The sequence below is a fragment of the Streptomyces sp. NPDC047971 genome (assembly GCF_040653355.1).
In the GTDB taxonomy this organism is placed as follows: Bacteria; Actinomycetota; Actinomycetes; order Streptomycetales; family Streptomycetaceae; genus Streptomyces.
Window position 1 is genome coordinate 1 of the sequence record NZ_JBEZNW010000019.1, and the last position, 56,086, is coordinate 56,086.

The 56,086-nt window shown below is 71.5% G+C and carries 51 protein-coding genes and 1 tRNA gene (1 of these 52 cut by a window edge); 21 read left to right on the top strand and 31 right to left on the bottom strand.

The genetic code is table 11. The features are described from left to right. Window positions 1–123: 123 nt before the first annotated feature. From AB0D99_RS19210 to AB0D99_RS19225, 4 genes are all read right to left on the bottom strand, one after another. On the bottom strand, window positions 124–765 hold the full coding sequence (locus tag AB0D99_RS19210; protein WP_362363020.1) for a small secreted protein: 642 nt from the start codon (window positions 763–765) through the stop codon (window positions 124–126). A 188-nt stretch (window positions 766–953) separates the two neighbouring features. Continuing rightward, window positions 954–3,362, bottom strand: coding sequence for a sodium-translocating pyrophosphatase (locus AB0D99_RS19215; protein WP_362363023.1), 2,409 nt, complete (start codon window positions 3,360–3,362; stop codon window positions 954–956). A gap of 530 nt (window positions 3,363–3,892) precedes the next feature. Further along, the gene (locus AB0D99_RS19220; RefSeq protein WP_362363026.1) at window positions 3,893–4,351 is read right to left on the bottom strand and encodes an ATP-binding protein; all 459 of its coding nucleotides are present in this window, start codon (window positions 4,349–4,351) and stop codon (window positions 3,893–3,895) included. A 92-nt stretch (window positions 4,352–4,443) separates the two neighbouring features. Continuing rightward, window positions 4,444–4,797, bottom strand: a complete 354-nt coding sequence (locus tag AB0D99_RS19225; protein WP_137988538.1) for an STAS domain-containing protein — start codon at window positions 4,795–4,797, stop codon at window positions 4,444–4,446. A gap of 79 nt (window positions 4,798–4,876) precedes the next feature. Here AB0D99_RS19225 and AB0D99_RS19230 point away from each other — a divergent pair, with 79 nt between their 5' ends. After that, window positions 4,877–7,354: a DEAD/DEAH box helicase gene (locus tag AB0D99_RS19230; protein WP_362363030.1), complete on the top strand. Its 2,478-nt coding sequence runs from the start codon at window positions 4,877–4,879 to the stop codon at window positions 7,352–7,354. Here AB0D99_RS19230 and AB0D99_RS19235 read toward each other — a convergent pair. The 7 genes from AB0D99_RS19235 to ssd all read right to left on the bottom strand — a co-directional run bounded on the left by AB0D99_RS19235 (window position 7,296) and on the right by ssd (window position 12,632). Then, window positions 7,296–7,844, bottom strand: a complete 549-nt coding sequence (locus AB0D99_RS19235; protein ID WP_362363033.1) for an Rv3654c family TadE-like protein — start codon at window positions 7,842–7,844, stop codon at window positions 7,296–7,298. The genes AB0D99_RS19230 and AB0D99_RS19235 overlap by 59 nt on opposite strands. Further along, window positions 7,841–8,200: a TadE family type IV pilus minor pilin gene (locus AB0D99_RS19240; protein ID WP_362363036.1), complete on the bottom strand. Its 360-nt coding sequence runs from the start codon at window positions 8,198–8,200 to the stop codon at window positions 7,841–7,843. The genes AB0D99_RS19235 and AB0D99_RS19240 overlap by 4 nt, the downstream gene beginning before the upstream one ends. Further along, a complete protein-coding gene (locus tag AB0D99_RS19245; RefSeq protein WP_362363039.1) occupies window positions 8,187–8,381 on the bottom strand; it encodes a DUF4244 domain-containing protein in 195 nt (64 codons plus the stop codon). Before AB0D99_RS19245 ends, AB0D99_RS19240 begins: the two co-directional genes overlap by 14 nt. Window positions 8,382–8,522: 141 nt before the next feature. Then, on the bottom strand, window positions 8,523–9,257 hold the full coding sequence (locus AB0D99_RS19250; RefSeq protein WP_362363374.1) for a type II secretion system F family protein: 735 nt from the start codon (window positions 9,255–9,257) through the stop codon (window positions 8,523–8,525). 149 nt (window positions 9,258–9,406) lie between these two features. Continuing rightward, on the bottom strand, window positions 9,407–10,300 hold the full coding sequence (locus tag AB0D99_RS19255) for a type II secretion system F family protein (protein WP_362363042.1): 894 nt from the start codon (window positions 10,298–10,300) through the stop codon (window positions 9,407–9,409). Continuing rightward, window positions 10,294–11,481, bottom strand: a complete 1,188-nt coding sequence (locus tag AB0D99_RS19260) for a TadA family conjugal transfer-associated ATPase (protein ID WP_362363045.1) — start codon at window positions 11,479–11,481, stop codon at window positions 10,294–10,296. The genes AB0D99_RS19255 and AB0D99_RS19260 overlap by 7 nt, the downstream gene beginning before the upstream one ends. Continuing rightward, entirely contained in the window at window positions 11,478–12,632 is a 1,155-nt protein-coding gene (gene ssd / locus AB0D99_RS19265; protein WP_362363048.1) for a septum site-determining protein Ssd, read from the bottom strand. Before ssd ends, AB0D99_RS19260 begins: the two co-directional genes overlap by 4 nt. Window positions 12,633–13,111: 479 nt before the next feature. On the opposite strand from ssd, the gene AB0D99_RS19270 reads away from it, so the two are divergent. After that, window positions 13,112–13,978, top strand: coding sequence for an HAD-IB family hydrolase (locus tag AB0D99_RS19270; RefSeq protein WP_362363051.1), 867 nt, complete (start codon window positions 13,112–13,114; stop codon window positions 13,976–13,978). A gap of 314 nt (window positions 13,979–14,292) precedes the next feature. Here AB0D99_RS19270 and AB0D99_RS19275 read toward each other — a convergent pair whose 3' ends face one another. Further along, window positions 14,293–15,120 carry an oxidoreductase gene (locus AB0D99_RS19275; protein WP_362363054.1) on the bottom strand — a complete coding sequence of 276 codons (828 nt, stop codon included), beginning with the start codon at window positions 15,118–15,120 and terminating at the stop codon, window positions 14,293–14,295. Between the two features lie 102 nt (window positions 15,121–15,222). On the opposite strand from AB0D99_RS19275, the gene AB0D99_RS19280 reads away from it, so the two are divergent. Then, a complete protein-coding gene (locus AB0D99_RS19280) occupies window positions 15,223–16,209 on the top strand; it encodes an ATP-binding protein (RefSeq protein WP_362363056.1) in 987 nt (328 codons plus the stop codon). Between the two features lie 110 nt (window positions 16,210–16,319). Here the strand turns inward: AB0D99_RS19280 and AB0D99_RS19285 are convergent, their stop codons facing one another. Continuing rightward, complete coding sequence (locus tag AB0D99_RS19285; protein ID WP_362363059.1) at window positions 16,320–17,606, bottom strand: hypothetical protein; 1,287 nt, start codon at window positions 17,604–17,606, stop codon at window positions 16,320–16,322. A 305-nt stretch (window positions 17,607–17,911) separates the two neighbouring features. Between AB0D99_RS19285 and AB0D99_RS19290 the strand changes: the two genes are divergently transcribed. From AB0D99_RS19290 to AB0D99_RS19315, 6 genes are all read left to right on the top strand, one after another. Next, window positions 17,912–20,239 (top strand): bifunctional SulP family inorganic anion transporter/carbonic anhydrase, encoded by a 2,328-nt coding sequence (locus tag AB0D99_RS19290; RefSeq protein WP_362363062.1) that lies wholly within the window; start codon window positions 17,912–17,914, stop codon window positions 20,237–20,239. A gap of 193 nt (window positions 20,240–20,432) precedes the next feature. Further along, the gene (acs, locus tag AB0D99_RS19295) at window positions 20,433–22,388 is read left to right on the top strand and encodes an acetate--CoA ligase (protein WP_362363065.1); all 1,956 of its coding nucleotides are present in this window, start codon (window positions 20,433–20,435) and stop codon (window positions 22,386–22,388) included. A 209-nt stretch (window positions 22,389–22,597) separates the two neighbouring features. After that, window positions 22,598–23,992 carry a Na+/H+ antiporter NhaA gene (nhaA, locus tag AB0D99_RS19300; RefSeq protein WP_362363068.1) on the top strand — a complete coding sequence of 465 codons (1,395 nt, stop codon included), beginning with the start codon at window positions 22,598–22,600 and terminating at the stop codon, window positions 23,990–23,992. 37 nt (window positions 23,993–24,029) lie between these two features. Beyond that, the gene (locus tag AB0D99_RS19305; RefSeq protein WP_362363071.1) at window positions 24,030–24,527 is read left to right on the top strand and encodes a phage holin family protein; all 498 of its coding nucleotides are present in this window, start codon (window positions 24,030–24,032) and stop codon (window positions 24,525–24,527) included. After that, window positions 24,524–25,465, top strand: coding sequence for an alpha/beta hydrolase (locus AB0D99_RS19310; protein WP_362363074.1), 942 nt, complete (start codon window positions 24,524–24,526; stop codon window positions 25,463–25,465). The genes AB0D99_RS19305 and AB0D99_RS19310 overlap by 4 nt, the downstream gene beginning before the upstream one ends. Window positions 25,466–25,565: 100 nt before the next feature. Continuing rightward, window positions 25,566–25,754, top strand: a complete 189-nt coding sequence (locus tag AB0D99_RS19315; RefSeq protein ID WP_362363077.1) for a hypothetical protein — start codon at window positions 25,566–25,568, stop codon at window positions 25,752–25,754. A gap of 17 nt (window positions 25,755–25,771) precedes the next feature. Here AB0D99_RS19315 and AB0D99_RS19320 read toward each other — a convergent pair whose 3' ends face one another. From AB0D99_RS19320 to nth, 3 genes are all read right to left on the bottom strand, one after another. Continuing rightward, complete coding sequence (locus tag AB0D99_RS19320) at window positions 25,772–26,971, bottom strand: MarP family serine protease (RefSeq protein ID WP_362363080.1); 1,200 nt, start codon at window positions 26,969–26,971, stop codon at window positions 25,772–25,774. A gap of 53 nt (window positions 26,972–27,024) precedes the next feature. Then, window positions 27,025–27,750 (bottom strand): CoA pyrophosphatase, encoded by a 726-nt coding sequence (locus AB0D99_RS19325; protein WP_362363083.1) that lies wholly within the window; start codon window positions 27,748–27,750, stop codon window positions 27,025–27,027. A 105-nt stretch (window positions 27,751–27,855) separates the two neighbouring features. Beyond that, window positions 27,856–28,827 (bottom strand): endonuclease III, encoded by a 972-nt coding sequence (nth, locus tag AB0D99_RS19330; RefSeq protein WP_362363086.1) that lies wholly within the window; start codon window positions 28,825–28,827, stop codon window positions 27,856–27,858. Window positions 28,828–29,107: 280 nt separating this feature from the next. Between nth and AB0D99_RS19335 the strand changes: the two genes are divergently transcribed. Further along, window positions 29,108–29,782, top strand: coding sequence for a Crp/Fnr family transcriptional regulator (locus tag AB0D99_RS19335; protein ID WP_015034542.1), 675 nt, complete (start codon window positions 29,108–29,110; stop codon window positions 29,780–29,782). Between the two features lie 74 nt (window positions 29,783–29,856). Here the strand turns inward: AB0D99_RS19335 and AB0D99_RS19340 are convergent, their stop codons facing one another. From AB0D99_RS19340 to AB0D99_RS19360, 5 genes are all read right to left on the bottom strand, one after another. Beyond that, window positions 29,857–30,741: a prohibitin family protein gene (locus tag AB0D99_RS19340; RefSeq protein WP_362363089.1), complete on the bottom strand. Its 885-nt coding sequence runs from the start codon at window positions 30,739–30,741 to the stop codon at window positions 29,857–29,859. An 86-nt stretch (window positions 30,742–30,827) separates the two neighbouring features. After that, window positions 30,828–31,658 carry an MBL fold metallo-hydrolase gene (locus AB0D99_RS19345; RefSeq protein WP_362363092.1) on the bottom strand — a complete coding sequence of 277 codons (831 nt, stop codon included), beginning with the start codon at window positions 31,656–31,658 and terminating at the stop codon, window positions 30,828–30,830. Then, entirely contained in the window at window positions 31,655–32,629 is a 975-nt protein-coding gene (locus AB0D99_RS19350) for an NUDIX hydrolase (protein ID WP_362363095.1), read from the bottom strand. The genes AB0D99_RS19345 and AB0D99_RS19350 overlap by 4 nt, the downstream gene beginning before the upstream one ends. 87 nt (window positions 32,630–32,716) lie before the next feature. Further along, window positions 32,717–33,187, bottom strand: coding sequence for a RidA family protein (locus tag AB0D99_RS19355; RefSeq protein ID WP_362363098.1), 471 nt, complete (start codon window positions 33,185–33,187; stop codon window positions 32,717–32,719). Further along, the gene (locus AB0D99_RS19360) at window positions 33,187–33,342 is read right to left on the bottom strand and encodes a hypothetical protein (protein WP_362363100.1); all 156 of its coding nucleotides are present in this window, start codon (window positions 33,340–33,342) and stop codon (window positions 33,187–33,189) included. The genes AB0D99_RS19355 and AB0D99_RS19360 overlap by 1 nt, the downstream gene beginning before the upstream one ends. A gap of 72 nt (window positions 33,343–33,414) precedes the next feature. Between AB0D99_RS19360 and AB0D99_RS19365 the strand changes: the two genes are divergently transcribed. Continuing rightward, window positions 33,415–34,377 carry an ArsA-related P-loop ATPase gene (locus AB0D99_RS19365; protein WP_362363103.1) on the top strand — a complete coding sequence of 321 codons (963 nt, stop codon included), beginning with the start codon at window positions 33,415–33,417 and terminating at the stop codon, window positions 34,375–34,377. After that, window positions 34,374–35,717, top strand: a complete 1,344-nt coding sequence (locus AB0D99_RS19370) for an ArsA family ATPase (protein ID WP_362363106.1) — start codon at window positions 34,374–34,376, stop codon at window positions 35,715–35,717. Before AB0D99_RS19365 ends, AB0D99_RS19370 begins: the two co-directional genes overlap by 4 nt. A gap of 208 nt (window positions 35,718–35,925) precedes the next feature. Here the strand turns inward: AB0D99_RS19370 and AB0D99_RS19375 are convergent, their stop codons facing one another. Both AB0D99_RS19375 and AB0D99_RS19380 read right to left on the bottom strand, forming a co-directional pair. Beyond that, window positions 35,926–36,270: a WhiB family transcriptional regulator gene (locus AB0D99_RS19375; RefSeq protein ID WP_026058363.1), complete on the bottom strand. Its 345-nt coding sequence runs from the start codon at window positions 36,268–36,270 to the stop codon at window positions 35,926–35,928. A gap of 434 nt (window positions 36,271–36,704) precedes the next feature. Then, window positions 36,705–37,007, bottom strand: coding sequence for a hypothetical protein (locus AB0D99_RS19380; RefSeq protein ID WP_362363109.1), 303 nt, complete (start codon window positions 37,005–37,007; stop codon window positions 36,705–36,707). A gap of 135 nt (window positions 37,008–37,142) precedes the next feature. Between AB0D99_RS19380 and AB0D99_RS19385 the strand changes: the two genes are divergently transcribed. Further along, on the top strand, window positions 37,143–39,374 hold the full coding sequence (locus AB0D99_RS19385) for a transglycosylase domain-containing protein (protein WP_362363112.1): 2,232 nt from the start codon (window positions 37,143–37,145) through the stop codon (window positions 39,372–39,374). 107 nt (window positions 39,375–39,481) lie between these two features. Here the strand turns inward: AB0D99_RS19385 and AB0D99_RS19390 are convergent, their stop codons facing one another. Continuing rightward, window positions 39,482–39,946 carry a GatB/YqeY domain-containing protein gene (locus AB0D99_RS19390; RefSeq protein WP_362363115.1) on the bottom strand — a complete coding sequence of 155 codons (465 nt, stop codon included), beginning with the start codon at window positions 39,944–39,946 and terminating at the stop codon, window positions 39,482–39,484. 73 nt (window positions 39,947–40,019) lie between these two features. Here AB0D99_RS19390 and AB0D99_RS19395 point away from each other — a divergent pair, with 73 nt between their 5' ends. Together AB0D99_RS19395 and AB0D99_RS19400 are read left to right on the top strand one after the other, a co-directional pair. Then, on the top strand, window positions 40,020–40,958 hold the full coding sequence (locus tag AB0D99_RS19395) for a metallophosphoesterase (protein WP_362363118.1): 939 nt from the start codon (window positions 40,020–40,022) through the stop codon (window positions 40,956–40,958). Window positions 40,959–41,110: 152 nt separating this feature from the next. After that, a tRNA-Pro gene (locus AB0D99_RS19400) sits at window positions 41,111–41,184 on the top strand. 202 nt (window positions 41,185–41,386) lie between these two features. On the opposite strand, the gene nhaA (AB0D99_RS19405) is transcribed toward AB0D99_RS19400, so the two are convergent. Continuing rightward, window positions 41,387–42,694 (bottom strand): Na+/H+ antiporter NhaA, encoded by a 1,308-nt coding sequence (gene nhaA / locus AB0D99_RS19405; protein WP_362363121.1) that lies wholly within the window; start codon window positions 42,692–42,694, stop codon window positions 41,387–41,389. A gap of 223 nt (window positions 42,695–42,917) precedes the next feature. After that, window positions 42,918–44,456, bottom strand: coding sequence for an alanine/glycine:cation symporter family protein (locus AB0D99_RS19410; RefSeq protein ID WP_362363124.1), 1,539 nt, complete (start codon window positions 44,454–44,456; stop codon window positions 42,918–42,920). Between the two features lie 706 nt (window positions 44,457–45,162). On the opposite strand from AB0D99_RS19410, the gene AB0D99_RS19415 reads away from it, so the two are divergent. From AB0D99_RS19415 to AB0D99_RS19430, 4 genes are all read left to right on the top strand, one after another. Further along, complete coding sequence (locus tag AB0D99_RS19415; RefSeq protein WP_362363127.1) at window positions 45,163–46,248, top strand: serine/threonine-protein kinase; 1,086 nt, start codon at window positions 45,163–45,165, stop codon at window positions 46,246–46,248. Window positions 46,249–46,299: 51 nt separating this feature from the next. Beyond that, complete coding sequence (locus AB0D99_RS19420; protein WP_362363130.1) at window positions 46,300–46,995, top strand: TetR/AcrR family transcriptional regulator C-terminal domain-containing protein; 696 nt, start codon at window positions 46,300–46,302, stop codon at window positions 46,993–46,995. Window positions 46,996–47,234: 239 nt separating this feature from the next. Further along, window positions 47,235–47,453: a hypothetical protein gene (locus AB0D99_RS19425; protein ID WP_362363133.1), complete on the top strand. Its 219-nt coding sequence runs from the start codon at window positions 47,235–47,237 to the stop codon at window positions 47,451–47,453. A 159-nt stretch (window positions 47,454–47,612) separates the two neighbouring features. Next, entirely contained in the window at window positions 47,613–47,912 is a 300-nt protein-coding gene (locus AB0D99_RS19430) for a DUF6191 domain-containing protein (RefSeq protein ID WP_362363136.1), read from the top strand. Between the two features lie 6 nt (window positions 47,913–47,918). Here AB0D99_RS19430 and AB0D99_RS19435 read toward each other — a convergent pair whose 3' ends face one another. Beyond that, a complete protein-coding gene (locus AB0D99_RS19435) occupies window positions 47,919–48,749 on the bottom strand; it encodes a class I SAM-dependent methyltransferase (protein WP_362363139.1) in 831 nt (276 codons plus the stop codon). A gap of 71 nt (window positions 48,750–48,820) precedes the next feature. Here AB0D99_RS19435 and AB0D99_RS19440 point away from each other — a divergent pair, with 71 nt between their 5' ends. Further along, the gene (locus AB0D99_RS19440; protein WP_362363142.1) at window positions 48,821–50,698 is read left to right on the top strand and encodes a prolyl oligopeptidase family serine peptidase; all 1,878 of its coding nucleotides are present in this window, start codon (window positions 48,821–48,823) and stop codon (window positions 50,696–50,698) included. Between the two features lie 22 nt (window positions 50,699–50,720). Further along, window positions 50,721–51,461 carry an SURF1 family protein gene (locus AB0D99_RS19445; protein ID WP_362363145.1) on the top strand — a complete coding sequence of 247 codons (741 nt, stop codon included), beginning with the start codon at window positions 50,721–50,723 and terminating at the stop codon, window positions 51,459–51,461. 241 nt (window positions 51,462–51,702) lie between these two features. Here the strand turns inward: AB0D99_RS19445 and AB0D99_RS19450 are convergent, their stop codons facing one another. The 4 genes from AB0D99_RS19450 to AB0D99_RS19465 form a co-directional block, all read right to left on the bottom strand. Next, window positions 51,703–53,211, bottom strand: coding sequence for a hypothetical protein (locus tag AB0D99_RS19450; protein WP_362363148.1), 1,509 nt, complete (start codon window positions 53,209–53,211; stop codon window positions 51,703–51,705). Continuing rightward, the gene (locus tag AB0D99_RS19455) at window positions 53,208–53,795 is read right to left on the bottom strand and encodes a SigE family RNA polymerase sigma factor (protein ID WP_362363377.1); all 588 of its coding nucleotides are present in this window, start codon (window positions 53,793–53,795) and stop codon (window positions 53,208–53,210) included. The genes AB0D99_RS19450 and AB0D99_RS19455 overlap by 4 nt, the downstream gene beginning before the upstream one ends. A gap of 449 nt (window positions 53,796–54,244) precedes the next feature. Then, a complete protein-coding gene (locus AB0D99_RS19460) occupies window positions 54,245–55,336 on the bottom strand; it encodes an aspartate-semialdehyde dehydrogenase (protein ID WP_362363151.1) in 1,092 nt (363 codons plus the stop codon). A 7-nt stretch (window positions 55,337–55,343) separates the two neighbouring features. Further along, window positions 55,344–56,086: the 3' portion of an aspartate kinase gene (locus AB0D99_RS19465; RefSeq protein ID WP_362363154.1), read on the bottom strand. Its footprint extends 529 nt past the window's final position; the window shows 743 of its 1,272 coding nt (coding positions 530–1,272); its start codon lies beyond the right edge, outside the window; its stop codon occupies window positions 55,344–55,346.

The following is a 56,086-nucleotide window of genomic DNA, read 5'->3' on the forward strand; positions in this document are numbered from 1 at the left end:
TGGTTGTTTTTCCGTTGGGTGCCCCTGGCGTGGGGGGGGGGGGGGGGCCGGGGGCGCCCCGCCCCCCCCGCGGGGCCCGCGGGGCCAGCGGCGCTCGCCCGGGGCCCCTGCGGTCCGTCCTCGCTACTCCGCCTTCTTGCTCGCGGATTCCGACGGCTTGGCGGACGCCTTCCCCGAAGGCGTGGCGCCCGCGTCGGGCGAGGCCGAGCCGCCCGACGCCGGCGACGGCGTCGCCCGCTGGCAGCCCGGCTGCTTCGCCATCGCCGCGCCGACCTCACCGGACTGCAGCTTGGCGAGCGCGTCCTGGTCCATCTTCTCGATCTTCTTCAGGCCGTCGGCGACGTTCTGCAGACCGTCCGCGAACTTCTGCTGGTTGTTCGGATCGAGCTCGTCGACCTGCTTCTTCAGCCCCTCGTACGCGACCGCCGTGGCGTTGAGTTCCTTGACCGCGTCCTGCTGGAGCTTCTCGCCGTTGTCCACGGGCGGCGCCCCGGCGGCCTCGATGGACTTGGCGAGCGCCCGGTCCGCGTCGGCGATGTCCTGGAACGCCTTCGAGTCCGCCGCCTGGATGTCGGCCGGCTTGCCGTCCGCCGCCGTCGAGATGATCAGCTGCTGTGCGTCGGCCCGCTTCTGGATCTGGGGCTTCGCCTGGTCGCAGACCGTCTTGGCCCAGTCGTCGACCTTGTCGCCGTCGTCGCTGCAACCGGAAAGCGCGAGCACCAGTACCGCGCCACCGGACAGCGCGGCCGCAAGTTTCTTGTTCACCGGATCGGTCCCTTCCAAGGCTCTCGGCCCCGGAACATACACGCCATGCGGGCGACATCCACCTTTCGTGCGACCGGTTCATCCCATATTGCAGCCTTTCGCACCAAGGGAGACACGCCTCACGCCGCTCCATACGACGGGCGGACGACATGTCATCACATGCCGTCCGCCCGCTCTCTGACCAGGTGTTACGAAATCACCGGGGTGTCCGGTGAGGCGGCCGTGCGATGCGCGGCGTTGTCTTCGTCACCCGTTTCGTCTCCGACGGCCACCGAACGCCGCTTGGAGACGTAGACGGCTCCGATGATGACGACGATCGCGAGGATCGCGATCAGCGCCCGCAGTCCGCCGCTGGCGTCGTCGCCGAAGCTGAACTGCACGACCGCCGGAGCGATCAACAGGGCGACCAGGTTCATGACCTTCAGCAACGGGTTGATGGCCGGTCCCGCGGTGTCCTTGAACGGGTCGCCGACGGTGTCGCCGATGACGGTCGCGGCATGGGCGTCGCTGCCCTTGCCGCCGTGGTGACCGTCCTCGACGAGCTTCTTGGCGTTGTCCCAGGCACCGCCGGAGTTGGCGAGGAAGACCGCCATCAGCGTGCCGGTGGCGATGGCTCCGGCGAGGTACGAGCCGAGCGCGCCCACGCCGAGCGAGAAGCCCACGGCGATCGGCGCCATCACGGCGAGCAGCCCGGGCGTGGCGAGTTCCCGCAGGGCGTCCTTGGTGCAGATGTCGACCACTCGCCCGTACTCGGGCGTCTCGGTGTGGTTCATGATCCCGGGGTGCTCGCGGAACTGCCGTCGCACCTCGTAGACGACCGAGCCGGCCGAGCGGGACACCGCGTTGATCGCGAGCCCCGAGAAGAGGAACACGACCGCGGCGCCGAGGACCATGCCGAAGAGGTTGTTGGGCTGCGAGATGTCCATGGAGAGATTCATCTCGGTGGCCTTGGCCCCGACGTCGGACACCGCCGTGGCGATCGCGTCGCGGTACGAACCGAACAGCGCCGCCGCCGCCAGGACCGCGGTCGCGATGGCGATGCCCTTGGTGATGGCCTTGGTGGTGTTGCCGACGGCGTCGAGATCGGTGAGGACCTGCGCGCCCGCGCCCTCGACGTCGCCGGACATCTCGGCGATGCCCTGCGCGTTGTCGGAGACCGGGCCGAAGGTGTCCATGGCGACGATCACACCGACGGTGGTGAGCAGACCCGTGCCGGCGAGGGCGACCGCGAACAGCGCCAGCATGATCGACGCGCCACCGAGCAGGAACGCCCCGTAGACGCCGAGGCCGATGAGCAGGGCCGTGTAGACGGCCGACTCCAGGCCGATGGAGATGCCCGCGAGGACGACGGTGGCGGCGCCGGTGAGCGAGGACTTGCCGATGTCCTTGACCGGGCGCCGGGTCGTCTCCGTGAAGTAGCCGGTGAGCTGCTGGATCAGCGCGGCCAGGACGATGCCGATGGCGACGGCGACCAGGGCGAGGATCCGGGGGTCTCCGGCGTGGCTCTGGATGCCGGGCTCCGTGACGCCCTTGAGGTCGGCGTAGGAGGAGGGCAGGTAGGCGAAGACGGCGATGGCGACGAGGGCGAGCGAGATCACCGCGGAGATGAAGAAGCCTCGGTTGATGGCGCTCATTCCGCTGCGGTCGGCGCGCCGCGGGGCGACCGCGAAGATGCCGATCATCGCGGTGACCACGCCGATCGCCGGGACGATCAGCGGAAAGGCGAGGCCGAGGTCGCCGAAGGCCGCCTTGCCGAGGATGAGTGCGGCGACGAGGGTGACGGCGTACGACTCGAAGAGGTCGGCGGCCATGCCCGCGCAGTCGCCGACGTTGTCGCCCACGTTGTCGGCGATCGTGGCGGCGTTGCGCGGATCGTCCTCGGGGATGCCCTGCTCGACCTTGCCGACCAGGTCGGCACCGACGTCCGCGGCCTTGGTGAAGATGCCGCCGCCGACTCGCATGAACATCGCGATGAGCGCGGCGCCGAGTCCGAATCCCTCCAGGACCTTGGGCGCGTCGGCCGCGTAGACGAGGACGACGCAGGAGGCACCGAGCAGGCCGAGGCCCACCGTGAACATGCCGACCACTCCGCCCGTACGGAAAGCGATCTTCATCGCCTTGTGCGCGACGGACGTCAGATCCTTTTCCGGTTCGCCCGGCCCCGGGGTCGCCTCGCGCGCGGCCGCGGCCACTCGCACATTCGCCCGTACGGCGAGCCTCATTCCGATGTATCCGGTGGCCGCCGAGAAAAGCGCACCCACCAGGAAGAAGAGGGAACGCCCGGCACGCTGCGACCAGTTGTCGGCGGGAAGCAGCAACAGCAGGAAGAACACGATGACGGCGAAGATCGCGAGGGTCCGCAACTGCCGCGCGAGATAGGCGTTCGCGCCCTCCTGCACGGCACCGGCGATCTTCTTCATCGCATCGGTGCCCTCACCGGCGGCGAGCACCTGGCGCACCAGCACCTGGGCGACGAAGAGCGCGGCCAGCGCGACGACCGCGATGACGATCACGATGGTTCGGTTCTCGTCGGTGAGTACGGCCGCGGCGAGAGAAGTGGGGTGTCCGGTCAGTTCTGTGTTGAAGAGCCCCGCCATTCGTCCTCCTTGACGTTGCGAGCTCAAGATGTGGACGGATTGTAGGGAGCGGAACCTGATCAAAACAGGGCGCCGCAAACGGAATTCCCCATTGACTCGATCTTCCCATCGAAAGAAGTAATGGGGCAAAAGCATTTACCCATGATCCATGATCTAGAGAAATGAAAAGAGGCCCTGCTCAGCAGGGCCTCTTCTCATGATCTCGCCATGACCTCACGGACCGAGGGTCATTCGTTCGGGGTACGCCGTCCGGCGGAATGATCCCGAGAACGGTCCCGGGGATCGGTCCAGGGATCGGTCGCGGGGATCGGCCCAGGAAACGGTCGCGGGGATCGGTGGCGGGGATCCGTCCCGAGAACGGTCGCGGGGATCGGTACCGAGAACGGTCGTGGGGATCGGTTCCGCGGATCGGCCCCGGAGACGGTCCCTGGATCGGTCCCGGACGTGGCGACGCCCACCGGCACGCCGCTGATGCGGCGACGCCCGGCGGGTGGACGCTCAGGGAGCGCGACGCGGGTCGGGGACGGCGGTCAGGGGAGCGCGACGGCCGGTGTGGTGGGCCAGCTCATCCTGATGACCCCGCCCTCCTCGCCGGCGCGGACCTCGACGTCGTCGACGAGCCCGCGGATCACCGCGAGACCCATCTCGTCCTCACCGTCCGCGTCGTCGAACTCCTCGGCCGGAGCCTCGTCCCGTGCGCCAGGCACACCGGCGGCATCGGCCGCCGCCACGCCCGCGCCCGGGACCTCGTCGCCGACCTCGATGGAGAACGTCTTCTCCTCCTCGGTCAGCACGACCCGGACGGGGGTGACGACGTCGTTGCTGCGGTGCAGCCCCACAGCGCGGGAACACGCCTCGCCGACGGCGAGTCTGACCTCGTCGAGGACCGCCTCGTCGACCCCGGCCCGACGCGCCACCGCGGCCGCCACGAGGCGGGCCGTGCGGACGTGCTCGGGCTGGGCGCTGAAGCGGAGTTCAACGGTGGCCATGCGGTCCCCCTAGGAACGTATGGGCGGGCAAGTCGGAGGACCGGGCGTGTACGGCCCGGCTCTCCCTCTCGTCTTCCGAAGCCGGCCGACCGTCAGTCGGTGGCGTTGACGGCCTCGTCGACCGTGGTGTGAATGGGGAACACCTTGGTCAGGCCGGTGATCCGGAAGATCTTCAGAATGCGCTCCTGGTTGCAGACCAGGCGCAGCGAGCCCTCATGCGCGCGGACGCGCTTCAGGCCGCCCACCAGCACGCCGAGGCCGGTCGAGTCGAGGAAGTCCACGCCCTCCATGTCGACAACCAGGTGGTAGCTGCCGTCATTCACCAACTCGACCAACTGCTCGCGCAGCTTGGGCGCGGTATACACATCAATCTCGCCACCGACCTCGACGACCGTACGGTCGCCACTCGGGCCGGACACATTGCGAGTCGACAGGGACAGGTCCACGGATCCTCCAGCACCTTGCTATCGAGCGGTCGCCCCTCGGGTCTCCCCGGCGGAGTCGGGGGACAGATCGCCAGCCGCGATGGCATTCAATCACTTACCAGCAGCCATGCACGACGCCTTGGGAGCATTGTCCGTCACGCCAGTGACACACTCGGTGCCGATGGCCAAGAATCACCGCCCCAGTCGACCTGCCGGGGAGAGGGGCAGCCGCCCCTCTCCCGGCATGATCCTCGACCGGCTCTCCTCGGGCGAGAGCCGGGCCGCGCGCATCACTCATACGGAGCACTTGCCCGCCCGGGAGGGTCGCCATGCCGTCTGGCCGCATCGCATCCGGCCGGAAGTGATCGGCGCGATCCAGGCGGCCGGCATCGAGCACCCCTGGGCCCACCAGGCAGAGGCCGCCGAGCACGCCCTGGACGGCCAGTCCGTGGTGATCTCCACCGGCACCGCCTCGGGCAAGTCACTGGCCTATCTCGCACCCGTCCTGTCCACGCTCCTGGACGGCTCCGAGGCCGCGAACGGCCGGGGCACCACCGCCCTGTACCTGGCGCCCACCAAGGCCCTCGCCGCCGACCAGCGCCGCGCCGTGCGCGAGCTGGCCGCCCCGCTCGGCAACCGGATCCGGCCCGCCGTCTACGACGGCGACACGCCGGTCGAGGAGCGCGAGTGGGTCCGCCAGTACGCGAACTACGTGCTGACCAATCCGGACATGCTCCATCGGGGGATCCTCCCGTCCCACCCCAGGTGGTCCTCCTTCCTGCGCTCCCTGCGCTTCGTCGTGATCGACGAGTGCCACACCTACCGGGGCGTCTTCGGCTCCCACGTCGCCCAGCTGCTGCGCCGCCTTCGGCGTGTCTGCGCCCGGTACGGCGCGGATCCCGTCTTCCTCCTCGCCTCGGCCACCTCGGCCGATCCCGCCCTCGCCGCCGGCCGCCTCACCGGCCTGCCCGTCTCGGAGGTCTCCGACGACGCCTCCCCGCACGGCGAGCTGGTCTTCGCCCTCTGGGAGCCGCCGCTGACCGAGCTCCACGGGGAGCAGGGCGCCCCGGTGCGCCGCACGGCCACCGCGGAGACGGCCGACCTGCTGACCGACCTGACCGTGCAGGGCGTCCGCTCGGTCGCCTTCGTCCGCTCCCGGCGCGGCGCGGAGCTGATCTCGGTCATCGCCCAGGAACGCCTCGTCGAGGTCGACCGCTCACTCGCGCGCAGGGTCGCCGCCTACCGCGGCGGCTACCTCCCCGAGGAGCGCCGCGCCCTGGAGCGCGCCCTGCACTCGGGCGAGCTGCTCGGGCTCGCCGCCACGACGGCCCTGGAGCTGGGCGTGGACGTCTCGGGCCTGGACGCCGTGGTGATCGCCGGCTACCCGGGCACGCGGGCCTCCCTGTGGCAGCAGGCGGGCCGCGCGGGCCGCTCGGGAGAGGGCGCCCTGGCGATCCTGGTCGCCCGCGACGACCCGCTGGACACGTTCCTGGTCCACCACCCCGAGGCCCTGTTCCAGCAGCCGGTCGAGTCGACCGTCCTGGATCCCGACAATCCGTACGTCCTCGCCCCCCATCTGTGCGCCGCCGCGGCGGAGCTCCCGCTGACCGACGCCGACCTGGCCCTCTTCGGTCCGGCCGTCCCCGAGCTGCTGCCCCAGCTGGAGGCCGCGGGACTGCTGCGCAGGCGCTCCACCGGCTGGTACTGGACCCGCCGCGAGCGGGCCGCCGACCTGACCGACATCCGGGGCGGAGGCGGCAGCCCCGTCCAGATCGTGGAAGCCGCCACCGGACGTCTCCTCGGCACGGTCGACGAGGCCGCCTCCCACACCGCCGTCCACGACGGAGCCGTCCACCTCCATCAGGGCCGTACGTACCTGGTGAAGACCCTGGACCTCAAGGACTCCGTGGCCCTGGTGGAGGAGGCCAGCCCGTCGTACTCCACCACCGCCAGGGACACCACCTCCATCTCCGTCCTCGAAACCGACATCGAGATCCCCTGGGGAGCCGGCCGCCTCTGCTACGGCTCCGTCGAGGTCACCAACCAGGTCGTCTCCTTCCTGCGCCGCCGTCTGATCACGGGCGAGGTCCTCGGCGAGACCAAGCTCGACCTGCCGCCCCGCACGCTGCGCACCCGGGCCGTGTGGTGGACGGTCACCGACGACCAGCTGGACGCCGCCCGGATCCACCCGGAGATCCTCGGCGGTGCCCTGCACGCCGCCGAGCACGCCTCGATCGGGATGCTGCCGCTCTTCGCCACCTGTGACCGCTGGGACATCGGCGGGGTCTCCGTCCCGCTCCACCCCGACACCCTGCTGCCGACCGTCTTCGTCTACGACGGCCATCCGGGTGGTGCGGGCTTCTCCGAACGGGCCTTCCACACCGCCCGCGCGTGGCTGTCGGCCACCCGCGAGGCGATCGCCTCCTGCGAGTGCGAGGCGGGCTGCCCCTCCTGCATCCAGTCGCCCAAGTGCGGCAACGGCAACGACCCGCTCCACAAGCGCGGCGCCGTGCGCCTCCTCACGGAACTGCTGCGGGAAGCCCCGGAAGAGCCTCAGGAGGCCCCGCCCGGGCCCTGATCGCCGGCGCGTACGGTCCCAGGCGCACCGCGGCGGTCACGTCCGCGACGTCGCCGTGCAGGGAGCACCGCAGCACGGCCGCGCCCTGCGCGCCCGCCACCCTGGACGCCGCCGCGCAGGCCGCCTCCTCGCCCCACAGCGCGCGGTCGGCGGCGGCGAGCGCCGCCAGGTCCGCGGCACCGCCCGCGCGGTGCCGGGCCACGACCGCCTGCCCCAGCGCGAGCACCGCCCCGAACACCACGCACAGGACGCAGGCCGCGAACGCGGTCCACACCGTCGCCATCCCCCGGTCGCGCCCGGCGGCGGCCGTCGCGGGGCGGCGGGCCCCGACCGGTCTCCCCGTCCCGCCCGAGCCTGTGCCGGCCTCCCCGCCCGAGCCGGTGCCGGCCTCCCCGCCCGAGCCGGTGCAGGGCGCTCCACCGGCCCCGCCCGTCCTGCCCGTCCCGCCCGCCGCGGCGCCGCTCGTCGATCCGCTCGTGGAGCCGCTCATGGAGCCGTCACCCCCACCGTGTCCTCGGCCAGGGCCGCGGCTCCGGCGCGGAGGGTGAGGCCCATGCCGCCGGGGCCCGGTGCCGACACTTCCACCGTCACCCGCCACAGCTCGCCCGAACGGGTCACGCCGACCTTCGCCCCCTCCGGCGCGGCCGCCCGGGCGGCCGCCTCGGCGCCCGCGACGGGCTCCGACCGGGCCACCGCCCTCGCCCCGGCCCGCGCCGCGTCCACGCACTGGATCTGCGCCGCCGCGGCGGCGAGCGCCCAGACCAGGGCCATCGTGAACACGACCAGGGCCGGCAAGGCCATCGCCGCCTCCACGGTCACCGCGCCCCGGTCCTCAGAACGGCGCATCGAGCGCCTTCCCGATCACCGACTCCAGGGCGCCGGAGACCCCTCCGCTGGTCACGATCTTGTAGAGCACGGTCGCGAAGGCCGCGGCCGCGATCGTTCCCATCGCGTACTCGGACGTGGTCATCCCCGCATCGCTCCGGGCCGCCCGCCGGGCCCGCCACCACGCGCTCATCCTCTTCATGCCAACCCCCATGTGTCGTCACCGTGTTCGTGCTCGTCTTCGTGCTCATACGTGTGCTCGTGCTCGTCTTCGTGTTCATGTGCGCACGTGCGCGTTGTCGTGCGCGAGCGCGTGCCCATGCCTGTGCGTGCGCGTCCTCCGTCAGTGCCGCAGCAGGCCGCTCGCGAGACCGATCACCACCGGGGCCACGCCGACCGCCAGGAAGGCGGGCAGGAAGCAGAGCCCCACGGGCGCGGTGATCAGCACCTGTGCCCGCTGGGCCCGGGCCGCCGCCTTCCGCGCGCGGTCCGCCCGCAGGTCGGCCGCGTGTCGCGAGACTGCCTCCGCGGCGGGCGCCCCGGAGGAGCCGGCCCGTTCCAAGCAGCGGGCGAGAGCCTCGGCGCCGGGTATCTCGCCGAACCTCCGCCACACGTCGGCCGGTTCACCGCCCAGGCGGAGTTCGGCCGCCGTCCGGGTCAGCCGCTCGCCGACCGGCCCGCCCAGCGACCGGCCGACCGCGTCCGCCGCCTCGCCGGGTCCGGCTCCGGCCGACACGCAGGCCGCCAGCAGATCGGCCGCGAGCGGCAGCCGGCGTACGGCCTCCCCGTCGTCTACCGCCGTCGAGGCACGGCGCGCGCGGAACCTCCGTACTCCCCAGCCCGCCGCGACGGCCGCCAGGAGACCGGCCGGACCGCCGATGAGCGCCCAGCCGACGATCGCCGCCAGGAGGGGCCATGCCCAGCCGCGCAGCAGGGGCGGAAGCCCGATCCGGCGGCGCCCGGGCTCGAACCCGGCCTCCAGCAGGGCCGCGATCCGCCTGCGGGTCCGCGTCCGACGTCGTCGGTCGGCCACGGCCCAGGCGGCGCACACGACCGCGCCCGCCGACGCCGCCACCATCCCCAGCCTGTGGACGAACTCACCCGACCCGACGGCTCCCGACCCGACGGCTCCCGACCCGACGACACCCGCCGCGAAGTGTCCCGCCGGTCCGAAGAGCCCCGCCGGTCGGAAGAGTCCCACCGGTCCGAAGAGTCCCACCGTCCCGCTCACGCCCGCTCCCCGCCTCGCACGATCCGCGCCGCCCACCACAGGCCGGCCGCCTCCAGAGCGCTGCCGACGACCAGACACCCCAGCCCCACCGGCGTGTGCAGCAGCACGTGCAGCGGCCTCGCGCCCAGCGCCGTACCGAGCAGGAGCCCCACCACAGGGAGCACCGCGAGCACGGCGACCGTCGCCCAGGCCCCGGCCAGTTGGGCCCTCAGGCGCTCGCGCTGGTCCCGGTCCTCCCGGAGCGCGGCCTCCAGCCGGTCGAGCCCCGCGGCGAGACCGGCACCCCCGTCCACCGCGACCTGCCAGCAGGCCGCCAGACCGGCGAGACCGTCCCGTCCGTCCCGCCGCGCCGCCCGCCGCAGCGCCCCTGCCACGTCCCCGCCGAACCGGGCCGCCGCCAGGACCTCCGCCTCCTCCCCCGGCCCGAGCGCCTCGGTCGCCCCGACCGCGAAGAGCAGCGCCTGCGCGGGCTGTCGGCCGGCTCTCAACTCCCCCGCGACCGCCCCGCACAGGGCCACCACCGCGTCGGAGCGCGCCTCCCGCTCCTTGCGGCGCGCCCTCGTCCGCAGCCCGCGCCCCACCAGGGGCACCGCGACCGCCCCCGCCGCCAACGGCAGCGGCGACTCGCCGAGGAGCGCGAGGGTCGCGGCGACGGGCAGACACAGCCAGGCCCGCCGTGCCCGCACCACGGCCCACCACCGCGCGCCCGACACCCGTAGGGACACCCGCGCCGCCCCCGGAGCGCCCAGGATTCCCGGGGCGTCCCCACCGGCCAGTGCCAGCCGTGCCCTGCGCAGTCCCCGCTCCCGCTCGGCCAGCCGCCAGATCGCCGCCCCGGCGCACAGCGCCGCCGCGACCTGCGCCGGCGCCCACTGCTCCCCGCTCACCACTCGCCCCCGATCAGCGACCTCAGCCGCTCCCAGCCCCGGTCCCGCTCGAACCCGGCCGATGCCCAGCGCAGCGCGGGCACGGTCACCACCAGCCCCTCCCGGTCCCTTTCGAGGACATGGATCTCGGCGATCCGCCGTCGCCCCGCCCGGTCCCGTACGAGATGCAGCACGACCGACAGCCCGGCGCCCAACTGGCTGTGCAGCGCCGCCCGGTCGAGGCCGGCGGCCGTGCCGAGGGCTTCGAGGCGGGCCGGCACGTCGGCCGCCGTGTTGGCGTGGAGGGTTCCCGAGCCGCCTTCGTGTCCCGTGTTGAGGGCGGCCAGCAGATCGACCGCCTCCCCGCCCCGGACCTCGCCGACCACCAGCCGGTCCGGTCGCATCCGCAGGGCCTGCCGGACCAGGTCCCGCAGGGTGACCAGGCCGGCGCCCTCCTGGTTCGCCGGACGCGCCTCCAGGCGCACCACATGCGGGTGGTCGGGCCGCAGTTCGGCCGAGTCCTCGGCCAGGACGATGCGCTCGCGTTCGCCGACGAGGCCCAGGAGCGTGGACAGGAGCGTCGTCTTTCCCGAGCCCGTGCCACCGGAGATCAGATACGAGACCCGGGCCTCGATCAGCGCCCGCAGGATCCGCTCCCCACCCGGCGGGACCGTGCCCGCCTCGGTCAACTCGCCCACGGAGAAGGCACGCGGGCGCACCACCCGCAGCGCCAGGCAGGTCGAACCGACCGCCACCGGCGGGAGGACGGCGTGCATCCGCGTCCCGTCGGGCAGACGCGCGTCCACCCAGGGCCGGGCGTCGTCCAGGCGTCGGCCGGCCACCGCGGCGAGCCGCTGCGCCAGCCGGCGTACGGACGGCGCGTCCGCGAAGCGGACCTCGGTGAGCTCCAGACCGGCGCCCCGGTCGACCCAGACCCGATCGGGTGAAGAGACGAGCACGTCGGTGACGGCGGGATCGGCGAGCAGGGGCTCCAGCGGGCCCGTGCCGACCAGCTCGCAGCGCAACGCCTCCGCCGCGCCCAGGACTTCCGCGTCTCCGAGCAGCCGTCCCTGGGCCCGCAGCGCCGCCGCGACCCGTGCGGGCGTCGGCTCGGCGCCGCTCTCGGCGAGCCGCTGCCGCACGGCGTCCAGAAGTCCGGCACCGCCCAGGGAGGCTCCGGCGCCCCTGGACGTCCCCGCGCTCATGACGCCCCGTCCGGGGTCAGGGCGCGCGTCCAGAACTCCGCACAGAAGCGGCCGAGCGTTCCGCGCGCGTCGGCGCCCGGGGGTGCGCCGTCGTCCAGGGCTTCCAGGAGGCCGGGATCGTGCGGCAGTTCTCCGGCGAGCGGCAGCCGCAGCGCGTCCGCGACCCAATGCTCGTCGAGCCCGGGAGCGTACGGACCGCGCACCACCGCCCGCAGATCGCGCACCGCCCGGCCCGCGTGGGCGGCGACCCGCCGCGCCGCCGCGACGGCCCGCAACTCGCCGGGGACGAGCAGAAGTCCGAGGTCCAGCTGGGCCAGCGCCTCGGTCACCGCCGCGTCGACCCGGCGGGGCAGGTCCACGACGACGATCCCGCCACGCCTGCGCGCCGCCGCCAGCACGGAGCGCATCGCCTCGGGCGGGACGAGCACCGAGTCGCCCCGGTCCCAGCTGAGCACGCGAAGCCCGCGCACCGAGGGCAGCGACTCCTCCAGGGCGCCGCCCGCGACCCGTCCCTTGGAGGCGGCGAAGTCGGGCCATCGCCTGCCTGCGACCCGTTCTCCGCCGAGCAGGACGTCCAGTCCGCCGCCGAGCGGGTCACCGTCCACGAGCAGGGTGCGCCGCCCGGTCCTCGCGGCGGCCAGCGCGAGCGCGCAGGCCAGCGTGGAGGCACCGGCGCCGCCTCGTCCGCCGATGACGCCCACGGTCAGCGCCTGTTTCCCGGCGCCCTCGGCCGCGTCGGCGATCCGGTCGACGAGCCAATTCTCGGCGTCCGGCAGCCTCAGCACGCAGTCGGCGCCGATCTCGACGGCATGCCGCCACACTTCGGGGGTCTCGCGGCCCTCGGCGCCCCGCCCGACGAGGATCACGCCCGGCCTGCGCACGGCCCCGCGGCAGCGCGCCGCGGCGTCGTCGCCGACGAGGACGAGCGGGGCGTCGGCCCAGCTCGCGCGGTGGTCCGGCACGGTGTGGTGCACCTCCGGCTCGGCTCCCGCCGCGGCGCACAGCCGCAGAAGGTCGTCGAGCAGGGCCAGATCCTCGGTCACGATCAACGGTCCGGCCCGGTGCCCCCCGCCGGCGCCCTCCCCTTCGGGCGCTCCGGACGAGCCGACGGACCTCGCGGTCCCGCGACCGCCCGAAGTTCTGAAAGTCATGGTTCCCGCCACAGCAGACGCCCCCTGTCCGTGTGATCCCGTGCGCGCCGGCGGCGCGGCCGAGATCGGTGATTCCTTCCGTCCGCGGAGTTCGCGGCGGGAATCACCGTGGCGCCATCCCGGAAATCTCGTGGATCTTGCTCAAAAACTGTGGATAACTCACCGGTTGTGAATATCCCGGCGCCCCATACCGGGGATGCCCGGAGAGCAGCCCTCCCGCTACGCTGAGTGACGAAACAAGGCCGGCGGCAGGCGGTGGCCACACGGCCGACGAGAGGGGGACACATGAGGGTCCGAAGGGCGAAAACGCGTCCGGACATGCGACGACCCCCGCCGGGGGGGAGAGCGGGGGTCGTCTCTCCGGCCGACTCGGGGGGGGAGGAGCCGGACCGGGTTAGCACGGTCGCGAACGATCCGTGACTTCCATGGTGTACCCGAGAGCCTTCTCAGGCAAACCCACACGCCCGAGCGTACGCCGAATGGCGGGCACCTATGCTCGCCTCGTGGAAAACCACTCGTTGCCGCGCACAGCAGCCTTCTTTGACCTGGACAAGACGGTCATTGCGAAGTCGTCGACGCTGACCTTCAGCAAGTCCTTCTACCAAGGCGGACTGATCAACCGCCGCGCCGTCCTGCGGACTGCCTACATCCAGTTCGTCTTCCTCGTGGGCGGCGCCGACCACGATCAGATGGAGCGGATGCGTGAATATCTTTCCGCGCTCTGCAAAGGCTGGAACGTCTCGCAGGTCAAGGAGCTCGTCGCCGAGACCCTGCACGAGCTGATCGACCCGATCATCTACGACGAGGCGGCCTCACTCATCGAAGAGCACCACGCCGCGGGCCGTGACGTCGTGATCGTCTCGACCTCGGGCGCCGAGGTGGTGGAGCCGATCGGCGAGATGCTGGGAGCCGACCGGGTCGTCGCCACGCGGATGGTCGTCGGCGACGACGGCTGCTTCACCGGGGAGGTGGAGTACTACGCCTACGGGCCCACCAAGGCGGAGGCGGTCCGCGAGCTGGCGGAGTCCGAGGGCTACGACCTCTCGCGCTGCTACGCCTACAGCGACTCGGCGACCGACGTGCCGATGCTGGAGGCCGTGGGCCACCCCTACGCGGTGAACCCCGACCGGACCCTCCGCCGCGAAGCCACCACCCGGGACTGGCCGATCCTGTCCTTCGAGAAGCCCGTCCGGCTCAAGCAGCGGCTGCCCGCGTTCCGGCTGCCGCCGCGCCCCGCGCTCGTGGCGGCGGCAGCCGTCGGCGCGGCCGCCGCCACCGCCGGTCTCGTCTGGTACGCCAACCGCCGACGACAGGCCGCCCTTGCCCAGCGCTTTGCCCGGATTTGATACGAACGCAAAAGAAGTGCGGCCAGGACTTTCGCATCCCATCCGACAGGAGTAGAAAGGAATCAGGCCCGCGAGACCTAGGACATCCGAGAGGATCACCTGTTGAGCAACAAGGCCCCACGGACCACGCACAGAAGCTGAGCACCCACGCGACGTCGACCCGTCGATTACGGGCCAGCCGCACCAGGCGACGGGCAAAGTTCCCCGCCTGATGGGCACATATCGAGGACGCTTGGTAACTCGGCAGACGTGTCAGCGGCGGTACCAGGACTGGTACCGCCGCAACCCTGTTCGGGGACGTTTCCGGGTGCCGGTCAGGCGGCGCCGCGCTGCAGCGCCTCACACACCGCCGTCGACTCCCGGACGCCCAGCTCCACGGCCCGCCCGCAGTGCGCGATCCAGGCGGCCATGCCCTCCGGAGTCCCGGACAGATACCCCTCGAACGCGGCGACGTACGCGGCACGCCCCTGCTCGGCGTGACCGACCTCCGCAGGACAGATGGACTTCGGGTCGAGTCCGCTGCCGATCAGCACGATCCGCTCGGCGGCCCGCGCGATCAGCCCGTTGTACGAGGTGAACGGCCGCAGTGCCAGAAGTTCGCCGTGCACCACGGCCGCCGTCACCAGCGCCGGCGCCGTACCGCCCGCGATGATCAGTTCCGAGAGCCCGTCGAGCCGACCCGCGACCTCGGCCGGGTCCGGCAGCGGCGCCTCGATCAGCGGCTCGCCCACGGCCTCGCCGACCTGACGGGGCCTGCCGACGGAGTCGCCGAGGTCGGCGGTGTCGCCCACCGCGACCAGGTGCAGCCGGGCCAGCACCCGGAGCGGCGACTGACGCCAGATGGAGAGGAGCTGACCGGCCTCGGCGCTCAGCCGCAGGGCCGCGCCCACCGTCCGCGCCTCGGTGTCCCCGCCGAAGTCGGTGCGCCGGCGGACCTCCTCAAGGGCCCAGTCGGCGCCGGAGAGCGCCGCCGAACCCCGCGCACCGCGCAGGGCCGCCTCGGAGGTGATCTCGTTGCTGCGGCGCCGCATCACGCGGTGCCCGTAGACCCGGTCGACGGCCTTGCGTACGGAGTCCACCGAATCGGCGACGCCCGGCAGGGAGCCGAGGGCGGCCAGGGGGTCAGAGGCGTGCGTACTCATAAGTAGGGAGGCTACGCGCCCTCGGCCGCCGCCCCACGTTGGAGTGGTCTTCTTCACGGACTCCGACCACACGCCGCGATCATGGCACTACGCTAGGTGAACATGAAGATCGCTTTCGTAGGGAAGGGCGGCAGCGGGAAGACCACGCTGTCCTCACTGTTCATCCGCCACCTCGCCGCCAACGAAGCCCCCGTCGTCGCGGTGGACGCCGACATCAACCAGCACCTCGGGGCCGCGCTGGGCCTCGACGAGACCGAGGCGGCGGCGCTGCCCGCCATGGGCGCGCACCTGCCGCTGATCAAGGAGTACCTCCGCGGATCCAACCCTCGGATCGCCTCCGCCGACACGATGATCAAGACGACCCCGCCGGGGGAGGGTTCACAGCTGCTGCGGGTGCGCGAGGACAACCCGGTGTACGAGGCGTGCGCCCGGACCGTGCGGCTCGACGACGGCGACGTCCGGCTGATGGCCACCGGGCCGTTCACGGAGTCGGATCTCGGGGTGGCCTGCTACCACTCCAAGGCCGGCGCCGTGGAACTGTGCCTGAACCATCTGGTCGACGGGCAGGACGAGTACGTCGTCGTCGACATGACGGCCGGCTCGGATTCCTTCGCCTCCGGGATGTTCACCCGCTTCGACATGACGTTCCTGGTCGCCGAGCCGACCCGCAAGGGGGTCTCGGTCTACCGCCAGTACAAGGAGTACGCGCGGGACTTCGGCGTCGCGCTCAAGGTCGTCGGCAACAAGGTGCAGGGACCGGACGACGTGGACTTCCTGCGCGCCGAGGTGGGGGACGACCTGCTGGTGACCGTCGGCCACTCGGACTGGGTCCGCGGGATGGAGAAGGGCCGCCCGTCCCGCTTCGAACTCCTCGAGGCGGACAACCGGATGGCGCTCCAGGCACTCCAGGACGCGGCGGACGACTCGTACGCCCACCGCGACTGGGAGCGCTACACGCGCCAGATGGTCCACTTCCACCTCCGCAACGCGGAGAGCTGGGGCAACGCGAAGACGGGGGCCGACCTGGCGGCGCAGGTCGACCCCGGCTTCGTACTCGGCGAGCCGATCGCCGTCGCCCAGCCCGGCTGAGCGCCGCCGAGAGTCCGCGAGGACGGCGGGGGACACCCGGCCCGCCCGAACCCTCCGCGAGGACGGTGTTCAGGGACGCCGGGCCCGCCCGAACGCCCGCGAGGGCGGCGTCAGGGGCGCCCGGCCTGGTTGAGCGGTGCCGAGGAGGACGTCAGGGGCCGGGTGGCGAGGAAGGTCTCCCAGCCGCCCTTCGGGGCCTCGCCGACCTTCAGGGTCCGCATCTTCGCGATCACGGCCGGGTCCTGCGCGTCCAGCCAGTCCGCGAGCTGCCGGAACGACACGCACTTCACGTCCTTCTGGACGCAGACCGTGGCGATGGTCTCCTCGATGGCGCGCATGTATGTGCCGCCGTTCCAGGACTCGAAGTGGTTGCCGATGATCACCGGTGCCCGGTTGCCGTGGTACGAGCGGTTGAACGCCTGCACCAGGCCGTCCCGCATCTGGTTGCCCCAGTACTGGTGCATGGCCGGGTCGCCCTGCGTCTTGGTGCCCGACTGGTTGACCATGAAGTTGTAGTCCATGGAGAGGGTCTGGAAGGCGCGGCCGGGCATCGGGACCAGGTGCATCGACAGGTCCCACAGGCCCTGGTCCTTCTCGGGCCAGATCTGGTCGTTGACGCCGCTGGTGTCGTAGCGGAAGCCGAGCTCGGACGCCGCCTTGACGAAGTTCTCCCGGCCTTCCAGGCACGGCGTGCGGGCGCCGACGAGCTCCTTGTCGTAGTCGAAGGGGAGCGGCTGCTCGGCGGTCAGACCGGCGTTCGTCTTCCAGTTCTTGACGAAGGACTTGGCCTGGCGGATCTCGCTCTTCCAGTCCTCGACCGACCAGTTGCCGACTCCGCTCTCCGGCCCGCAGAAGTGGCCGTTGAAGTGCGTGCCGACCTCGTTGCCGTCCTGCCAGGCGCCGCGCAGCTCGCGGACCGTGGCACGGATGCCCTCGGTGTCGTTGAACCCGATGTCCGAGCTGCCGACGTTGTGCTGCGGCGGGTCGTAGAGCGCGCGCTTCTCCTCGGGCAGCAGATAGACGCCGCTGAGGAAGTACGTCATCGTCGCGTCGTACTTCTTGCCCACCTCACGGAAGTGGGAGAAGAGCTTCTGGCTGTCCTCGCCCGCACCGTCCCAGGAGAAGACGACGAACTGCGGGGGCTGTTCGCCCGCCTTCAGCTTCTTCCACACCGGCTGGTTCGGCTGGGCGCCGGTGAAGGCGGTGGAGCCGTCGCCGATCATGCGCACCGCGTTCTGCGGGGCCGCGGCGGGACGTTCCTTCGCCGGCGCGCCCTGGCTCGACGTCGGCTTGCCCGAATCCGAGCAGCCGGCCAGGCCGGTGATCAGCGCGGCGGCGACAGCGCCGACCGCGAGCGTCCTGGTGCGGGCAGTGGTCCTTCTCCCGGCGGCTGTCATCCGCCCACCTCTCCTCGGGTTCGATGCGAGCGGCGCCAACGTCGCACCAGGACCACTGGAAAGATGAAACGACAAGCTGAACTATGAGCATTAATCACCGGAATCAGTGAATTATTGCCCCGTTTGCCCCGAAAATACTGCCGTAGTCTTTACTCTGGATTACGATCCGTTTACTGAGCGTTGATGCTTGCGAAAAATGGTCCGCGCTCGGACATCCCGCCGCTGCATGCCGTGACCCACGGCCGCGACCCCATGTTCGTCCCGCACGAGCCGCGACCGCGCCGCCCCGGAGGAGACGGGAAGCAATGACCGTATTCACGCCCATCCGACGTACGCCCACCCACCGACCGCACAGCCCTCCCCCCATCGGCCCCCGCTTCCGCATCGCGGGCGCCGACGTGTCCGCGTCGATCTCCGTCTTCCTGATCGCGCTGCCGCTCTCCCTCGGCATCGCGCTCGCCACCGGAGCCCCGCTCCAGGCCGGCCTCGTGGCCGCCGCCGTCGGCGGCATCGTCGCCGGACGGATCGGCGGCGCACCCCTCCAGGTCAGCGGCCCCGCCGCCGGCCTCACGGTGGTCACCGCCGAACTCATCCAGCGGTACGGCTGGCGCACCACCTGCGCCATCACCGTCCTCGCCGGCTTCGCCCAACTCGGGCTCGCCGCCCTGCGAGTGGCCCGCTCCGCCCTCGCCGTCTCGCCCGCGATCGTGCACGGGATGCTCGCCGGCATCGGCGTGACCATCGCGCTCGCCCAGCTCCACATCGTCCTCGGCGGCACCCCGCAGAGCTCCGCCGTGGACAACGCCCTCGGTCTGCCCGCCCAGTTGGCGCACCTCCACCCGGCCGCGCTGTTCATCAGCGCGCTGACGGTCGCCGTGCTGCTGCTCTGGCCCCGGCTGCCCGGGCGGGCCGGCCGGTTCGTACGGAAGGTTCCGGCCGCCCTCGTCTCCGTGGCCGCGGCGACGGTGCTGGCCGTGGTCGCCGGGCTCGCCGTCCCCCGCGTCGACCTGCCCTCCTGGAGCAGCCACGCCCTGCCCGGACTGCCGGAGGGGCCGGCCCTCGGGATCGCGGCCGGCGTCCTCACCATCACGCTGGTCACCAGCGTGCAGTCGCTGCTCTCCGCCGTCGCCGTCGACAAGCTGGTCGCCGCCCGCGCCGACCACGGGTTCAGCGTGCCCCGCTCCCGGCTGGACCGGGAGCTCGCCGGCCAGGGAGCGGCCAACGTCGTCTCGGGCGCGCTCGGCGGCCTGCCGGTGGCGGGCGTCGCGGTGCGCAGCGTCGCCAACGTCTCCGCGGGCGCCGTGAGCCGCAACTCCACCATGCTGCACGGCCTGTGGATCGTGCTGGCCGCGCTGTTCCTGGTGCCCGTCCTCGATCTGATCCCGCTGCCCGCGCTCGCCGCCCTCGTGATGGTGGTCGGCTTCCAGATGGTGAGCATCACCCGGATCCGCACGGTCACCCGGCACCGCGAGGTCCTCGTGTACGCGGTGACGGTGAGCGGTGTCGTGCTCATCGGCATCCTGGAGGGCGTCGCGATCGGGATCGCGGTGGCCGTCGCCGTCGCGATGCACCGCCTCGCCAAGACCCGTATCACCCTTGAGGAGCAGGCCGACCGCCATCTGGTGCGCGTCCGCGGACAGCTGACCTTCCTCGCCGTACCCCGGCTCAGCCGGGCCCTGCACCAACTACCCCCAGGAGCCCGAGTCGTCGTCGAACTGGACGGGTCCTTCATGGACCATGCCGCGTACGAGACCCTGCACGACTGGCAGTCGGGCTATGCGCGGCACGGCGGGGCGGTGGAGGTCACCGGCCCCTCCGGCGCCCGGATCACCGAACCGACGTCCGAGTCCCACGCCTGCTGCCGCCCCTGGACGCCCTGGCGCAACCACCACTGCGGCCAGCACCCGCCGGTCGACGAGACGCCGCGCGCCACCGGGCATCAGCTGGCCAGCGGCATCGGGAAGTTCCAGCGGAACACGGCGCCGCTGGTGCGCGACGAGCTGGCGCGGCTCGCGCGTGAGGGCCAGAGCCCCTCCCAGCTCTTCCTCACCTGCGCCGACTCCCGCCTCGTGACCAGCATGATCACCTCCAGCGGGCCCGGCGACCTCTTCACCGTACGGAACGTGGGCAATCTCGTTCCGCTGCCCGGCCAGGAGAGCGGGGACGACTCGGTGGCGGCGGCGATCGAGTACGCGGTGGAGGTCCTGCGGGTCCAGTCGATCACCGTCTGCGGCCACTCCGGCTGCGGCGCGATGCAGGCCCTGCTCGGCAGCACACCGGACGATCCGCCGACCCCGCTGCGGCGCTGGCTACGGCACGGGCTGCCCAGCCTGGAGCGGATGGCGAGCCGCAGACACGCCTGGGCGCGGATCTCGGGGAGGCTGCCGGCGGACGCGGTCGAGCAGCTCTGCCTGACCAACGTGGTCCAGCAGTTGGAGCATCTGCGGGCGCACGAGTCGGTGGCGCGGCGGCTCGCCGACGGGACGCTCACCCTGCACGGGATGTACTTCCACGTGGGCGAGGCACAGGCGTATCTGCTGGCGGGGCCGGACGAGCAGCACCGCTACGACGACGTCTTCGACCGGGTTCCGCCGACCATGATCGCCGAGCGGGCGGAAGCCCGCGCGTCCTGAACCTTCCCGTCCGGGCGTCCGTGAGACTGTGTGGCCCCTTCTTCCCACCGCTCGGGAGGGAGGGGCCACCGCACGCCCGTCACTCATAGGTCTAAACCAATTTCCTGGAGACTCTTGTCACCCGGGCATCTGACTGATGAGCTATGACACGGGATACATAGGCACATGGGACGCCCTGGGAAAGGGAGATGTCGTGAGCAACGAGAGCCTGGCCAACCTGCTCAAGGAAGAGCGGAGGTTCGCGCCGCCGGCCGAGCTGGCCGCACACGCCAACGTGACGGCGGAGGCGTACGAGCGGGCCGCGGCGGACAGGCTTGGCTTCTGGGCCGAGCAGGCGAAGCGGCTCACCTGGGCCACCGAGCCGACCGAGACCCTCGACTGGTCGAACCCGCCGTTCGCGAAGTGGTTCGCCGACGGCCGGCTCAACGTGGCGTACAACTGCGTCGACCGCCACGTCGAGGCCGGGAACGGCGACCGGGTCGCCATCCACTTCGAGGGAGAGCCGGGCGACAGCCGCGCCATCACCTACGCCGAGCTCAAGGACGAGGTCTCCCGGGCCGCCAACGCCCTGACCGAACTGGGCGTCACCAAGGGCGACCGGGTGGCCATCTACCTCCCGATGGTCCCCGAGGCCGTCGTCTCGATGCTGGCCTGCGCCCGGATCGGCGCCGCGCACTCCGTGGTCTTCGGCGGCTTCTCGGCCGACGCCATCGCCACCCGCATCGAGGACGCCGACGCCAAACTGGTGATCACCGCCGACGGCGGCTACCGCCGCGGCAAGCCCAGCGCCCTCAAGCCCGCCGTCGACGAGGCCCTCGGCCGCGTCGAGCGGGTGAGCAAGGTCCTCGTCGTGCGCCGCACGGGCCAGGACGTGGCGTGGACCGAGGGCCGGGACGTGTGGTGGGACGACATCGTCGCCCGCCAGTCCGCCGAGCACACCCCCGAGGCGTTCGAGGCCGAGCACCCGCTCTTCATCCTCTACACCTCCGGCACCACCGGTAAGCCCAAGGGCATCCTGCACACCTCCGGCGGCTACCTCACCCAGGCGGCCTACACCCACCACGCCGTCTTCGACCTCAAGCCCGAGACCGACGTCTACTGGTGCACCGCCGACATCGGCTGGGTGACGGGCCACTCGTACATCACCTACGGACCGCTGGCCAACGGCGCGACGCAGGTCATGTACGAGGGCACCCCGGACACCCCGCACCAGGGCCGGTTCTGGGAGATCGTCCAGAAGTACGGCGTCACGATCCTCTACACGGCGCCGACCGCGATCCGTACGTTCATGAAGTGGGGCGACGACATCCCCGCGAAGTTCGACCTGTCCTCGCTGCGCGTCCTCGGATCGGTCGGCGAGCCGATCAACCCCGAGGCGTGGGTCTGGTACCGCGAGCACATCGGCGGCGGCAGGACCCCGATCGTGGACACCTGGTGGCAGACCGAGACCGGCGCGATGATGATCTCGCCGCTGCCCGGCGTCACCGAGACCAAGCCGGGCTCCGCCCAGCGCCCGCTGCCGGGCATCTCCGCCACCGTCGTCGACGACGAGGCGCACGAGGTGCCGAACGGAGGCGGCGGCTACCTGGTCCTCACCGAGCCGTGGCCGTCGATGCTCCGCACCATCTGGGGCGACGACCAGCGCTTCCTCGACACGTACTGGTCGCGCTTCGAGGGCAAGTACTTCGCCGGCGACGGCGCGAAGAAGGACGACGACGGCGACGTCTGGCTGCTCGGCCGGGTCGACGACGTCATGCTCGTCTCCGGCCACAACATCTCCACCACCGAGGTCGAGTCCGCGCTCGTCTCGCACCCGGCCGTCGCCGAGGCGGCGGTGGTCGGCGCGGCCGACGAGACCACCGGCCAGGCGATCGTCGCCTTCGTGATTCTGCGGGGAACGGCCAGCGAGGACGAGGGGCTCGTCGCGGAGCTGCGCAACCACGTCGGCGCGACGCTCGGCCCGATCGCGAAGCCGAAGCGCGTGCTGCCGGTGGCGGAGCTCCCGAAGACGCGGTCCGGGAAGATCATGCGGCGGCTGCTGCGTGACGTGGCGGAGAACCGGGAGCTCGGAGACGTCACGACGCTGACGGACTCCTCCGTCATGGACCTCATCCAGACGAAGCTTCCGACAGCCTCCAGCGAGGACTGAGACCCCGCTCGTCAGGGCGCCCACTCCAGGTCACCTGGGGTGGGCGCCTTCGTGCATCTCCACCTAAAGTGACGATCACCGGACACATTCCCCGCCTTGTTAGGTAAAGTAAAGACCGCGTCAGAGACGCGACAGAAACACCTAGGTGCGCCGGGAAGTCTGGTCGGCATGTGCTTCGCCCTGCCCAAACCGACCGGAGGTTGCCCGCCGTGCCCGCGCCCCCCACCAAACGGACCTTCCTCGGACGCCTGTCGCTGCCCGAGCGGCGGTACGTCGCCGACGCCCTGCGCGCCGAGACCGTGGGAGGCGTGCTCCTCCTGGTGGCCGCCGTCGCCGCACTCGTCTGGGCGAACGCCCCCGCCAGTGAAAGCTACGAGACGGTACGGAACTTCCACATCGGTCCCGCCTCCCTGGGGCTGGACCTCTCCATTCAGCACTGGGCCGCCGACGGCCTCCTCGCGATCTTCTTCTTCGTCGCCGGCATCGAGCTCAAGCGCGAGCTCGTCGCGGGCGAACTGCGCGACCCCAAGGCCGCCGCGCTCCCCGTGATCGCCGCCGTCTGCGGCATGGCGGCACCCGCGCTCGTCTACGCCCTGACCAACGTCATCGGCGGCGGCTCACTGGACGGCTGGGCTGTGCCGACGGCGACGGACATCGCGTTCGCGCTCGCGGTCCTCGCCGTGATCGGCACCTCGCTGCCCTCCGCCCTGCGGGCGTTCCTGCTCACGCTCGCCGTCGTCGACGACCTCTTCGCCATCCTGATCATCGCGGTCTTCTTCACCAGCGACCTGAACTTCGCCGCCCTCGGCGGCGCCTTCGTCGGTCTCGCGGTCTTCTGGCTGCTCCTGCGCAAGGGCGTCCGAGGCTGGTACGTCTACGTCCCGCTCGCCCTGGTGATCTGGGGCCTGATGTACAACAGCGGCGTCCACGCCACCATCGCGGGCGTCGCCATGGGCCTGATGCTCCGCTGCACCAGGCACGAGGGCGAGGAGCACTCGCCCGGCGAGCACATCGAGCACCTGGTCCGCCCCCTGTCGGCCGGACTCGCCGTCCCCCTCTTCGCACTGTTCTCGGCCGGCGTCTCCGTGTCCGGGAAGTCCCTCGGCGATGTCTTCACCCAGCCGGTCACCCTCGGTGTCGTGCTCGGTCTCGTGGTCGGCAAGGCCCTCGGCATCTTCGGCGGCACCTGGCTGGCCGCCCGCTTCACGAGGGCGGAGCTCAACAAGGACCTGGCCTGGGGAGACGTCTTCGCCGTCGCCACGCTCGCCGGCATCGGCTTCACCGTCTCGCTGCTGATCGCCGAGCTGGCCTTCGAGGGCGACGCGGCCACCACCGCCGAGGTCAAGGCGGCCGTCCTGATCGGCTCGGGGTTGGCGGCCGTGCTCGCGACGGTTCTGCTCAAGCTGCGGGTACGGAAGTACCAGGCCCTGCTGGCCGACGAGGAGCGCGACGAGGACGAGGACGGCATCCCCGACATCTACGAGCAGGACAACCCGGAGTACCACCTCCGCATGGCCGAGATCTACGAGAAGAAGGCCGCAGAACACCGCGAGCGCGCCCAACTGGCGGGGGCATCGCGCGACGGCGGCGACAGTCCGGCATGATCTGAGGTCGGACCGTAGAAGAGAAGAGGGAGCAGCGATGAGCGACCCGGTCAACGGAACCGAGCGCAGCCTGGGGCAGCTGGTCGCCTCGGCGACCGCCGAGATGTCCGCGCTGGTGCACGACGAGATCGCCCTGGCCAAGGCGGAGATCCGGCAGGACGTCAAGCGCGGCGCCATCGGTGGCGCGGCCGGTGTGGCCGCGGCGACGGTGCTCCTGTTCTCGCTGCCGATGCTGAGCTTCGCGCTGGCGTACGCCATCAACACCTGGACCGGCGGTCACAACGGCGAAGGCGGCTGGAACCTGGTGTGGTGCTTCCTGCTCTCCTTCGCGGCGAACGTGCTGCTCGCGGGGCTGCTCGGGCTGCTCGCCTACGCCAAGTTCAAGAAGGTCAAGCCCCCGGAGAAGTCCATCGCGTCGGCCAAGCAGACCGCTTCGGTGCTGCAGAACGCCAAGCCGCACCCCCGCCCCGTTCGGGCGGAGCTGCCGGGCGCGGTCAAGGACAAGGCCGCGGCTGTGGGACGCTCGTCTGCATGACCGTCCCTGAGAGCAGCAACGGCACCGGCAACGGCAGTCCCGTACGGATCGACGGCCCCTGGACCCATCGCGACGTGGCCGCCAACGGCGCGCGCTTCCACATCGCCGAGATGGGCGACGGGCCGCTGGTGCTGCTGTTGCACGGCTTCCCGCAGTTCTGGTGGACCTGGCGCCATCAGCTGCCTGCTCTCGCCGACGCGGGCTTCCGTGCCGTGGCGATGGACCTGCGGGGCGTGGGCGGCAGCGACCGTACGCCCCGGGGTTACGACCCCGCCAACCTGGCCCTCGACATCACCGGCGTCATCCGCTCGCTCGGCGAGCCGGACGCGGCGCTGGTCGGCCACGACCTGGGCGGCTACCTCGCCTGGACCGCGGCCGTCATGCGGCCGAAGCTGGTCCGTCGGCTCGCGGTCTCCTCGATGCCGCACCCGCGCCGCTGGCGCTCGGCGATGCTCTCCGACTTCTCGCAGTCGCGGGCCGGTTCGTACGTCTGGGGCTTCCAGCGCCCGTGGGTGCCGGAGCGTCAGCTCGTCGCCGACGAGGGGGCCCTGGTGGGAAAGCTGATCGAGGACTGGTCGGGCGCCGGACTGCCGGACGAGGAGGCGATCGCGGTGTACCGGCGGGCGATGTGCATCCCGTCGACCGCGCACTGCTCGATCGAGCCGTACCGGTGGATGGTGCGGTCCCTGGCACGGCCGGACGGAATCCAGTTCAACCGGCGTATGAAGCGCCCGGTGCGGGTACCCACCCTGCACCTTCACGGCTCGATGGACCCGGCGATGCGCACGCGCAGCGCGGCGGGCTCCGGCGAGTACGTGGAGGCGCCGTACCGCTGGCGGCTCTTCGATGGCCTGGGGCACTTCCCGCACGAGGAGGACCCGGTGACGTTCTCCACGGAGCTCATCAACTGGCTCAAGGACCCCGAGCCCGACCGCTGACCGGACCGCCGTTCGACGAACGGCCATGTGCCCGAGACATACTCCAATTGGCGGGCCCCTGCGCGGTTACCGACCTTGGGCCACGGGCAGACGTCGGGGTATGGGCTGGACGCACGACTACAGTGACACAGCACGCAACCGCCGCTCGACCGCCGCGTCGAGCTCACGCGAGAGGGGTGGCCCGCAGGAGCAGGGACGCTCGCATCCCGTGCAGGGGATGGGGATCCCGCGCATCCTGCGCCGCCGGGCCCGCTGGGTCTCGGCCAGGCTCAGGCACACCCGGGACTGACCGCATCGCCCGTTCGGTTACAGCGCGCACCCCTGGCTGTCCACCTGCTGGTTGGCCGCGCGACCCCGGACGATGTCCTCCTGGATCTCGTCCACCGTCAGCGCGTAGCCGGTGTTCACGTCATCGAGCGAGCGGGCGAAGATCACGCCGGACACCTTGCCGTCGGCGGTGAGCAGCGGTCCTCCGGAGTTGCCCTGACGGACCGTCGCGTACAGGGAGTAGACGTCCCTGCGGACCTCGCCGCGGTGGTAGATGTCCGGGCCCTTGGCGTTGATACGTCCCCGGACACGCGCCGAGCGCACGTCGTACGCGCCGTTCTCGGGGAAGCCCGCGACGATCGCGTTGTCGCCGCTGCGGGCGTCCACGTCGGTGAACTGCAGGGGCTCGGCGTCGAGATCCGGCACGTCCAGGACGGCGATGTCGCGCGCCCAGTCGTAGAGGACGACCTTCGCGTCGTACAGCTTGCCCTCGCCGCCGATCTGCACCGTGGGCTCGTCGACGCCTCCGACGACATGGGCGTTCGTCATCACCCGGCGGTCGGAGAAGACGAAGCCGGTGCCTTCGAGGACCTTGCCGCAACTCGGCGCCGTACCGACGACCTTGACGATGGAGCGCTGGGCGCGGGCCGCGACCGGGCTGCCGGCGAGCGCCGGGTCCGGGGGCCGGACCTCCGTGATGGGCTCGTTGGCGAACGGGCTGAAGACCTGGGGGAAGCCGTTCTGGGCGAGGGTGGAGGTGAAGTTGGTGAACCAGCTGGACACCTGATGCGGAATCACCCGCTCGACTCCGAGGAGGACCTTGGAGTCGCGGACCTCCTTGCCCACCGTGGGCATCGAGGTCTGGCCGATGATCGAGCCGAGCAGCCAGGCGACCAGGAGCATCGCGACGACGTTGACCAGCGCGCCGCCGGTGGCGTCCAGGGCGCGCGCGGGTGACCAGGTGATGTGCCGGCGCAGCTTGTTCCCGAGGTGGGTGGTGAACGCCTGGCCGACCGAGGCGCAGACGATCACCACGATCACGAAGACGACCGTGGCCGTGGTGGAGACCTCGGACTTGTTCGTCAGCCAGTCCCAGACCACCGGGAGCAGCAGAACGGCGACGAGGCCGCCGCCGAGGAAGCCGATCACCGACAGGATGCCGACCACGAAGCCCTGGCGGTAACCGATGATCGCGAACCACACGGCGGCGAGCAGCAACAGGATGTCCAGCACGTTCACCGTCAATAGCCTCGCAGATTCGTCTTCGGTCGCCCCGGCCGGAGGTCAGCCTGTCATGAGCGCCAGTCGAGCGGGACCTTCTTGGCCCGGTCCCACGGCCTCTCCCAGCCCGCGTAATGGAGCAGCCGGTCGATCACTCCGGCGGTAAAACCCCAGACCAGGGCGGATGCGACCAGGAATCCCGGGCCCTCGTGGCCGCTGGGGTGGACGGTCGTCGCCCGGTTCGCGGGGTCCGTGAGATCCGCCACGGGGACGGTGAAGACCCGGGCGGTCTCGGCGGGGTCGACCACCCCGACCGGGCTGGGTGTGCGCCACCAGCCGAGCACGGGGGTGACGACGAAGCCGCTGACCGGGATGTAGAGCTGGGGCAGCACGCCGAAGAGCTGGACGCCGGAGGGGTCGAGTCCGGTCTCCTCCTCGGCCTCGCGCAGCGCGGCCCGCAGGAGGCCGCCGTCGGCCGGGGTGCCGTCCTCGGGGTCGAGGGCGCCGCCGGGGAAGGAGGGCTGCCCGGCATGCGAGCGCAGGGAGCCCGCGCGCTCCATGAGCAGCAGCTCGGGGCCGTCCTCACCCTCGCCGAAGAGGATGAGGACCGCGGACTGACGGCCGGCGCCGCTGGCGGGCGGCAGGAAGCGGCTGAGCTGCTCGGGCGCGACTCCGCGCGCGGCGCGCTCGACGGGGGTGAGCCACTGGGGCAGGCCGTCTCCGCTGAGCAGGCCGCCGGTCCCGACGCCGTGGGTCGTCTCGCCGGTGTGTGCTTCGGTCTCTTCAGTGCGCGTCATAGGCACCCCCGTGGTTCACAACGCGATCGGTGTGTGGGTTCGTTCCCTCATGGGTCGGGTCCTTCGGCGCCACCGGCCCCGTCCGGACCTCGCCGTCCGCTGGACTCACTCGGCTCCCGGGGCGACGCCGGGGGCGGGTGCGGCCGGGCGGCCGGGGTAGTCCGGAGGCGGGTTGAGGCGCTGCCCGGGGAAGCCGCCCTTCTCGTACTTCAGGAGCTTCCGTGCCTTCTCCGGGTCGGTCTCGCCCTCTCCGTACGCCGGGCAGAGCGGGGCGATCGGGCAGGCGCCGCAGGCCGGCTTGCGGGCATGGCAGATCCGCCGGCCGTGGAAGATCACCCGGTGCGAGAGCATGGTCCACTCGCTCTTCGGGAAGATCTCGGCGATCTCCGCCTCGATCTTGACCGGGTCCTCGCTCTCGGTCCACTTCCAGCGACGGGCGAGGCGCATGAAGTGGGTGTCGACGGTGATGCCCGGTACGCCGAAGGCGTTGCCGAGGACGACGAAGGCGGTCTTGCGGCCCACTCCGGGCAGTTTCACCAGGTCGTCGAGGCGGCCGGGCACCTCGCCCCCGAAGTCGTCCCGGAGGGCCGCAGCGAGCCCCATGATCGACTTGGTCTTGGCGCGGAAGAAGCCGGTGGGCCGGATCAGCTCCTCGACCTCCTCGGGGACGGCGGCCGCCAGGTCCTCGGGGGTCGGGTAGGCCGCGAAGAGCGCGGGGGTGGTCTGGTTGACCCGCAGGTCGGTGGTCTGGGCGGAGAGGACCGTGGCGACGAGCAGCTCGAAGGGGTTCCGGAAGTCCAGCTCGGGGTGGGCGTACGGGAAGACCTCGGCCAGTTCGCGGTTGATCTTCCGGGCCCGGCGGACCATGCCGAGCCGGGATTCCGCTTTCACGGGCTTCGCGGCGGGCTTCGCCGTCTTCGAGGCGGCCTTCGGGGCGGGCTCGGCCGTCTTCGAGGCGGCCTTCGGGGCGGGCTTCGCCGTCTTCGCGGCGCGCTTCGCCGCGGTCTTCTCCGCGGGCTTCGCCGTCTTCGAGGCGGCCTTGACGGGTGCCTTCGCCGGGCGTTTTGTCGCATTCACCCGATTCGACGCACCCTGTTCGCCCACAGCGGAATTACCCTTGGCGGACACTCTTCCAGCCCCCTTGGCCTGCGCTCTCACCGGCGAGTTGGACACTCGGCCAGCCTAAGGGCCACCACCGACATCCGCCCTGGGCACGACCGATCACGACCCAATCGGGGCCCTGACGTACGGAGGAGTGGTTCGGTACGTCAAACTTGTTGTGATTGATCGCACTGTTTTGTGCGTCCGGCATCATGGGATCAAGGTCCCCTGAGCAGGTCGACATAGGAGAGAACTCGTGGACGACGTTCTGCGGCGCGCCCCGCTCTTCGCGGCGCTCGATGACGAGCAGGCCGCGGAGCTGCGCGCCTCGATGAGTGAAGCGACGCTCGCCCGTGGCGACGCGCTCTTCCACGAGGGCGACCCCGGCGACCGCCTGTACGTGGTCACCGAGGGCAAGGTGAAGCTCCACCGCACCTCCCCCGACGGCCGGGAGAACATGCTGGCCGTCCTCGGCCCCGGCGAGCTGATCGGCGAGCTGTCCCTCTTCGACCCGGGCCCGCGCACCGCCACCGCGACCGCGCTGACCGAGGTCAAGCTGCTGGGCCTGGGCCACGGCGACCTCCAGCCCTGGCTGAACGCCCGTCCCGAGGTGGCCACCGCCCTGCTGCGCGCGGTCGCCCGCCGACTGCGCAAGACCAACGACCAGATGTCCGACCTGGTCTTCTCCGACGTGCCGGGCCGTGTCGCCCGCGCGCTCCTCGACCTGTCGCGCCGCTTCGGCGTGCAGTCCGAGGAGGGCATCCACGTCGTCCACGACCTCACCCAGGAGGAGCTCGCCCAGCTCGTCGGCGCCTCCCGCGAGACGGTCAACAAGGCCCTGGCGGACTTCGCCCAGCGCGGCTGGCTCCGCCTGGAGGCCCGCGCCGTGATCCTGCTGGACGTCGAGCGCCTCGCGAAGCGCTCGCGGTAAGCGGTTCGGTACGTACGAGGAAGGCCGCCCGGTCCACGACCGGGCGGCCTTCCTCGTACGCGGCTGCGGCGCCGCTACCGCTTCGTGCCGTCGACGATCACCGGGTTGCCACCGGCGGAACCGCACGGAACCGCGTACACCGGGTTCTGCGCCGCGGCCTCCTTGTACGCGTCGATGCACTGGTTCATCAGGACCTTGTCGGTCAGCGACGCGTTGAGGATCTTGTTGGCGCGGGCGATGCCCTCGGCCTCGATACGGCGCCGGTCGGCCTCGGCCTTGGCCGTACGGGCCGCCTCGGTGGCGCGCTCGGTCGCCTGCTGCTGCTGGATCTTGCGGTCGATCTGGTCCTGCAGGGCCTTCGAGGGCTTCACGTTGCGCAGGTTCACGGTCGTGACGTCGATCCCGCGCGGGGCCAGACGCTCCTTGATCAGCGCCCCGATCTCGGCGTTGATCTTCTCGCGGTCCGTGGCATAGCCCTGCTCGCTCGTGTAGCGGGCGAAGACGTTGCGGACGATCTCCCGGCTGTCCGGGTAGACCAGACGCTGCTGGATGGACTCCTCGCTGCCCGCGAGCCGGTACAGCTCGACCGCCTTGGTGGGCGTGACCGCCCACTTCACGGTCACCTCCGCCTCCATCACACCGCCCTGCGAGGAGCGGACCTCGACCACGTCCTTGTCGGAGAGGTTGAGGTCGACGGGCCGGGTCGAGAAGGTCGTGACGTCGGTGAACGGCGACTTGACGTGCATGCCCGAGGTCATCGGCTCGCCCACCTTGCCGAACGCGACCGGGACGCCGACCTCGTACGCGCTGACCACGTACGTCATGCTGGCGATCAGCGAGAAGGCGCCCGCGATGACCGCGCCGAGCGCGCCGAGCTTCAGCCCCTTCACATCGTTGGAGCGGGCGACGAAGAAGAGCACCACCGCCGCGATGAGCAGCAGGATGGCTATGACGAACATGAGTGGTTCCCCCCGAGGACTACGGTCGGCTTCCGACGAAGTAAGCGGAGCGTAAGACACGAACCGCGAACCCTCGAGGGTGGGGGTCAGATCAGGCCGTGCTCCCGCAGATACTCCAGCTGGGCCCGCACGGACAGCTCGGCGGCCGGCCAGAGCGAGCGGTCCACGTCCGCGTACACATGGGCGACGACCTCCGACGGGGTCCGGTGACCGCTCTCGACCGCCGTCTCCACCTGCGCCAGCCGGTTGGCGCGGTGCGCGAGGTAGAACTCCACCGCGCCCTGCGCGTCCTCCAGGACCGGCCCGTGCCCCGGCAGCACCGTGTGGACCCCGTCGTCGACCGTGAGCGAGCGCAGCCGCCGCAACGAGTCCAGATAGTCACCGAGCCGGCCGTCGGGATGGGCGACGATCGTCGTACCGCGCCCGAGGATCGTGTCGCCCGTCAGGACGGCCCGGTCGGCGGGGAGATGGAAGGACAGCGAGTCCGCGGTGTGGCCGGGCGTCGGCACGACCCACATCTCCAGGCCGCCGACGGTGATCACGTCCCCGGCGGTGAGCCCCTCGTCGCCGAGGCGCAGAGCCGGGTCGAGGGCCCGCACATGCGTCCCCGTGAGTTCGGCGAACCGGCCGGCGCCCTCGGCGTGGTCGGGGTGACCGTGCGTCAGCAGGGTGAGCCCGACCCGCTTGCCGAGCTTCGCCGCGGTCTCGATCACCCGGGTCAGGTGCCCGTCGTCGAGCGGCCCGGGGTCGACGACGACGGCGAGGTCGGAGTCGGGCTCGGAGACGATCCAGGTGTTGGTGCCGTCGAGCGTCATCGCGGACGGGTTCGGCGCGAGGACGTTGACGGTACGGGCGGTCGCGGGGCCGGAGAGCACCCCGCCCCGGGGCTGCCCGGGCAGCGCGGCGGCGTCACTCATCGCGCACCTCCCTCGTCCGACGCGCCCGCGTCCGGTCCGGGCGTCGCGCCTTCTCCCCTGCCGGCGGCGCCGGCGTCCGGCCCGGGAGCCGCGCCCGGGGCCGGGTCCGGGCTCCCGCCCGTCGGGATGTGCTTGGTGAACTCGTCGTGGCCCGGCCAGCTGAGGATCAGCTCGTCGCCTTCCAGCCGCGCCTGTGCCAGCACGGGGGTCATGTCCTGGTCCTGAGCCGCTGCCAGCGCCGCCGCTGCCGTATCGAAGCGTTCGAGGCCCCGCAGGGTCGAGATCGTCGGAGGCATCATCGTCAGTTCGCCCCGGTCGTAGCCTGCGGCGGCGTCCACCGGGCGGATCCAGACCGTGCGGTCCGCCTCGGTCGAGACGTCACGCGTGCGCTGACCGGTCGGCAGGACGGCCGCGAAGAACCAGGTGTCGTACCGCCGGGACTCGAACTCCGGCGTGATCCACCGCGCCCACGCGCCGAGCAGGTCCGACCGCAGTACCAGCCCGCGCCGGTCGAGGAAGTCCGCGAAGGAGAGGTCGCGGGCGACCAGCGCCTCCCGGTCCTTCTCCCAGTCCTCCCCCGTCGTGTCGTCCACCACCGAGTCGGGGGTCGCGCCGGCGAGCAGCACGCCGGCCTCCTCGAAGGTCTCGCGCACGGCCGCGCAGACGATCGCCTGCGCCTCCTCCGTACCCGTGACGCCGAGTCGCTCGGCCCAGCTCTCCAGGGAGGGCCCGGCCCAGCGCACCGGGTGCTCGTCGCGCGGATCGACGCCACCGCCGGGATACGCGTACGCACCGCCCGCGAAAGCCATGGAGGTGCGCCGCCGCAGCATGTGGACGTGCGGGCCCTCCGCCGCGTCGCGCAGCAGCAGGACGGTCGCCGCCCGTCTGGGAGTGGCGGGCGTGAGCTCGCCCGCCGCCAGGGCACGGATGCGGTCGGGCCATTCCGGTGGGTACCACTGACCATTCGACATGGCCGGATGGTATGCGCAACTACCCGTACGCACGAGAGCCGATTCCCCCGGAGCGGGGGAACCGGCTCTTGACGAACGTACGGGCGGTCAGGCGTGGTCGAGCTCCACCTGGACCTCGACCTCGACCGGGGCGTCCAGCGGCAGCACCGCGACACCCACCGCGCTGCGCGCGTGCACGCCCTTGTCGCCGAGGACGGCGCCGAGCAGCTCGCTGGCGCCGTTGACGACACCGGGCTGACCGGTGAAGTCGGAGGCCGAGGCGACGAAGCCGACGACCTTCACGACCCGCTTGATCCGGTCCAGGTCACCGGCGACCGACTTCACGGCCGCGAGCGCGTTCAGCGCGCAGGTGGCCGCGAGCTTCTTGGCCTCCTCCGCGGTGACCTCGCCCCCGACCTTGCCGGCCATCTGGAGCTTGCCCTCGACGATGGGGAGCTGGCCCGAGGTGTAGACGTAGACGCCCGACTGCACGGCCGGCTGGTAGGCGGCCAGCGGCGGCACGACCTCCGGCAGGGTCAGCCCCAGCTCGGCGAGCTTCGCCTCGATGGCGCCGCTCATCAGGACTTCACCCGCTTCAGGTAGGCCACGAGCTGCTCGGGGTTCGGGCCGGGAACGACCTGGACGAGCTCCCACCCGTCCTCGCCCCAGGTGTCCAGAATCTGCTTCGTCGCGTGCACGAGAAGGGGCACGGTCGCGTATTCCCACTTGGTCATGGAGCCGACTGTATCCGCTGCCACAGGTAGCCTCCTGCTTAGGCGGGCCTGCCAGTGGTTAGGCTCGAAGGCGTGAGCAGGCTCCAGGTCGTCAGCGGCAAGGGCGGTACCGGTAAGACGACGGTCGCCGCCGCCCTCGCGCTCGCCCTCGCGACGGAGGGCAAGCGAACCCTTCTCGTGGAGGTCGAAGGCAGACAGGGCATCGCACAGCTCTTCGAGACGGAGGCCCTTCCGTACGAGGAGCGCAAGATCGCCGTGGCGCCGGGCGGCGGGGAGGTGTTCGCGCTGGCCATCGACGCCGAGCGCGCGCTCCTCGACTACCTCCAGATGTTCTACAAACTGGGCAGCGCGGGCCGGGCCCTGAAGAAGCTCGGCGCGATCGACTTCGCGACGACGATAGCGCCGGGCGTACGGGACGTGCTGCTGACCGGCAAGGCGTGCGAGGCGGTCCGTCGGCGGGAGAAGCACGGCGGCTACACCTACGACCACGTCGTCATGGACGCGCCCCCGACCGGCCGGATCACCCGCTTCCTCAACGTGAACGACGAGGTGGCGGGGCTGGCCAGGATCGGCCCGATACACAATCAGGCGCAGGCCGTCATGCGGGTGCTCAAGTCCCCGGAGACCGCGGTGCACCTGGTGACCCTGCTGGAGGAGATGCCGGTCCAGGAGACCGCCGACGGCGTCGCGGAGCTGCGCGAGGCCGATCTTCCGGTGGGCGAGATCATCGTGAACATGGTCCGTCCGCACGTCCTCGACGAGGCGGCGGTACGGGCCGCCTCCGGCGACCACCGGGACGCGATCGCGCGGACCCTGGCGGACGCCGGGATCTCCGGCGGCACGAAGCTGGTCGGGCCGCTCCTGGAGCAGGCGGCGGAGCACGCCCAGCGGGTGGAGCTGGAGCGCGAGCAGCGGGCGGCGCTCGTCGGGATCGGCGTGCCGACGTACGAACTCCCGTTCCTCGGGGACGGAGCGGACATCGCGGGCCTGTACCGGCTGGCGAAGGACCTGCGGAAGCAAGGGGTGGGCGCGTGACGGAGAAGGCCGCCGTGGTGAACGGACTCGACTCCGCCCCCGTCCTGCACCTGGATCCGCTCATCGACGACCTGGGCACCCGGATCATCGTCTGCTGCGGCGCGGGCGGGGTCGGCAAGACGACGACCGCGGCGGCGCTCGGGGTCCGCGCGGCCGAGCGCGGCCGCAAGGTCGTCGTGCTGACGATCGACCCGGCCCGGCGGCTCGCGCAGTCGATGGGGATCGACTCGCTGGACAACATTCCCCGCAGGGTGGACGGGATCGAGGGGTCCGGGTCGGGCGGCGACGCCGGCGAACTGCACGCCATGATGCTCGACATGAAGCGGACCTTCGACGAGATCGTCGAGGCGCACGCGGACGCCGACCGGGCCCGGGCGATCCTGGAGAACCCCTTCTACCAGTCCCTGTCGGCCGGTTTCGCCGGTACGCAGGAGTACATGGCGATGGAGAAGCTGGGGCAGCTGCGGGCCCGCGACGAGTGGGACCTGATCGTCGTCGACACTCCCCCGTCCCGGTCGGCGCTGGACTTCCTGGACGCGCCGAAGCGTCTCGGGTCCTTCCTGGACGGGAAGTTCATCAAGCTGCTGATGGCTCCCGCGAAGATGGGCGGCCGGGCGGGGATGAAGTTCCTCAATGTCGGCATGTCGATGATGACGGGAACGCTGGGGAAGCTGCTGGGAGGCCAGTTCCTGAAGGACGTCCAGACCTTCGTGGCCGCGATGGACACCATGTTCGGCGGCTTCCGGACCCGCGCGGACGCCACGTACAAGCTGCTCCAGGCCCCGGGCACGGCTTTCCTCGTGGTGGCCACGCCGGAGCGGGACGCGCTGCGTGAGGCCGCCTACTTCGTCGAGCGGCTCGCCGCGGAGGAGATGCCGCTGGCCGGTCTCGTCCTCAATCGGGTCCACGGCAGCGGCGCCGCCCGGCTGTCGGCCGAGCGGGCGCGGGCCGCCGCGGAAAATCTTGACGAGGGGCGCATTGTCGATCAGGGGGGCGGGAAGACTGGTGTTCGTGGCTCCCGTGCCACACCCCCCGAGCTGTCGGACACCGCCAGCGCCGCCACCGTCACCGCCGCCGCACGCACGTCGCACGACGAGGCTGACCCCACAGCCGAGGACCCCACGCACGACATTCAGCAACTGACCGCGGGACTGCTCCGTCTCCATGCCGAGCGCATGCAGGTGCTCGCCCGCGAGCAGCGCACGCGCGACCGCTTCACGGCCCTCCACCCCGAGGTGGCTGTGGCCGAGGTGGCCGCCCTGCCCGGCGACGTACACGATCTCGCAGGGCTGCGCGCCATCGGTGACCGGCTCACGGCCGGACGGATGCCGTCGGCCTGAGCCGTGGAGACGCCGGCGGGGCATCACCCGTCGGACGTGCGAGAGCCGTTCACGGCCGCGTACGTGTCGAACGAGTGGTGGACGTCCACGCGCCGCGGCCCGTCGCGAGCCTTCGTTCATCGCTCACGCCTCGTCGGCCCCGTCGCGCCGCGTACCACTCGGACGTGTCGTACGCCCCCGTGCGTCTCGTGCGTCGCGGGGAGTGGGGCTAGCCCACCGCCGCGTACGCCTCGTACGTCGCGTCGTCCTCCATCGCCACGGGCAGCAGGCCCGCTCCCCGCTCGTACTCCGTGCGCGCGGTCTCCAGCAGTCGCCGCCACGAGGTGACGGTCGGCCGCCGGCGCAGCAGGGCGCGGCGCTCGCGCTCCGTCATGCCACCCCACACGCCGAACTCCACGCGGTTGTCCAGGGCGTCGGCGAGGCACTCGGTCCGCACCGGACATCCGGTGCACACTGCCTTCGCCCTGTTCTGTGCCGCTCCTTGGACGAAAAGTTCATCCGGATCGGTAGTGCGGCAGGCCGCCTGCGCACTCCAGTCAGCTACCCAGCCCATACCGGCGCCGTCCTCTCCCGAATCGAGGCTCCCCCACGGCGGTAGCGGCATATTCACCGCTGCCAGTTGGTGACGTTACGGAAGGTGGGCACAGCGCAACACCCCCTTCGGGCCCAATCTTGAATGGCCCGAACGGACTATGCGTACGCGGCAGATCACCCAGGGGAGTGACCGATGGACATGCGTGTCGAATCCGGCGAACCAGTACAGTTCGCCCGGCTGCGGCGGAGTCACTTGGTGCGTGGAGTGACGCATGGGGCGGAATCGGGCATGACTTCCCAAGCTTCGGGTTCAAGGGATTTCATGCCGATGTCACGCCCGGGTCTTGATGCAGAACCACACTGCTGTGACAGTTGAGAGCAGCTTAGGCCAAGGCATATCCGTGTGTCCGGCGAATGGGAACGTAGGCACCGCACGTTGCCGTGCCGTCGAGGTCAGGGGATGAGTCCCGCGTTCACGGCACGGCCGTGGAGACGCCGGTGCCACTCGTTGGCGTCCGGTCCGGGGTCGGTGGCCAGGACGGGATTCGGCCCCGTCTCGATGAGGTGGAGGAGCGTCCAGGCCACGCCGTAGCAGTCGTCGGGGCCGAAGCACGAGACAAGGGCTCGGGCCTCCTCTCCGCTGACCGGCTTCGCGATCGCTTCGAGCTGCCGAACGCGCCTGTCGATCTCTTCTTCGCTCGCGTCCCAGTCGGGGAGCGGGCCGGCGGCGACGAACGTCTGGACTTCGGGTCTCATGGGCGGATGATCGACTGCCTCCGTCACCGCGGGCAAGCCGTCCCGACCCGCCCGGATGTCACGGTCCGGTACGCGAACGCTCCGAGAGGCCCATGCTCCTGCGGAACGCTCATCACTACGGATTAGGCTGCCCCCATGGCAAAGAAGCGCTCGGGCGGAGGTCTGACCGGGACCCAGCAGGCCGCCAAGTTCATCGGTGTCAGTGTGCTCTCCGGAGCCGTCCTGGCAGGCATCGCGCTGCCCGCGGCCGGAGCACTCGGACTCGCGGCCAAGGGCACGGTCGAGGGATTCGACGAGATCCCGTCCAACCTGAAGACGCCGCCGCTGAGTCAGCGCACGACGATCCTCGACGCCGACGGCGGCCCCATCGCCACCGTGTACTCGCGCGACCGGAAGGTCGTGCCGCTGGAGAAGATCTCCCCGTACATGCAGAAGGCGATCGTCGCGATCGAGGACTCCCGCTTCTACGAGCACGGAGCGATCGACCTCAAGGGCGTGCTGCGCGCGATCAACCGCAACGCGCAGTCGGGCGGCGTGGCGCAGGGCGCGTCGACCCTCACCCAGCAGTACGTGAAGAACGTCTTCGTCGAGGAGGCCGGTGACGACCCCGAGAAGGTCGCCCAGGCCACCCAGCAGACCATCGGCCGCAAGGTCCGCGAACTGAAGTACGCGATCCAGGTCGAGGAGGAGCTGGGGAAGAAGAAGATCCTCGAGAACTACCTCAACATCACCTTCTTCGGCCAGCAGGCGTACGGCATCGAAGCGGCCGCCCAGCGCTACTTCTCCAAGCCCGCCGCCGACCTGAAGCTGGAGGAGGCCGCCATGATGGCCGGCCTCGTCCAGTCGCCGAGCCGCTACGACCCGGTCAACGACCTCCAGGAAGCCACCAAGCGCCGCGACACGGTGCTCCAGCGGATGGCCGACGTGAAGGACATCAGCCAGGCGGAGGCGGACCGGGCGAAGGCCACGCCGATCAAGCTGAAGGTGAAGGCCCCGAAGAACGGCTGCATCACCGCCGTCGACGGCGCCGGCTTCTTCTGCGACTACGTCCGCAAGACGATCCTCAACGACCCGGTCTTCGGCAAGACGGTCGAGGAGCGCCAGAAGCTGTGGAACCTGGGCGGCCTGACCATCCGGACCACGCTCGACCCGCGCGCCCAGGAGGCGGCCAACGAGGCCGCCGTCGCGAAGATCAACGTGGACGACGGGGTCGCCGCCTCGGTGGTCCAGGTCCAGCCGGGCAGCGGCAAGATCCTCTCGATGGGCCAGTCGCGCCCGTACGGCCTGGACCAGAAGCAGCACCAGACCACCCTCAACCTCGCCGTCGGCAAGAAGATGGGCGGCACGACGTACGGCTTCCAGGTCGGTTCGACCTTCAAGCCGATCACGGCCGCGGCGGCCCTGGAGAAGGGGCTGAGCCCCGCGCAGTCCTTCTCCACGCCGTGGAAGATCTCGCTGCCGATGAACTCGTACACCACCTGCGCGGGCGGCCCGTCCGGCGGTGGCAACTGGGACCTGCAGAACGAGATGAAGTCCGAGGCCGGCAGCTGGGACATGACGAGCGCGCTCGGCAAGTCCATCAACACCTACTTCGCCCACCTGGAGCAGATGACCGGGCTGTGCGAGACGGTCCAGATGGCGAAGAAGATGGGGTACGAGAAGGAGCTGGGCAAGAAGCTCCTGGAGCTGCCCTCGATCACGCTCGGCGGCCAGGAGTCCACCCCGCTCGACATGGCGGCGGTCTACGCGACCTTCGCCAACCGCGGCACGTACTGCACCCCGATCGCCATCGAGTCGATCAAGACGGCCAACGGCGAGAAGCTGAAGGTGCCTCAGACGGAGTGCACGCGGGCGATGAGCGAGCGCACCGCCGACACCGTCAACCAGATGCTGAAGGGTGTCGTCGAGGACGGCACCGGTACGAAGGCGGGTCTGAGCGACCGCGACAACGCCGGCAAGACGGGTACGACCAACGACCGCAAGGACGCCTGGTTCGTCGGATACACCCCGAACCTGTCCACGGCCGTCTGGGTCGGTGACGACGTCGGCGAGAAGCAGTCGATGTACGACATCGTCATCGGCGGGGTGACGTACGACAAGGTCTGCGGTGGCTGCCTCCCGGGCCCGATCTGGAAGATCGCGATGACCGGGGCGCTCACCGCCTCCGAGACGCCGTCCTTCGCGCCGATCTCCGTGCCTCGCGGCGAGAAGCCGGAGGACAAGGAGAAGGACAAGGACAAGGGCAAGCCGCGCGAGGACGACAAGCCGGGTGACCGGGACGACGACCCGTTCCCGGACATCACGATCCCGCCGGACCTGATCGGCGGCGGGAACGGCCGCGGCGGGAACGGCGGCAACGGCCGGTAGCCCCCGCGCACGGACACGAACGAGGGCGCCTCTCCTGGGAGAGGCGCCCTCGTTCGTTCTCCGAGCCCCGGGGGCCCGGTGCGGTCCTCGGTCTCCCGAGGCTCCGCTCAGCCCGCGAGCAGCTTCTTCACGGCGGCGGCGACCCGGCCGCCCTCGGCCTGCCCGGCGACCTTCGGGTTCACGATCTTCATGACGGCGCCCATGGCCCGCGGGCCCTCCGCGCCGGCGGCCTTCGCCTCGGCGACGGCGGCCGCGACGATCTGCTCCAGCTCGTCGTCGCCGAGCTGCTTCGGCAGGTACGCGTCGAGGAGGACGCCCTCCGCCTTCTCGCGCTCGGCCGACTCGGCGCGGCCGCCCTGGGCGAACGCCTCCGCCGCCTCACGGCGCTTCTTCGCCTCCTTGGCGATCACCTTGAGCACCTCGTCGTCGGAGAGATCGCGCTTGGTCGTGCCCGAGACCTCCTCCTTGGTGATCGCGGTGAGAGTGAGCCGGAGCGTCGAGGAGCGCAGCTCGTCGCGCTCCTTGATGGCGGCGTTGAGGTCGTCCTGAAGCTTGGCCTTGAGCGTGGTCATGCCTCAAGTGTGTCAGGTGCCCCACCCTGCCCGCCCGCGCATTTCCTCCGGCCGGGTCTGCGACGATGGGGGGATGCGCGCACGGTACGGGATCCCCCTGAAGGTCACGGCAGGTCTTACGGCGACGGCGGCGGCCGGACTGGTCTACGCGGCGGGCTTCGAGGCCCGCTCCTTCCGCCTGCGACGGGTGACGATCCCCGTACTCCCGCGCGGGATGCGGGATCTGCGGGTCCTTCAGGTCTCCGACATCCACATGGTGTGCGGCCAGCGCAAGAAGCGGAAGTGGCTGCAGTCCCTCGCCGGGCTGCGCCCGGACTTCGTCGTGAACACGGGCGACAACCTCTCGGACACGGACGCGGTCCCCGAGGTCCTGGACGCGCTCGGCCCGCTGATGGACTTCCCCGGCGTGTACGTCTTCGGCTCCAACGACTACTACGGGCCGCGGCTGCGCAACCCCGCCCGTTACCTGCTGGAGAAGGCCCAGGGGCGGCACGGGCTCAACGGCAACAAGCCGGTGGTGGGCGCGGTGCACAACCCGTGGGAGGGGATGCGGGACGCCTTCGACGACGCGGGCTGGGTGAACCTCACCAACACCCGCGGCCGGCTGAAGCTGCCCGACCTGGAGATCGCCTTCACCGGCCTGGACGACCCGCACATCAAGCGGGACCGGTACGAGCAGGTGGCGGGCGGACCGGACCTGACGGCGGACTTCTCGCTGGGCGTGGTCCACGCGCCGTACCTGCGCACGCTCGACGCGTTCACGGCGGACGGCTACGGGCTGATCCTGGCGGGCCACACCCACGGCGGCCAGCTCTGCGTCCCCTTCTACGGAGCCCTGGTCACCAACTGCGACCTGGACACGGACCGGGTGAAGGGCCTCTCGACGCACACGGTGGAGGGCCTGACCTCGTTCCTCCACGTCTCGGCGGGCTGCGGCACGAACCGTTTCACCCCGGTGCGCTTCGCCTGCCCCCCGGAGGCCACGCTCCTCACGCTGACGGCGCGCGACTGAGCCGAACCGCCTCCGGCCCGCCGGCCGGGGCGATCATCGGACGGACGGCATCCCACCTGCGGCGCAGTGCCGCGAAAACCGGATTTCGTCTCCGGGCGCGGGTGGGCTAAAGTAATCGATGTCGCCGCGACGTGAAGACAGAGCAGCGACATCGGGGTGTAGCGCAGCTTGGCAGCGCGCTTCGTTCGGGACGAAGAGGTCGTGGGTTCAAATCCCGCCACCCCGACAGCCGAAACACCAGGTCAGGCCCGTCCAGTGACATCACTGGACGGGCCTCCTGCGTTGTGCGCGCCTGTCCGCGTGACATGGGATCCAACCGGCCGGACACGGTCCCTGCCCGTATCCGTGCGTCCGGTCGGCGCCGCGTCCCGGGCCCGCCGGGCGCACGGCACACCGCCGCGACGCCCCCTTGTGACCCCGTCTCCTTGCTACGCCTCGCCGGCCGTGCCCCTGCGGGAGCCGGTCTGGTAGATGTCGGGGATGCCGTCGGCGTCGTCGTCGCGCTCCTCATCCTCGTAGAGGCGCTTGTAGACGCGGTTGCGCCGCCGCAGGAGGACACCGGCGAGGGCGGCCGCGAGTACGGAGCCGAAGAGGACGGCGGCCTTGATGTGCTCGGCCGTGGTCGGGTCGGGGAAGGCGAGTTCACCGATGAGGAGGGCGACGGTGAAGCCGATCCCCGCCAGCGTCGCGAGCCCGAAGACATCGGCCCAGGCGAGGTCGGGGTTGAGCTGCGCCCGGGTGAAGCGGGCCGCGAGGTAGGTCCCGAGGAAGATGCCGAGGATCTTGCCGACGACCAGGCCGATGACGACGCCGAGAGGTTCGGGGTCGGTGAAGACCCGGGCCAGGGCCGCGCCCGAGACGGTGACGCCGGCGGCGAAGAGCGCGAAGAGGGGGACGGCGACGCCCGCCGAGAAGGGGTGGACGAGGTGGGAGACGCGCGCCCCCGGGGAAGCGGCCTCTCCCTCGTCCCGGGTGGTGCGCAGGATGAGGCCCATGGCGACGCCGGCGACGGTGGCGTGGACGCCGGAGTTGTACATCAGCGCCCAGATCGCGACGCCGAGGGGCACGTACCACCACCAGCCGCGCACCCGCAGGCGCTGGAGCACGTAGAAGAGGATCAGACCGGCGAAGGCTCCGCCCAGGGCCACGTAGTCGAGGTCGCTGGTGAAGAAGATCGCGATGATGAGGATGGCGCCGAGGTCGTCCACGACGGCGAGGGTGAGCAGGAACGCCCGCAGGGCGGAGGGGAGATGGGTGCTGATGACGGCGAGGACGGCGAGCGCGAAGGCGATGTCGGTGGCCATGGGAACGGCCCAGCCGTCGAGGCTCCCGCCGCCCGCGACGGCGGTCAGCGTGTAGAGCGCCGCGGGTACGGCCATGCCGCACAGGGCCGCGACGACGGGCAGGGCCGCCGTGGCCGGGGTGCGCAGTTCGCCGACGACGAGCTCGCGCTTCAGCTCGATGCCCGCCACCAGGAAGAAGACCGCGAGGAGCCCGTCGGCCGTCCAGTGCCCGACCGACAGGTCCAGGCCCAGGGCGGGGATGCCGAAGTGGAAGTCCCGTACGGATTCGTACGCCCCACTCCACGGACTGTTGGCCCACACCAGGGCGACCACGGCGGCGGTCAGCAGGACGAGCCCGCCGATGGTCTCGGTGCGGAGCGCCTCGGCGATCGCCTGGCGCTCCGGCCAGGGCAGCAGTCCGAAAACGGTCCTTCGGGGGCGTGCCTGGGTCATGGAAGAGCCCTCCGGGGCATGTCGGCAGGAGGGACACGAGCCCCTTGGACGCCGACCAGACTTCCCGGCACACCAGCATCGTCTTGATGCGTTCTTAACACCCTATCGGGTGGCCGGACGTCTCACCAGACGTCTCTCACCTGCAAAAACGAGCGAGAGGGCCCGCCCCACCAAGGCGCGAGGTGGGGCGGGCCCTCTCAGGAGCCGGGCCGCCGGGGGGCGGTCAGACGGTGGTCTTCACCGGCTCCTGGTCGGTGTCGTCGTCCGTGTCGAGGCCGGCGTCGCGGCGCTTGACGAAGGCGAGGAAGGAGTTCAGTTCCCGCTTGACGACCGGGGCGAGGAGGTACAGGCCGATGATGTTGATGACCGCGAGCATGAACAGCACCGCGTCGGCCATGTCGATCAGGGTCTGCAGGGTCAGCAGGGAGCCGGCCACCGCGAACAGGGTGTAGAAGACCTTGAAGGTCACCTCGCTGACCTTGCTGCGGCCGAAGAGGTGGGTCCACGCCTTCATGCAGTAGTAGCCCCAGGTCAGCACCGTGGAGATGGCGAACAGCATGACCGCGATGGTCAGGATGTACGGGAACCAGGGCAGGACCGTGCCGAAGGCGTCGGAGGTGATCGTGACACCGCCGATGGACTCGCCGCCTTCGCGGACCTCGACATAGCTGGCCGGGTTGGCGATGACGATGGTCAGGGCGGTCATCGTGCAGATGATGACCGTGTCGATGAACGGCTCCAGCAGGGCGACCAGACCCTCGCTCGCGGGGTGCTTGGTCTTGACCGCGGAGTGGGCGATCGGGGCGGAGCCGAGACCGGCCTCGTTGGAGAACGCGGCCCGCTTGAAGCCGATGATCAGGGCGCCGAGGACACCGCCGGCGACACCCTCGGGGTTGAACGCGCCCTCGATGATCGTGGAGATCGCGGACGGCACGGCATCGACGTTGACCGCGATGACGACGAGGCAGGCGGCGATGTAGATGCCGGCCATGGCCGGGACGAGCTTGCTGGTGACGGAGGCGATGGAGCGGATGCCGCCGAGCAGCACGATGCCGACGAGCGCGGCGATCAGGATGCCGAAGAACAGCGCGCCCGCGGAGCCGCCCATCAGGCCGTCCTCGCCGCCGGTGACGGAGACCAGCTGGGCGTAGGACTGGTTGACCTGGAAGAGGTTGCCGCCGAAGAGGCCGAAGAACAGCACGAAGAACGAGGCGAGGACGGCCAGGACCTTGCCGAGGGTCTTGCCGTTCTTGCCGAAGCGCTCGGCGAGGCCCTTGGGCAGGTAGTGCATCGGTCCGCCGGAGACACTGCCGTCGGCGTGCACCTCGCGGTACTTCACGCCGAGCGTGACCTCGACGAACTTGGTGGCCATGCCGAGGAGGCCGCAGAGGATCATCCAGAAGGTGGCGCCGGGGCCACCGATGGAGACGGCGACGGCCACACCGGCGATGTTGCCGAGACCGACGGTGCCGGAGACGGCGGCGGTCAGCGCCTGGAAGTGGTTGACCTCACCGGCCGACCCCTTCTCGTCGTACTTGCCCCGGACGACGTTCAAGGCCAGCCGGAACTTGCGCAGCTGGACGAAGCCGAACCATCCGGTGAAGACCAGACCGGCGACGACGAGCCAGGCCACGATGAGGGGAAGCTCCGTACCCCCGACGGGGACGGAGTAGAAGACGACATCGCCCAACCACTTGGCGATGGGCTCGAAGAATCCGCTGACCGCCTTGTCGACGGACTGGGTGAAGGAATCGAGTGACACGGTGGGGACCTCAGTAACGCAGGACCGGCGCGCGGGAGGCCACGCCGGTGGGGAGTGCGGTCTGTGAGCGAACGCCGTTGTCCGATCGGCGACCCGAGGTGTCACGTCCGCGGACTCGGAGCGTGATCATCTCGGTCGTGCTGCCGGAGCGCGCCCGGCACTCCGCGTGATGGCGAGAGGGGTTGCCACCTGCGGAGTTGCGCATTCCTAACACGCTCCTGACGCATGGGGTGTGATGCAGATCACGCAACTCCCGGTAATACCGCGAAATCCCAGCGAGCGTGACATGACCGTTATCCGGACACGTACATCCCTTCAGAGGACATCTATTTCCGCAGGTCAGCAGTGTGTGGACGCTTGCACCTGTCTCGCGGACCGGCTACCGGCCGGTTCGCCACCGTCGCGCGTCCGCGCGGCCGCTCCACCCGCGCCGGCCGCGGGCACCGCCGCCGACGGGTGTCCGCCGAGGCTCCCCACGGCGCGCCGTCGGCCGGGCGACACCGGGACCCGACATCGCTGACGGGACGCCAACCGCGTTCAGATCCCGCGCAGTTGACCGAGATGAGCCGTGCTCCCGCGCCGGACCGGGGCTCGTGGACGGGATGTCGATCAAGCGGCTCTACCCTTGAACGGCATCGGACGCCGACAGCGGAGTACGGCGACGCATGCTGTCAGGTTGGCTTGCCGTCGAAAGGCTGGGTCTCAGGTGCTGGTCGCGGACCGATATCGGCTCCACTCGTGTGTCGGACGTGGCGGCATGGGCGAGGTGTGGCAGGCCACCGACGAGGTCCTCGGGCGCCCCGTGGCCGTGAAGCTGATGCTGGGTCACGGGACCGATCCCTCGGCGGCCGACCGGTTCCGGCTCGAGGCCCAGACGGCGGCGCGGCTGAGCCACGCGCATGTCGTCGGCGTCTTCGACTTCGGTACGTGGGACGGAAAGCTGTTCCTCGTCATGGAGTTGGTCGACGGGGACAGCCTCGCCGGCAACCCGGGGAACCCGCTCGTGCTCCCCGCCGAGCGGGTCGCGGTCGTCGCCGCCCACGCCGCCGCGGGGCTGGCCGCCGCACACCGCGAGGGAGTCGTGCACCGGGACATCAAGCCCGGGAACCTCCTCGTCGACGGCGACGGGACCGTGAAGCTCGCGGACTTCGGCATCGCCCGCTTCGTCGACGACCCGTCCGCCGGGCTCACCACCACGGGGCAGATCGTCGGCACCGGCCTCTACCTGGCCCCCGAACGCGCCCTCGGACGGCCCGCGTCGCCCGCGTCGGACGTGTACTCGCTCGGCTGCGTGCTGTACCAACTCCTCACCGGACGGCCCCCGTTCCAGGGCGACACCGCGACCGCCCTGCTGTACCAGCACATCGACACCCCGCCCGCGCCGCCCCGGCAGCTCGGCGTGGGACTGCCCGCCGCGTTCGAGGCATACCTCCTCACGCTGCTGGCCAAGGAGCCCGAGCAGAGACCCCCGGCCCAGGTGATCGCCGACTGGTTCTCCTCCGGCGCCTGGCGAGGTCACCCCCTGCCCCCTCCGCAGCAGAGCCAGCACCGACGCCAGCCGCAGCAGCACCAGCAGTCCCGTCGCGCGCCCTCCCAGCCTCAGGCGCGGCCGCAGTCCCGGCCCCGTTCGCCTGAGCCCCGGGCCGCCGTCGCCGCCCCGCGACGCCAGGCGCGCAGGAGTGAGGGCGGTCTCGCCGCCCTCTCCCGGCGCCGCCCCAGGAAGACCGCCGCCGTGGCCGGCGGCATAGCCTTCGTGGTCTTCATGCTGATCGGCATGGCCTGGCTGTCCTAGGGCCTACGGACGACTTGAACACCGTGCAAGAAGGTCGGCTAGGCTGAGGTCATGCCGCGTGAGACCTTGACCCGGGACCAGATCGTCCGAGCCGCCGTCGAGCTGCTCGACGCCGAGGGCATCGAGGGCCTGAGCATGCGCAGGCTCGGCCAGCGGCTGGGTTCGGCGGCGACGGCCATGTACTGGCACGTCGGCAGCAAGGAGAGCCTGATCGTGCTCGCGGCCGACGCGGCCTGGAGCGAGCTGACCTTCCTCGATCCGGCCGAGGTCGGCTGGCGCGCCGCCGCCCGCGGGCTCGTGCACGACACGTACGCGCTGGGCAAGCGCCACCCCTGGCTCGTCCCGGCGATCAGCTCGCACTTCGTCTACGGCCACGGCATGGCCCGCTTCCAGGACCATTCGTGCGCGATCTACGAGACGGCCGGCTTCACAGGCTGGGAGCTCGACTGGGCCGTGAACTCCACCTTCACCTTCGTCGCCGGCACCCTCCTCGTCGACGCGACCGAGGCCACGATCGCCACCGCGCAGGTTCCCCGGGGCAAGGGCGACGAGGGAAAGCCGGCGCAGAGCGTCACCGAGTGGGCCTACGGGATCGCGTCCCAGTACCCGCGGCTGCGCGCCCGCATGGAGGCCCAGCAGGGGGTCGACCCCGCCTCGCTGACGGGCGAGAAGTTCGCGTTCGGTGTGGAGGCCATCCTCGACGGCCTCCAGGCCCGCCTCGGCGACCCGGCGCGCGGCACCGGCTGAGCCGGGGGCACCGGGGGCTCGGGGGGCGTGTCGGGGGTCCGGGGGCGTGTCGGGGGTCCGGGGGCGTGTCGGGGGTCCGGGGGCGCTGGGGGCCGGAGGGCGCACCGGGGCCCGGGGAGCACGCCGGGGACCAAGGGGCGCGCCGGGGCCCGTCGTCCCATGACGCCGGACCTCTCGCCCCCGACACGAACGGGGTCCGCCAGGTGGCCCGGGGCGCCGCGTTCCGGTCCCCTGGGGACATGCGCCCCCTCCTGACAGCCGCCGAGGCGGCGGCCACCGTTCCCGCCGAGGTCGTCTCCGACTCCGGCCCGTCCGCCCTCGCCCTGGGCCTCGGCGTCGCCGCCGTCGCCGGCGCCATCGGCACGGCCGTCGTCCGCAGCCGCCTGTCGAAGACGATCACCGGACAACACCGGCAGACGCCCCCGGCCGGATCGGCGTCGGACACGCCCCGAGGGTGACTCCACGCCCTCCGGCGTGAGGCCGTGCGGCCGCGTGAGGCCGCGTGCGGCGCCGACCGCCCAGTGGGGCCACGCGCCCGCCGGCCGCCCGTGTGGGGCGCACGGCGGCCCGTTGCCGGGCCCTGCCCTTTCGGGCCGGGATCCCGGACAATGACCGGCATGGAGTTCGCCGTGTTCGTGACGCTGCCGGGACTGGTCATCCTGCTCACCGTGGTCGCCTTCGCCGACCAGATCCTGCGCGCGACCGGGCGCGGCCGCCGCAGCGGCCAGGTCTCCTCGACCGGCTTCGAGCAGCTGCACGCCACCTTCTCCCAGGGCAAGCAGAACGAGCTCAAAGAGCGGCAGAGCGCGCTCGTGATGCGCGACGACGAGGAGGACGGCGCTCCGCCGCACCGGTCCACGGTGGACCTGACCGGCGGCCGCGCGGTGATCCGCGTCAGCGGGGGCGGGACGCCTTGAGCCGCGTCAGCGGGGGCGGGACGCCTTGAGCGAGTACATCAGCGGGATCCGCGGCCGGTCGGCCGGGAAGCGGTGGTACCCGTCCTCGTGACGCTGGAGCGTCTCGTACCGGGAGTAGAGCGAGACGTCGTGCTCGTGGAGGAACTCGATGCGCAGCCCCGCCCTGGCGACGGCCGTGACGACCTCGCCGACCGGGTGCACCCACTCCACGCTCCGGTTGTGGACGGTGGCGGCGTCGAGGTCCGCGTACGTGCCCGAGCTGGTGTCCACCCACGGATCGCGCACGAAGTAGTCGTTGACGATCCGGCTCCCCGTCTCGTCGTCCAGCGAGTCGGTGAGCGGATGGAACTCGGCGACGTAGAGGAAGCCGCCCGGGGCGACGAGCGAGGCGGCGGTCTCGGCCCAGCGCTCGATGTCGGGGAGCCAGTTCAGCGCCCCCGTCCCGGTGTAGACGATGTCGTACGAGGAGTCGGGGACGGCCTGGGCGGCGTCGTAGGCGTCGGCGGCCACGAACGCGGCCCGGTCCGCGGAGAGGCCCAGGTCCGCGGCGAGCGAGCGGGCCGTCTCCACGGCGGGCTCGGAGAAGTCCAGGCCGACGACGCGCGAGGCGCCGTGCCGGGCCCAGGACAGCGTGTCCAGGCCGATGTGGCACTGGAGGTGGAGGAGGGAGCGGCCGGTGACGTCGCCGACCTCCGCCACCTCGAAGTCACGCAGCGCGTCCTTGCCCGCCCGGAAGGCGTCGAGGTCGTAGAACTCGCTCGCGGCGTGGATCGGGACGCGTTCGTCCCAGCGGGCGCGGTTGGCCTCGCGCCAGTCGTCGGGCGTCGGTGCGTACATGCCAGGGAGGTTATCCACAGGTTGCGGACGATGCGAACGGATTGTCGGCGGACCGGAGCATCATGGGGGCCATGACTGAGACCAATGAGATCGCGGACGGCCCGGGCGAGGGCGTGGAGGGACCGGGAGGGGGCGCGGAGGGCTCCGGCCCGTCGCCGGAGATCCCGGCCTGGGAGCAGCGGTTCCGGGCGCCGCGGGTGTCCCTGCCCGAGTGGGCCGAGGAGGCACCGGACCGTTCGCTGTTCGTCTCCAACGCGACGGGGACGTACGAGCTGTACGCCTGGGACCGGGCGACGGGCGAGCAGCGACAGGTGACGGACCGGCCGAACGGGACGACGGACGGCACGCTGTCCCCGGACGGGCAGTGGATCTGGTGGTTCTCGGACACGGACGGGGACGAGTTCGGGGTGTGGATGCGCCAGCCCTTCGGAGGCGGCGCGGACGAGCCCGCGGTGCCCGGGCTCGCGGCCTCGTATCCGGCGGGTCTCGCGATCGGCCGTGACGGCACGGTGGTCGTCGGCCGCTCGACGGACGAGGAGGGGGCGACGGTCCACCTCGTCCGCGACGGCGCGGCGCCGGTGGAGATCTACCGGCACCGGGAGTCGGCCGGCGTGGGCGACCTCTCGCACGACGGCTCGCTGATCGCGATCGAGCACACCGAGCACGGCGACGCGATGCACTCGGCCCTGCGGGTGCTGCGCGCCGAGGACTCCTCCGTCGTGGCCGAGCTGGACGACTCCCGGGCCGGCACGGAGGAGCTGGGCCTCGCGGTGCTGGGCTTCGCGCCGGTGGACGGGGACACCCGGCTGCTCGTCGGTCATCAGCGGCGGGGCCGCTGGGAGCCGCTGCTGTGGGACGTGGCGACGGGCCGGGAGACCGATCTCCGGCTCGACCTGCCGGGCGACGTGTCGGCGGAGTGGTACGAGGACGGCACGGGCCTGCTGATCGTGCACAGCTTCGAGGCGCGCAGCGAGCTGTGGCGGTACGACATCGCGACGGGCGCGCTGGTGCGGGTGGAGACCCCGGCCGGTTCGGTCTCGGAGGCCACGACCCGGCCGGACGGCACCGTGGAGTATCTGTGGTCCTCGGCGGCGCGGCCGCCGGTGGTGCGCTCGACGGACGGCGGGATCGTCCTCGACCCGCCGGGCGCGAAGGCGCCGGGGTCGGTGCCGGTGGAGGACGTGTGGGTGGAGGGTCCCGGCGGCCGTGTCCACGCGCTCGTCCAGCGCCCGGCCGAGGGCGAGGGCCCGTTCCCGACGATCTTCGAGGTGCACGGCGGGCCGGCCTGGCACGACAGCGATGCCTTCGCCTCCGGACCGGCCGCCTGGCTCGACCACGGCTACGCGGTGGTCCGCGTCAACTACCGCGGCTCGACGGGGTACGGCCGCGAGTGGACGGACGCGCTCAAGCACAGGGTCGGTCTCATCGAGCTGGAGGACATCGCCGCGGTCCGCGAGTGGGCGGTCGCCTCGGGTCTGGCCGACCCGTCGAAGCTGGTTCTGTCGGGCGGCTCGTGGGGCGGCTATCTGACGCTGCTCGGGCTCGGCACGCAGCCGGACGCCTGGTCGGTGGGGCTCGCCGCCGTCCCGGTCGCGGACTACGTGACGGCGTACGAGGACGAGATGGAGGCCCTGAAGGCACTGGACCGGACGCTGTTCGGCGGTTCGCCGGAGGAGGTGCCGGAGCGGTTCGAGGTCTCGTCCCCGCTGACGTACGTGGACAAGGTCACGGCTCCGGTCTACATCTCGGCCGGTGTGAACGACCCGCGCTGCCCGATCCGGCAGATCGAGAACTACGTGGACCGGCTGGCGGCCCGGTCCGCGGTGCACGAGGTGTACCGGTACGACGCGGGGCACGGCTCTCTGGTGGTGGAGGAGCGGATCAAGCAGGTCCGCCTGGAGCTGGCCTTCGCCGCGCGTCACCTGGGGACCCGCCCGGTCGGGGGGTGAGGCGGCTGCGTACCGTGGAGGGGTGTACCGGTTCCTGAGAACGCCCCGCTGGTGGGGGATCAACGTCTTCGTCCTGCTGGCGATCCCCTTCTGCCTGTTCATGGGGACCTGGCAGATGGGCAAGTTCGAGGACCGCGTCGACTCCCATCAGAAGGCGGAGCGGGCGCCGGACCCGGGCACGCTCGCGGCCGCGCCGCTGGACGAGCTGCTGCCGGTGGACAAGGAGACGTCCGGGCGGCCCGCGGAGGCGAGCGGCCGGTACGGAGAGCAGTTCCTGGTACCGGACCGTGAGCTGGACGGCCGGCGCGGCAGCTATGTGCTGACCATGCTGAAGACGGACGGCGGGAAGTCGCTGCCGGTGGTGCGGGGCTGGCTGCCGGCGGGCGCCGAGGCGCCGGCCCCGCCGACCGGCGAGGTCACCGTCGTGGGCGCCCTCCAGGCGTCGGAGAACGCGGGGACCAAGGGCGTCCACGCGGCGGGCGGGCTCCCCGAGGGGCAGCTCGGCATGATCAGCGCCAGTGCGCTGATCAACGTGGTCACCGACGACGTCTACGACGCGTGGGTCACGGTCGTGGACTCCCCGGCCGGGCTGACGCCGGTCCCGGCCGCCGCCGCGGCGGGCACGTCGCTGGACCTGAAGGCGTTCCAGAACCTCGGGTACACGGCGGAGTGGTTCGTCTTCGCCGGCTTCGTGGTCTTCATGTGGTTCCGCCTCCTGCGCCGCGAGACGGAGGCCCAGCGGGACGAGGCCCTGGGCCTCTGAGCCCGCCGCCCGGCTGCGCCGAGCCCGCCGCCCGGCTGCGACGGGGCCGGTGGCCCGGCGGGGTTCGGTACGTCGAGGGGCGACGCCTCCCGGGGCTGTGCCGCCGACCACTTGCGGAGGGCTGTGCCCCGGGGCCCCGGGCTCGGTGACTGTCCGGGGCCGGTGGCCCGGGAAACCCGGTGCCCCGAGGCTCGGGCGCCGACTCCCGGGCCTCGGGGCAACGGTGTCCCCTGGGCGTCCTCTAGGAAGCGTCGAGGACGCCGGTGCGGTAGATCGTGCCGGCACACGCGTTCGGGATGGTCGTCGCCGCCTGCGGGGCGCCCGCCTCCGCGGTGTGGCTGACCGCGACGCTGCCGTCCGCGGGCGTCCCGTCCGTGCCGAGCTGCGTCCCCGTGCCCTCGGCTTCCGCGCCGTTGCCGGTCGACCCGGTGGCCCCGGCCGACGTACCGCCCGCGCCGTCCGTCGTGGTGCTCGGGTCCGGCGACGGGTTGACGGTCGGACAGGTCTCCGTCGGGACCCAGGCGAACTTCACCTCGTACGCGTTGTCCGGCTTGAGGACCAGCGCGGGCGACTCCTGCGAGGGGTCGGGAAGGCCGCTGGCCGCGTCGCCGGCCGTGTGCGCCACGACCGAGATCTTGGAACCGTCCGCCGCGCCCAGCGCCTGGAAGCCGACGCTGCCGCCGCCGCTCACCACGCACTCCTTGCCGGAGACGTTGGCGATGCGGAAGGTGCCGTAGACCTTGCCCTCGGCGTCCGGCCCGCCGGCCTGCGCCGAGCTGACGCCCAGCTGTCCCGCCTCGCACACCGGCGAGGACGAGTCCGGCTGGGAAGCCTCCGGCGGCGTCGATCCGGTGCCCGCGCCGCCCGACTCTCCGGCCTCCGACTGTTCGGGCGTGCCCGCGCCCTCTGCCGCGCCCTGGCTCGGGCTCGCGGCGCCGGACGGCGCACCCGCGGTCTGCTGACCGCCCTCGACGCCCGTCTCGGAGCCGGTGCCGCCCTGGGCCTGCTCGCCGTGGCCGGCGTTCACGGCCTGGTCGGCGGTGAGGCCACCCGAGTTGGCGACGTGCACGAAGGCGGGGACGGCCGTGCCGATCAGCACCGCGGCCGCGGCGAAGCCGACGATCGCCTGGCGCTTGCGGGTCCGCCGCGCGGGTACCGCGCGACGCAGGTGGTCCAGTGCGCCGTCGGAGGGGTGAAGGTCCGCCACGGCGCCGTGGAGCAGCCGCCGCAGCGCCAGCTCGTCGCCCGCGAGGGAGGCGTCGCCTCCGAAGAGCTCGGCGCCGCCGAGGAGGCCGCCGACGGTGCGCTCGTCGTCGTGGGCACCATCGCCCGGCAGCCCACCGTGCGACGCCCTGTGGTCGGACGCCCAGCTGCCGAAGGCCGCGCTGTCGGACGCCCTGTCGTGGGCGACCTCGTCGTGGGAGATCGTGTCGTGGGAGATCTCGTCGTGGGAGGCCCTGGCCTCGGAGACCTTGTCGTCGGCGACGGATTCGGCTGTGCCGTCACCGGGGATGTCACCGTCGGAAGCCCCGCTGTCGGCCGTCTCACCGCCGGCCACCTCACCGCCGGCCACCTCGCCGCCGGAAGCCCCGCTGTCGGTCATCTCCCCGCCGGTCGCCGCGCCGCCGGATGCCGCGCTGTCCGGACCGTCGTGCACCGAACCGTGTTCCATGCCGTCGCGACGTTCCTCGGGCCGACCGCTCGTCGCGTCCGGGCCCATGTCGTCCGGGCCCTTGTCGTCGGAGCTCATGCCGTCGCCTCCATCGCGACGCGCAGCGCCGCGATGCCACGCGAGCCGTACGCCTTCACCGACCCCAGGGATATGCCGAGCGTCTCGGCGACCTGTGCCTCCGTCATGTCCGCGAAGTACCGCAGCACCAGCACCTCACGCTGCCGCCTCTGCAGCCCGCGCATCGCCTTGATCAGCGCGTCCCGCTCCAGCTGGTCGTACGCGCCCTCCTCCGCGCTCGCCATGTCCGGCATCGGCTTGGACAGCAGCTTGAGTCCGAGGATGCGGCGGCGCAGCGCGGAGCGGGACAGGTTGACGACCGTCTGGCGCAGATACGCCAGCGTCTTCTCGGGGTCCCTGACCCGGTTGCGGGCGGAGTGGACGCGGATGAACGCCTCCTGGACCACGTCCTCGCAGGAGGCCGTGTCGTCGAGGAGGAGCGCGGCGAGGCCGAGGAGCGAGCGGTAGTGCGCGCGATACGTCTCGGTCAGGTGATCGACGGTGGTGCCCGCGGTCACGATGCCTTCAGCGCTCTCGCGCGGCGACGGGATGCCGATCACACCGGATGTCCGGGTGCCGGTGGGCACGGGGGCGATCACGGGCATGCCGCCGGCCGGACGCGGGCGCCGGAGCGGGCGTGCCGAGCCGCCGCGTACGGGGGCCGCGAGCCCGCCCCGCAAGGGGACGACTGCCGCGCCTCGGAGCGGGACGACCGCTGTGATGTCGAGTACCTCTGCCACGCCTGTTGGACACGCTTCCCCCCGTCAGGGTTGTACGAGTACGCCACCGTTTTTGACGGTGAGCCACTTGTCATCATGCGTACCCGATCTTCCCCAATGCCCCGTTTTGACAGCACCTCATGCGAAACACCGCCAGGGCGCACGCGGAGACGCCACCCGCCCAACTACCGGTTGCGGCACGTCGGAAGAGCATCGTCGAACATGCCGTCACCGCAGTTCAAGGGGCATCCGTCGCCGACTTGCTCACAAGGTGTTCACAGATGCTACAAACTCCAACGATCCCGCGTCGCCGATTTCCGGACACTCAGGGGCGCTCAGGGGCGCTTGAGATCATCCAGATGGTCTGGACCATTGGGGCGCTCCGGGCGAATGATCGACTCCGCGATCTGTACGGCGTTCAGCGCAGCGCCCTTACGGAGGTTGTCGCCGCAGACGAAGAACTCGAGCGCATGCTCGTCGTCCATCGAGCGACGCACCCGCCCCACCCAGACCGGATCCGTGCCCACGACATCGGCCGGCGTGGGGAAGTCGCCCGAGGCCGGATCGTCGTAGAGCACCACGCCCGGCGACGTCGCCAGGATCTCGTGGGCCCGCGCGACGCTCACCGGCCGCTCGAACCGCGCGTGGACGGAGACGGAGTGCGCGGTCACGACCGGGACGCGCACGCACGTGGCCGCCACCGGAAGCCCGGGGAGGTCGAGGATCTTGCGCGTCTCCTCACGGATGCCCAGCTCCTCGGAGGACCAGCCGTCCTCGCCCAGCGAACCGGACCAGGGCACCACGTTGAGCGCGACGGGACCCGAGAAGGGCCCGGTGTCGTCGCCGACCGCACGCCGTACGTCGCCGGGATGGCTGCCCAGCTCGGTCCCGGCCACCAGCGACAGTTGCTCGCGCAGGGCGGCGACACCCGCCTGTCCGTGCCCGCTCGCGGCCTGCTGGGCGGTCACCACCAGCTCACCGACCCCGAACTCGGCATGCAGGGCGCCCACGGCGACGATCAGCGCCAGCGTGGAGCAGCCCGGGCTCGCCACGATGCCCCGCGGCCGTACCCGTACGGCGTGGGGGTTGATCTCCGGCACCACGAGCGGCACGTCCGGGTCCGCCCGGAACGCGGTGGAGGTGTCGACGACCACCGCGCCCTTGGTGGCGGCGATCGGCGCCCACCGCGCCGCGATGTCCTCGGGCACGAGGAACAGCGCGAGGTCGACGCCCTCCAGGACGTCCTCGCTCAGCGCCAGGACCTCGACCTCCTCCCCGCGCACGGCCAGCTTGCGGCCGGCCGAGCTCGGGGAGGCGACGAGTCGGATCTCGCCCCAGACGTCCGCGTGCTGCGACAGGAGCTGGAGCATCACCGCGCCGACGGCCCCGGTCGCTCCCACGACCGCGAGCGTCGGTTTGACGCTCATCGGCTCGTCACCGGCCGGTGCCGCCGTAGACGACGGCCTCGTCCGAGTCGCTGTCGAGCCCGAACGCGGTGTGGACGGCCGTCACGGCCTCGTTCACATCGTCCGCGCGGGTGACGACCGAGATGCGGATCTCGGAGGTCGAGATCAGCTCGATGTTCACACCGGCGTCGGAGAGCGCCTGGAAGAAGGCGGCGGTGACGCCCGGGTTCGTCTTCATGCCCGCGCCGACCAGGGAGATCTTGCCGATCTGGTCGTCGTAGCGCAGCGAGTCGAAGCCGATCGCGCCCTTCGCCTTGTCCAGGGCGTCCATGGCCTTGCGGCCCTCGGCCTTGGGAAGCGTGAAGGAGATGTCCGTCAGACCCGTGGAGGCGGCGGACACGTTCTGCACGATCATGTCGATGTTGATCTCGGCGTCGGCGACGGCCCGGAAGATGGCCGCGGCCTCGCCCGGCTTGTCCGGCACACCGACGACGGTGATCTTCGCCTCGGAGGTGTCGTGGGCGACGCCCGAGATGATGGCCTGCTCCACCTTGCGGTCCCCTTGCGGCTCGTTGCTGACCCAAGTGCCCTGCAGCCCCGAGAAGGACGAGCGGACGTGGATCGGGATGTTGTATCGGCGTGCGTACTCGACGCACCGGTGCAGCAGCACCTTGGAGCCGGACGCGGCGAGCTCCAGCATGTCCTCGAAGGAGATCCACTCGATCTTCTTCGCCTTCTTCACCACGCGCGGGTCGGCCGTGAACACACCGT

Excerpts from the sequence above, each read along its gene's own strand:
- AB0D99_RS19260 (WP_362363045.1), bottom strand. The coding sequence starts at position 11,481 with ATGAGCGCGGGGACGTCCAGGGGCGCCGGAGCCTCCCTGGGCGGTGCC.
- AB0D99_RS19450 (WP_362363148.1), bottom strand. The coding sequence starts at position 53,211 with ATGAGCTCCGACGACAAGGGCCCGGACGACATGGGCCCGGACGCGACG.
- AB0D99_RS19360 (WP_362363100.1), bottom strand. The coding sequence starts at position 33,342 with ATGACCAAGTGGGAATACGCGACCGTGCCCCTTCTCGTGCACGCGACG.
- AB0D99_RS19220 (WP_362363026.1), bottom strand. The coding sequence starts at position 4,351 with ATGGCCACCGTTGAACTCCGCTTCAGCGCCCAGCCCGAGCACGTCCGC.
- AB0D99_RS19435 (WP_362363139.1), bottom strand. The coding sequence starts at position 48,749 with ATGTACGCACCGACGCCCGACGACTGGCGCGAGGCCAACCGCGCCCGC.
- AB0D99_RS19460 (WP_362363151.1), bottom strand. The coding sequence starts at position 55,336 with ATGAGCGTCAAACCGACGCTCGCGGTCGTGGGAGCGACCGGGGCCGTC.
- ssd (WP_362363048.1), bottom strand. The coding sequence starts at position 12,632 with ATGACTTTCAGAACTTCGGGCGGTCGCGGGACCGCGAGGTCCGTCGGC.
- AB0D99_RS19425 (WP_362363133.1), top strand. The coding sequence starts at position 47,235 with ATGCGCCCCCTCCTGACAGCCGCCGAGGCGGCGGCCACCGTTCCCGCC.
- AB0D99_RS19350 (WP_362363095.1), bottom strand. The coding sequence starts at position 32,629 with ATGTCGAATGGTCAGTGGTACCCACCGGAATGGCCCGACCGCATCCGT.
- AB0D99_RS19390 (WP_362363115.1), bottom strand. The coding sequence starts at position 39,946 with ATGACCACGCTCAAGGCCAAGCTTCAGGACGACCTCAACGCCGCCATC.
- AB0D99_RS19240 (WP_362363036.1), bottom strand. The coding sequence starts at position 8,200 with ATGCGCCGTTCTGAGGACCGGGGCGCGGTGACCGTGGAGGCGGCGATG.
- AB0D99_RS19275 (WP_362363054.1), bottom strand. The coding sequence starts at position 15,120 with ATGAGTACGCACGCCTCTGACCCCCTGGCCGCCCTCGGCTCCCTGCCG.
- AB0D99_RS19375 (WP_026058363.1), bottom strand. The coding sequence starts at position 36,270 with ATGGGCTGGGTAGCTGACTGGAGTGCGCAGGCGGCCTGCCGCACTACC.
- AB0D99_RS19235 (WP_362363033.1), bottom strand. The coding sequence starts at position 7,844 with ATGAGCGGCTCCACGAGCGGATCGACGAGCGGCGCCGCGGCGGGCGGG.
- AB0D99_RS19355 (WP_362363098.1), bottom strand. The coding sequence starts at position 33,187 with ATGAGCGGCGCCATCGAGGCGAAGCTCGCCGAGCTGGGGCTGACCCTG.
- AB0D99_RS19280 (WP_362363056.1), top strand. The coding sequence starts at position 15,223 with ATGAAGATCGCTTTCGTAGGGAAGGGCGGCAGCGGGAAGACCACGCTG.
- AB0D99_RS19270 (WP_362363051.1), top strand. The coding sequence starts at position 13,112 with ATGGCGGGCACCTATGCTCGCCTCGTGGAAAACCACTCGTTGCCGCGC.
- AB0D99_RS19340 (WP_362363089.1), bottom strand. The coding sequence starts at position 30,741 with ATGTTCGTCATAGCCATCCTGCTGCTCATCGCGGCGGTGGTGCTCTTC.
- AB0D99_RS19215 (WP_362363023.1), bottom strand. The coding sequence starts at position 3,362 with ATGGCGGGGCTCTTCAACACAGAACTGACCGGACACCCCACTTCTCTC.
- AB0D99_RS19245 (WP_362363039.1), bottom strand. The coding sequence starts at position 8,381 with ATGAAGAGGATGAGCGCGTGGTGGCGGGCCCGGCGGGCGGCCCGGAGC.
- AB0D99_RS19315 (WP_362363077.1), top strand. The coding sequence starts at position 25,566 with ATGGGCTGGACGCACGACTACAGTGACACAGCACGCAACCGCCGCTCG.
- AB0D99_RS19325 (WP_362363083.1), bottom strand. The coding sequence starts at position 27,750 with ATGACGCGCACTGAAGAGACCGAAGCACACACCGGCGAGACGACCCAC.
- nhaA (WP_362363121.1), bottom strand. The coding sequence starts at position 42,694 with ATGACCCAGGCACGCCCCCGAAGGACCGTTTTCGGACTGCTGCCCTGG.
- AB0D99_RS19230 (WP_362363030.1), top strand. The coding sequence starts at position 4,877 with ATGGCATTCAATCACTTACCAGCAGCCATGCACGACGCCTTGGGAGCA.
- AB0D99_RS19250 (WP_362363374.1), bottom strand. The coding sequence starts at position 9,257 with ATGGTGGCGGCGTCGGCGGGCGCGGTCGTGTGCGCCGCCTGGGCCGTG.
- AB0D99_RS19385 (WP_362363112.1), top strand. The coding sequence starts at position 37,143 with ATGGCAAAGAAGCGCTCGGGCGGAGGTCTGACCGGGACCCAGCAGGCC.
- AB0D99_RS19290 (WP_362363062.1), top strand. The coding sequence starts at position 17,912 with ATGACCGTATTCACGCCCATCCGACGTACGCCCACCCACCGACCGCAC.
- AB0D99_RS19430 (WP_362363136.1), top strand. The coding sequence starts at position 47,613 with ATGGAGTTCGCCGTGTTCGTGACGCTGCCGGGACTGGTCATCCTGCTC.
- AB0D99_RS19310 (WP_362363074.1), top strand. The coding sequence starts at position 24,524 with ATGACCGTCCCTGAGAGCAGCAACGGCACCGGCAACGGCAGTCCCGTA.
- AB0D99_RS19395 (WP_362363118.1), top strand. The coding sequence starts at position 40,020 with ATGCGCGCACGGTACGGGATCCCCCTGAAGGTCACGGCAGGTCTTACG.
- AB0D99_RS19420 (WP_362363130.1), top strand. The coding sequence starts at position 46,300 with ATGCCGCGTGAGACCTTGACCCGGGACCAGATCGTCCGAGCCGCCGTC.
- AB0D99_RS19345 (WP_362363092.1), bottom strand. The coding sequence starts at position 31,658 with ATGAGTGACGCCGCCGCGCTGCCCGGGCAGCCCCGGGGCGGGGTGCTC.
- AB0D99_RS19380 (WP_362363109.1), bottom strand. The coding sequence starts at position 37,007 with ATGAGACCCGAAGTCCAGACGTTCGTCGCCGCCGGCCCGCTCCCCGAC.
- AB0D99_RS19440 (WP_362363142.1), top strand. The coding sequence starts at position 48,821 with ATGACTGAGACCAATGAGATCGCGGACGGCCCGGGCGAGGGCGTGGAG.
- AB0D99_RS19455 (WP_362363377.1), bottom strand. The coding sequence starts at position 53,795 with ATGCCCGTGATCGCCCCCGTGCCCACCGGCACCCGGACATCCGGTGTG.
- AB0D99_RS19305 (WP_362363071.1), top strand. The coding sequence starts at position 24,030 with ATGAGCGACCCGGTCAACGGAACCGAGCGCAGCCTGGGGCAGCTGGTC.
- AB0D99_RS19285 (WP_362363059.1), bottom strand. The coding sequence starts at position 17,606 with ATGACAGCCGCCGGGAGAAGGACCACTGCCCGCACCAGGACGCTCGCG.